This is a genomic window from Kitasatospora sp. CB02891, assembly GCF_002803145.1.
In the GTDB taxonomy this organism is placed as follows: domain Bacteria; phylum Actinomycetota; class Actinomycetes; order Streptomycetales; family Streptomycetaceae; genus Kitasatospora; species Kitasatospora griseola.
The window spans coordinates 1-56772 of record NZ_NNBO01000016.1 but is presented as its reverse complement, the minus strand read 5'-3'; the positions used below and the strand labels follow the sequence as shown (position 1 = coordinate 56772).

Sequence of the window (56772 nt, the reverse complement as noted above, 5' to 3'; positions counted from 1 at the left end):
CAGGTGGAGAAGTCGAGGATGCCCTTCCAGGAGAAGTGCTCGACCTGCGAGACGCCGAACACCGCGTCGTCGGCCGGGTCCTCGAAGTCGATCGGGGCGCCGTTGCTGGTCATCGGGCGCAGGGCGCCCAGCGCGGTGCCGCCGTCCTCCTCTCGCTTGAAGTAGATGTTGAAGAAGCCCAGGAAGCGGTGCCAGGCGACGCCCATCGACGGGTTGATGCCGATGGTGGTGGCCCACGCGAACGAGATGACGATCTTCAGCATCGCGAACAGGTAGATCAGGTTGACCAGGGTGCCGTGGGCGGTGCCCTCGAACGCGGCGACGATCGGGTACGAGATCAGGTACGTCGGGTCGTAGGAGGTGACGCCTTCGAGGGCGCCCTCCAGGCCGCGCAGCATCATGATGCAGATGCCGATGCCGAGGATCGTGTACTCGACGTAGAACGCCTGCCAGGCGATCGAGCCGGCGAACCGGGACTTGCGGCCGGACCGGGACGGCAGGCTGAGCAGCCGGATCACGATCAGGACGGCGATGCCCAGGGTGGTCAGCGTGCCGATCAGCTCGACGAAGATGTTCCAGATCAGCCAGTGGCCGATGATCGGCAGCGCGAACTCGGCGTCGAAGAGCTGACCGAACGCGTTGACCAGGGTGAGGATCAGCGAGAAGAAGCCGACCGCGACGAACCAGTGGGCGACGCCGACCACGCCCCAGCGGTTCATCCGGGTGTGGCCGAGGAACTCCTTGGCCACGGTGGCAACGCGCTGCGCGGGCTGCCCGAATCGGGTGCTGTCGGCAGAGCCGGTGCGCACCACCTTGTAGATGTACAGCGCCGCCCGGGCGGCGAGCGCGGTGCCGATCACAAAGGTGACCAGCGAGATGACGATCGCTGCTAGCTGCATCGGCTCTCCGTCTCCAGCGGCTATGGTCCGAGTCCTACCCGGAGTGTACTGGTCGGTAACTTTCCGGGTCGACGGGCCGGACATTACCGCGCGTTAACACCCACCCAGAAGATGTTCAAGGTATGGCGGCAGTCACTATGCCCGGACTCACCCGTCCGGAGCACGCCGAAAGCCCACGTCGGACGCCTCGCGACATAAGCGCTCAGTAAAGTTGAGCGACAAGGACTCAAAGCTGTTGACGCTTCCGCGTCGGTCGTGCATCCTTGAGCCTGTACTGCTCAACTTCTCCCCGGAGGTATTCACGATGGCACGCGCGGTCGGCATCGACCTCGGTACGACGAACTCCGTCGTCAGTGTTCTTGAGGGCGGTGAGCCCACGGTCATCACCAACGCCGAGGGCGCTCGGACCACGCCGTCCGTCGTCGCCTTCGCCAAGAACGGCGAGGTGCTCGTCGGCGAGGTCGCCAAGCGCCAGGCGGTCACCAACGTCGACCGGACCATCCGTTCGGTCAAGCGCCACATGGGCACCGACTGGAAGATCGGCATCGACGGCAAGGACTTCACGCCGCAGCAGATCTCCGCCTTCGTCCTGCAGAAGCTCAAGCGGGACGCCGAGGCCTACCTGGGCGAGACGGTCACCGACGCCGTCATCACCGTCCCGGCCTACTTCAACGACTCCGAGCGCCAGGCCACCAAGGAGGCCGGCGAGATCGCGGGCCTGAACGTCCTGCGCATCGTCAACGAGCCGACCGCCGCCGCCCTGGCCTACGGCCTGGACAAGGACGACCAGACCATCCTGGTCTTCGACCTCGGTGGCGGCACCTTCGACGTCTCCCTGCTGGAGATCGGCGACGGCGTGGTCGAGGTCAAGGCCACCAACGGCGACAACCACCTCGGCGGTGACGACTGGGACCAGCGCGTCGTCGACCACCTGGTGAAGGTCTTCCAGTCCGGCCACGGCGTCGACCTGTCCAAGGACAAGATGGCCGTCCAGCGTCTGCGCGAGGCTGCCGAGAAGGCCAAGATCGAGCTGTCCTCCTCCTCGGAGACCTCGATCAACCTGCCCTACATCACGGCCTCCGCCGAGGGCCCGCTGCACCTGGACGAGAAGCTCACCCGCTCGCAGTTCCAGCAGCTCACCGCCGACCTGCTCGACCGCTGCAAGGTCCCGTTCCACAACGTCATCAAGGACGCCGGCATCCAGCTGTCCGAGATCGACCACGTGGTCCTGGTCGGTGGCTCGACCCGCATGCCGGCCGTCGCCGAGCTCGTCAAGGAGCTGACCGGCGGCAAGGACGCCAACAAGGGCGTCAACCCGGACGAGGTCGTCGCCATCGGCGCGTCCCTGCAGGCCGGTGTGCTGAAGGGCGAGGTCAAGGACGTCCTGCTGCTCGACGTCACCCCGCTGTCCCTGGGCATCGAGACCAAGGGCGGCATCATGACGAAGCTGATCGAGCGCAACACCACGATCCCGACCAAGCGCTCCGAGATCTTCACCACCGCCGAGGACAACCAGCCCTCCGTGCAGATCCAGGTCTACCAGGGCGAGCGCGAGATCGCGGCGTACAACAAGAAGCTCGGCATGTTCGAGCTGACCGGCCTGCCGCCGGCCCCCCGCGGCCTGCCGCAGATCGAGGTCACCTTCGACATCGACGCCAACGGCATCATGCACGTGGCCGCGAAGGACCTCGGCACCGGCAAGGAGCAGAAGATGACCGTCACCGGCGGCTCCTCGCTGCCGAAGGACGAGGTCAACCGCATGCGCGAGGAGGCCGAGCGCTACGCGGAGGAGGACCACAAGCGCCGCGAGGCCGTGGAGACCCGCAACCAGGGCGAGCAGCTCGTCTACTCGACCGAGAAGTTCATCGCCGACAACGCCGACAAGCTCCCGGCCGACGTCAAGACCGAGGTCGAGACCGCCATCGGCGAGCTCAAGGAAGCCCTCAAGGGCGAGGACATGGCGGCCATCCGCACCGCCACCGAGAAGGTCTCCACCACCGCCCAGAAGCTCGGCGCGGCGCTGTACGCGCAGGCCGACGGCGCGGGTGCGGCCACCGGTGCGGCCGGTGCCGGCGAGGCCGGCGCCAAGGACGACGACGTGGTCGACGCCGAGATCGTCGACGACGAGAAGCCCAAGGGCGGTGCGGCATGACGGAGAAGCCGCAGGGCGAGCAGCCCGGCGACGACTCCGCCGCCGAGGAAGCCGTGCTGAAGGCCGCCGAAGAGGCTGTCGCAGGCGCGGGTGCCGACGAGCTGGCCGCCGCCAAGCGCGAGGCCGGCGAGCGCACCGCCGACCTGCAGCGTCTCCAGGCCGAGTACCAGAACTACCGCAAGCGGGTCGAGCGCGACCGGGCCACCGTCCGGGAGATCGCGGTCTCCAACATCGTGGAATCGCTGATCCCGGTGCTGGACGACATCGGCCGGGCCCGTGAGCACGGCGAGGTGACGGGCGGCTTCAAGTCCGTCGCCGAGTCGCTGGAGACGGTCGTCGCCAAGCTCGGGCTGCAGCAGTTCGGCAAGGAGGGCGAGCCCTTCGACCCGACCATCCACGAGGCGCTGATGCACAGCTACTCGTCGGACGTCACGGAGGACACCTGCGTGCAGATCCTCCAGCCCGGGTACCGGATCGGCGAGCGGATCATCCGCCCGGCGATGGTCGCGGTCGCGGAGCCCCAGCCGGGCGCCCAGACCACCGGCGAGCCGGACGGCGACAAGGCTGACGGTTCGTCCGACAGCTGAGTAGGGTCCCCGTGCGCTGCGGAGTCGTACGTCGTCCAGTACGGCGGCCGGCTCCGCAGCGCCGTATCCCGGCTCTTTCGCAACAGCACTCTTCACCAACAGGCTTCAGAACTACGGGAGGTGGCGGTCAAAGGCCATGAGCGCTAAGGACTACGTGGAGAAGGACTACTACAAGGTCCTCGGCGTGCCCAAGGACGCCACCGCCGCCGAGATCAAGAAGACGTACCGCAAGCTGGCGCGCGAGTTCCATCCGGACGCCAACAAGGGCGATGCCAAGGCCGAGGAGCGGTTCAAGGACATCTCCGAGGCGTACGACGTGCTCTCCGACGAGAAGCGTCGCAAGGAGTACGACGAGGCGCGCTCGCTGTTCGCCGGCGGCGGCTTCCGGCCCGGCGGGGCGGGCGGCGCCGGCGGCTTCGACTTCGGCGACCTGTTCAACGGCGGGGGCGGTGGAAGCGGCGGGCTCGGCGACGTGTTCGGCGGCCTGTTCAACCGCGGCGGCCGGCAGACCGCGCAGCCGCGCCGCGGCGCGGACGTCGAGACCGAGGTCACCCTCAACTTCGAGGAGGCCGTGGACGGCGCGACGGTGCCGCTGCGGATGACCTCCCAGGCCGCCTGCCGGGCCTGCGCCGGCACCGGCGCCAAGGCCGGCACCACCCCCCGGGTCTGCCCGACCTGCGTCGGCGCGGGCACCGTCAGCCGCGGCCAGGGCGCCTTCGCGCTCTCCGAGCCGTGCCGGGACTGCAAGGGCCGCGGCATGATCGTCGACGACCCGTGCACCGTCTGCCACGGCAGCGGCCGGGCCTCCTCGGCCCGCACCATGCAGGTCCGCATCCCGGCCGGCGTGCAGGACAGCCAGCGCATCCGGCTCAAGGGCAAGGGCGCCCAGGGCGAGCGCGGCGGCCAGCCCGGCGACCTGTACGTCACCGTGCACGTCGACCCGCACCCGGTGTTCGGACGCAAGGGTGACAACCTCACCGTGACGGTGCCGGTCAGCTTCCCCGAGGCCGCGCTCGGCGGCACCATCGAGGTGCCGACCCTGAACGGCCCGGCCGTGAAGCTCAAGCTGCCCCCGGGCAGCGCCAACGGCCTGACCATGCGGGCCCGCGGCAAGGGCGCCACCCGCAAGGACGGCACCCGTGGCGATCTGCTGGTCACCGTCGAGGTCGCCGTGCCCAAAGTGGTCAGCGGAGACGCCCTGAGCGCACTGGAGCAGTACCGCGAGGCCACCGCCTCGGACGACCCGCGAGCCGCCCTGTTCAAGGCGGCAGAGGGAGCGTGAGACCCCGATGAGTCCCCACCCCGACAGCCCGCACGGCAACGAGGGCCGGATCGGCTCCGGCATCGGCGAGGGCCTGCCCGGCGGCGGCGGCCGCACCCGCCCCGCCGGCCCGCCGACGTACGTCCTCACCGAGGACACCCCGGTCTACGTGATCTCGGTCGCCGCCGAACTCTCCGGCCTGCACCCGCAGACGCTGCGCCAGTACGACCGGCTCGGCCTGGTCTGCCCCGACCGCACCGCCGGGCGCGGCCGCCGCTACTCCGCGCGCGACATCCAGCAGCTGCGCGAGGTCCAGCGGCTCTCCCAGGACGAGGGCATCAACCTGGCGGGCATCAAGCGGATCATCGAACTGGAGAACCAGGTCGCCGCCCTGCAGTCCAGGGTCTCCGAGCTGGTCGACGCCCTGGAGGGCGCCGCCGCCACGCTCCAGCAGCGGGAGGCCGCCGTGCACGCCTCCTACCGCCGTGACCTGGTGCCCTACCAGCAGGTCCAGCAGTCCAGCGCGCTGGTGGTCTGGCGCCCCAAGCGCTGACCCGACCCGACCAGGAACCGTCGACATTCCTTCCCACGGGGGGTGTCGGCGGTTTCGGTGTGCTGTCAGAGTCTTGATGAGGACAGGCTTCCGACCCGTATCGATCCGTAATTCGGGGGAACCGAGCGCCCTTCGCTCTATGATGCGGGCCGGAAGACGCCCCCGAACTGCCAGAAGCCCCCAGCTCAGGCGAGGAGTCATGGACATGAGTACTGAGCAGAGGAGCAGTGCCGGCGCCCCGGCCCTGTCACCGGCGGCCAGGTCCCTCTACGTCCGCGCCGTGCAGACCGGAGGCCGACTGACCGAGTGCGAAGCCGGCGCCTTGTCGTCCGATCAAATCGACGGCCCCTTGCAGGAGTTGCTCGCTCTCGGCCTGCTCCAGTCGGAGGTGGGACCCTCCGGGACCTACGCCGTGAAGGATCCCCAACAACTGGCGGAATCACTGGCGCTGGAGTTCCAACGGGAAGCCGGCGAAATACTCCGGCGCTCGGTCTCGCTCCACCACACCCTGCAGGACCTGCACCGGGAATATCAGACCTACGCCAGCCACCCGGTGTCCGGAGGTTCCATCGCCTACGTCCAGGGTCGCGGAAACATCAACCAGCAGCTGGCGACGACCATGGCCAACGGCTCGGAGGAAATGCTCACCGCGCAACCCGGCGGCGGCCGCGGGGAGGACGCGCTGAAAATTGCGATCGCCCGCGATCTGAAATTCGTGGAACGCGGCGGCACGATCCGGACGATCTATCAGCCCAGCGCCCGCTATTCGAACCCGACGGTCAGTTACGTCCAGGCGGTCACCCAGGAAGGGTGCCAGGTCAGGACGCTCGACGAGGCCTTCACCAAGCTCATCGTGATCGATCGCAAAGTCGCCGTCATCACCGTGGGGGACGAGCAGAACCGCGATCGGGCGGCGTTCATCCGGGACGAGTCCGTCATCGACTACATCGTCGGGGTGTTCAACAGCCAATGGGAACGGGCGATTCCGTTCACCGGCGACCACGGGATTCCACCCCAGGTGGTCACGAGAATGCGCCGGCAGATCGTACGGATGCTGCTGGAAGGGATCGCGCACCGAACGATCGCCAGACGTCTGGGCCTCAGTGAACGAACGCTGGCCCGGCACATCGCCGAAATGCGCGAGGAGTACGGGGTCGACACGCTTTTCCAACTGGGCTGGAAACTGGCGCAAACGGAGGGGCCGACAGCCTAGACGCCGACGGCCCCTCCGTCCCACGCTTCAGGGCTCTACCAGTAGCTGTCGAAGGAGACCACCTGGCTGGGGGTCTGGGACGCAAACCAGTGAGAGTCCGCACTCGCCGGGCCGGCTCCGAGGAACACGGTGATGCCCAGGAGGAGCGTCGAGATCAGGATACGGCGGGCCTTCAGCACAAAATCACCCCTTTCGGACAAATCCATAGCGAGCATCGTCCCCCGATCGATGTTCGCATCAATTGGCACCATATGATTACTCATCAACCGCCCCGCCGTCACCTACCGGGGTTGGCAGACTCCCCCCGGGCCATGAAATGTGCATGTCGGCGCTTAGAAGTCCGGATGATGGATAGAGGTGTCATCTATCCGCCAGGCAGTCAGATGCCACCATGCGCCAGTGGACTCCCTGACGCTCGGAGATGGACGATCAGCTAGTCGTAGCCAAAGCGGCATGATCAGCGAGTTCCACGTCGGCCCGCTCGACCCCGAAGTGCGGCAGTCTTCGGGCCTGTACCGCGTCCACCGGACAGGATCATCCGGGCCGAGCCGGCCGAATCACCACACCCGGAGTCGACATGAGTGAGCCCCACCTGCAGTACCAGGCCTCCGAGGGGCGGCGCGCACGGGTCTTCCTCGCCGCGCCCCTGATGCGGCTGACCGGGCCGGCGGACAGCGTGGTGACGCTGGCCAGCCGCACCAGACTGACCACGCTGCGGAGCACGCTGCTGCGCAGCGGAGCCGCGGTGTACAGCGCCCACCACAGCGACGCGTGGACGGTGGCCGGTCGGGCTCCGGAGCAGCGGGTGCCCTCGGACTTCCGGGCGATGCAGAGCGCGGACCTGGTGTTCGCGTACGTCGGCGCCCCGCTGTCGGCCGGCGTGAGCCTGGAGCTGGGCTGGGCCTCGGCGCTGCGCAAGCCGATCGTGATGCTGGTGGACGAGGCGATCACCCACAACCCGCTGATCGCCACCATCGAGCAGGTCTCCCCCGTGCTGCCGCTGGTGTTCGACGACACCTGGTCGCAGGAGGCGCTGCACCACACCGTGGAGACCGCGCTGGACTGGGCCGGCATGGCGCTGTCGCTGCGCAGCGGCTTCTGGACCGCGCCGGGCGAGCAGTTCCCGCGGCCGCGCCGCGAGCACACCGGCCCCTACGGCTTCTGGTCCCCCGAGATCGCCACCGGCTGACCTGCCGTCAGCCCGCCGTCGCGGGGTCCTCGGATCCCCGCATCTGCCAGCCGAGTTGGAACAGGGTCTCCGCGTCGTGCAGCTCGCGGAGCCGGGAGATGTGGCCCGCCACGGTCCGTTCGGACAGGCCGAGGCGGGTGGCGATCGAACGCTGCGTCAGCCCTTGGGCGAGCAGCCGGCCGACCTGCTCGTGGACCGGGACGACGCTCTCGCCCTCGCGGTCGGCCGAGCGCCAGCGGACCCGCTCGGCCCGCTCCCAGTCCCGTTCGAAGGCGGCGACCAGGAACGAGACCACTGCCGGGTCCTCGACCACCGCGGCGCTGGAGTTGTCCGCCGACGCCGGGACGACGGCGATCCGGCGGTCGAAGATGGTCATCCGGCTGAACGGCTCGCTCAGCGTCCGGAACCGGCCGCCCCAGCCGGTGACGGCCTCGGCCCAGCGCACCGTGGTCTCGTCGAGCAGCGCGGCGGGCTCGTAGACCGTGTGCAGCACGGCCCCGCCGCTCAGGAAGCAGCGGACCCGCTCCAGGGAGTCGGCCTGGTGTTCGCCCGGGAACACCCCGCCGGGCTGCAGGGCCAGCACCTCCTCCGCCGCCTCGTTCTCCAGCTGCCGCACCCGCTCCCGGATCCGGTCGGTCCGGTCGACGTGCTGGACCACGCTGGAGCGGTCCGCGCGGCGCGGGGTGGCGTCGTAGGCGTGGGTGAGGTCCTCCAGCAGGACGGGCATCTCCTCGGCGCGCAGCAGCATCCGGGTGCCCTCGGCGCGGAGGTCGGCGCTGATCCGGTCGCCGACCGTCCGCGGGTTGACGGCCGTCAGCGACTGGTCGGCACCGTCGTGCGCCAGCAGGCCGAGCTCCAGCAGTCGCAGCACGCCCGCCGGATCCTGTTCCACCGCCTCGCGGAAGTCCACCCGGCCGCCCTGGTCCAGGATCCGCTGGTAGAGCCGTCGTTCGGACTCGGTCGGCAGGGCAGCTCCGGTCGACTCGCTCACTGGTCCCACTCCTTCCGGGCCGCCCCGGGACGGCGCCCGGGCGGTCGGTTCCGATCGGTCATTCCGGCGCTCCGCGCAGCTGCCAGCCGAGCTGGAACAGGGTCTCCGCATCGTAGAGCTCGCGCAGCCGGGCGATGTGGGCGGCCACCGTCCGCTCGGACAGGCCGAGCCGGGAGGCGATGGCGCGCTGGGTGAGGCCCTGGGCGAGCAGGGCGCCGACCTCCTTGGGGACGCCGGTGCCGCGCGGGCGGCCGGCCAGTGCGTGCCAGTCGATCCGGGTGGCGCGCGCCCAGTCCCGCTCGAACAGGTCGATCAGGGTGGCCAGCACGGCGGGGTCCTCGACGAAGGCGGCCTGGTTGTTGTCCGGCGAGGCGGTGATGATCGCGATCCGCCGGTCGAAGATCAGCATCCGCCGGAACGGCTCGTCCAGGACCCGGATCCGCTCGCCGCCGGACGCGAGCGTGGCCGCGTAGTCGACGGTGGGCGGGTCGGCGAGCGCGCCCGGCTGGTAGAGGGTGCGGATGCCGATGCCGCGGGCGAGGAACGCCAGCGAGCGCTTCAGGGCCTGCTGCATCTGGCCGACCGGGCGGGCGCCGCCGGGCTGGGCGGCCAGGGTCTCCTCGTGCATCTCGGACTCGAGCTGGGTGATCCGGTGCCGGATCTGCAGCCGGTCGTGCACCCGCTCCACCGCGTGCGCCCGGTCGGGGCGGCGCGGGGCCTGGTCGTAGGCGTGCACCAGGTCCTCCAGCTGGGCCGAGGCCCGCTGCGAGCGCGCCAGCTTGCGGATGGCCGCGTCGCGCAGGTCGGCGCTCAGCCGGTCGGCCACCGAGCGGGGGTTGACGGCGCTCAGCGACTCGTCGACGTCGTGGTGGATCAGCAGGCCGAGTTCGATCAGCCGGAGGGTGGCGGCAGCGTTCTGCTGCATCGCCTCACGGAACATCACCCGCCCGCCCTGCTCGATCACTTGGCGGTACAGCGCCCGCTCGCTCTCGTCCGGCAGTCGGTCCTTCACCGCGCTCCGTCCCGCATCAGCCAGCCGAGCTGGAACAGCGTCTCGGCGTCGTAGCGCTCGCGCAGCCGGGCGATGTGGGCGGCGACGGTGCGCTCGGACAGGCCGAGCCGGGAGGCGACGGCGCGCTGGGTGAGGCCGGTGGCGAGCAGTTCGCCGACCCGGCGCGGGGTCTCCGGGATCTGCCGGCCCGTCAGGTCGTGCCAGGGGACCCGGACGGCGCGGGCCCAGTCGCGCCGGAACACGGCGACCAGGTGGTCGACCACGGCGCGGTCCTCGATGAAGGCGGCGGCGAGGGTCTCGGTGGACGCGGAGATCACCGCCACCCGCCGGTCGAAGACCATCATCCGGGCGAAGGGCTCGTCCAGGACCCGCAGGCGGACGCCCCAGTCGGTGGCGTCGGAGGCGTAGGCGACGGTGTGCGGGGTGTGCCGGGTGAGCGGCTGGTAGAGGACGTCGACGACGGCGCCGCGGGCCAGCGCCCTGCGCAGCCGGGAGTTGTCCTCCAGGTACTCGGCGGCGCGCGGGCCGGGCTGGGCGGCCAGCGCCTCCTCCTGGTAGCCGGCCTCGATCTGCAGCAGCCGCTGCCGGATCTGCTGGACGCTGGTCAGGTGGGCGATCCCGGCGCCCGGTTCGGTGCGCCGCTGCGCGGCGTCGTAGGACTCGGCCAGTTCGTCGAAGTCGGCCGCCGTCCGTTCGGCCCGGGCGAGCAGGCCGGTGGCGTGCTCGCGCAGGGCGGTGCCGAGCCGGTTGCCGATCGTGCGCGGGTTGACGGCCGTCACCCAGCCGCCGACCAGGTAGTGCTCCAGCAGTCCCAGTTCCAGCAGCCGGGCGGCCGCGGCGGCGTCCTGCTCCATCGCCTCGCGCAGCGAGACCCGGCCGGCCCGCAGGACGGCGAGGTAGAGCGCCTTCTCGGCCTCGGTCGGGGGGACGGCGTCCGGCTCAGTCACGGTCCTCGCCTCCGCGCATCAGCCAGCCGAGCTGGAACAGGGTGTCGGCGCCGTGCTGTTCGCGCAGCCGGGAGATGTGGCCGGCCACCGTGCGCTCGGACAGGCCGAGGCGGGCGGCGACGGCGCGCTGGGTGAGGCCCTGGGCGAGCAGCCGGCCGACCCGGTCGGCGGCGGTGCGGGTGGGGGCGGTGTCGAGCAGCAGGTCCCAGCGGACGCGTTCGGCCCGGGCCCAGTCGCGTTCGAAGCCGGCCACGATCGTCGCGACCGTGGCGGGGTCGAGGATCAGCGCGGCCCGGCTGTGGTCCTCCGCGGCGGGGACGACGGCGGCGGTGCGGTCGAAGACCAGGGCGCGCTGGAACGGCTCGTCGAGCAGCCGGACCTCGCCGCCGGCCTCGGTGAGGGCGGCGGCGTAGCGGATCGCGGAGGGTTCGGCGAGCACGCCGGGCCGGTACAGGGTGCGGATCCGGCAGCCGCGCCGCAGCATCGGGAGCTCCTGGTGGAGCGAGGTCTCCAGGACGCTGGGGAGGAGCTCGCCGGGCTGGGCGGTGAGGGTCTCCTCGCAGCAGTCGGCGGCGAGTTGGGCGATCCGCCGGCGGACCTGCTCGCGGCCGATCACCTGGACGTCGCAGACGGCGGGTTCGATCGGGTGGCGGACGTTCTCGTAGGCGGTGATCAGCGGGTCGAGGCGGCCGGGCAGGCATTCGGCCCGGTTGAGCAGGCGGGCGGCCTCGGTGTTCATCTCGGTGCCGAGGCTCTCGGCCACCAGCCGCGGGTCGACGGCCAGGTAGGCGCCGTCCAGGCCGTCGGAGATCAGCAGGCCGGTGCGGAGCAGTTCGGCGAGCGCGGGCCGCTGCGGGTCGGCGATCCGCTCGGCGGCGATCCGGCCGCCGGCGTCGAGGATCTCCAGGTAGAGGCACCGGGCGAGGTCGCCGACCGGTGCGGGCGCGGGGTCAGCCACGTCCGCCGCCTCTCATCAACCAGCCGAGCTGGAACAGGGTCTGGGCGTTGTGCAGTTCGCGCAGCCGGGAGATGTGGCCGGCCACGGTGCGTTCGGACAGGCCGAGGCGGGTGGCGACGGCGCGCTGGGTGAGGCCCTGGGCGAGCAGCCGTCCGACCCGGTGGGTGGCGGTGCGGGTCAGGGTGCGGCCGTCCAGGCTGTTCCAGTGGACGTGGTCGGCTCGGGCCCAGTCGCGTTCGAAGCCGGCCACCAGGTAGGCGATGGCGGCGGGGTCCTCGACGAAGGCGGCGCGGCTGTGGTCGTCGGCGGCGGGGATCACGGCGATCCGCCGGTCGATGACGATCATGCGCAGGAACGGCTCGTCCAGGACGCGCAGTTGGGCGCCCTGCTCGGCCATCGCGGTGGCGTGCCGGACGGCGCTGTCCTCGGTGAGCGCGACCGGCTGGTAGAGGGTGCGCATGGTGCCGCCCCGGCGGAGCATCAACTGGTCCTGGGTGTGGGCGAGTTCGAGGACGGCGGGCGGGCGCAGGCCGGGCTGGGCGCTGAGCAGTTCGAGCCGGCAGTCGGAGACCAGCTGGGCGATCCGCAGCCGGATGCTCTCCTGGCCGTCCACGTAGACCGCCTGCCGGGCCCGGTCGGCGGGCCGGGGAACGGCGTCGTAGGCGCGGGCGAGCGGGTCGAGGGCGGCGGGCAGCCGGTCGGCGTCGAGCAGCAGCCGGGTGGCCCGGGCCCGCAGGTCGGTGCCGAGGCGTTCGGCGACGGCGCGCGGGCTGACCGCGACGTAGCAGCCGTCGGCCCGGTTGGGCAGCACCAGCCCGACGGCCACCAGCTGGGCCAGCAGGGCCCGTTGGCGTTCGGGGGCGAAGTCGGAGCCGGGCAGCGCCGGGTCCTCCAGCGGGACGCGACCGCCGGCGGTCAGGATGGCCAGGTACAGCCGGGCGGCGTCGTCCTCGGGCAGTGTGTCGTCCGGGTCGGACGTCGGGTGGTCCGCAGCCACGTCGAGCTCTCCCTGCCGTGTTCCTCCGCTTGCGGATGATGATCTCAGCAGGGCGGTCCGGCCCGACGGCGGGAGCCCCCGCGGGACGGGCGGTCCCTCCGGGGCGGATGCCGGGCACCCGGCCCCGGAGGACCCGCTCGTGTCACGCCAAGCGTCAAGGCGCTTCGGCGAGGCGGAGCAGCAACGCCTCACCGATACCCGTCCGTCGGCCATCACCACACATGGCGTCCGGACCGGTGCTCTTCCCCCCGTAGCGCAGATACGAACGCACCTGTCGCCCCCACGCGAAGAGCAAGTCGCCGACCGGGCTGCGGCGGCCCGGGACGACTTGGCGTGACTACACCCTCACAGTGCGGGGAACGTCGAACAAGTGGTCTCCGGCTGCAGGTTCCCGCAAGTGCAGGAACCTGCAACAAACCACTCGATCGAGTGATCGGAATCCTGAATCCCGCAGCATTTCCCCCCACCCCGAACAGGCATTCGGTACCCGCCGGGCCGGTCGCCCAAGCGGTGGCGTCGTAGGCCGCCGAAATGTCACTGCCAGATCCGAGAATTCGGCGAATCTTTTCCGAATCCGCCGATCCGGAATCGCCCGCGCCGAGTCGCCGCCCCCGATCCGCGGCCGGCGCGCGCTCCCCCGCCGCTACAGCAGCCGCCCGGCCCGCAGTCCCGCCAGGGTGCGGCCCGCGGCCACCGCCCAGGCGGTGAACAGCAGCAGCCACAGTGCGACGGCCAGCCCGGTGAAGCCGCCGAACCCGGTGTGCCGGGCCAGCGCGGCCGTGCCGGTGACCAGCGTGCCGACCGGGAAGGTGAACGCCCACCAGGTCATCGCGAACGGCATCCCGGCGCGCAGCGCCCGCAGGTTGGCGACCAGCGCCACGGCCAGCCAGAGCAGCGCGAAGCCCATCACCGCGACGCCGTACACCTCGGCCAGCCCGCGGGCCACCGCCGCCCCCTGCTCCCCGGCGGCCGGCAGCGCGAGCGGCACCGCGTCGGCGAACTGGTGGACGGCGGTGGTGGACTGGCCGAGCGGGCCCAGCACCAGGAACAGCGACGGGGTGAGCACCACCGCGGGCAGCTTGCTGTGCACCAGCCCGCCGAACACCACCGGCAGCAGCACCAGGGTGGCCAGCAGACTGGCCCCGAACATCGCCACGCACCCGTACAGCAGCGCCTGCCGGGCCACCCCCTCCGGCAGGTGCGGCACCAGCGCGGGGCCGAGCGCGGCGGCCACCATCGGGGCGACCACCGGCAGCAGCCAGGTCGGATTGGCCTCCAGCGCGGACAGCCGGTGCCGGGTGATCATCAGGTACGGCAGCCCGGCGGCCACCGCCACCGCGTACAGCGTCCCGGCGCCCCACAGCAGCACGTCCAGCGCCAGGCCGGCCCGCTCGCCGACCACCGGCCCGCCGACCGCGAGCGCGCCGTAGCCGACTGCCAGCAGCGCCATCGGCGGGCAGCCGTAGAACACCGCGGCGGACGGGTCCTCCAGCAGGGTCCGGCGGGCCTGCTCGCGGTGGCGCACCAGGTGCACGGCGCGGGCCGCCAGCAGGACGACCAGCAGCAGCAGCGACAGCGTCCACACCGCCTCGGCCAGGGCGAGCCGGCCCGGCAGGTCGACCGGCAGCGCGGCGGCGGCGTTGCCGGTGATCGCGGTGCCCATCACGGCGGCGTACCAGTTCGGTCCGAGCCGGGAGAGTGCGGGCGAGCCGGCGGTGTGCGGGCGGGTCTGCGGCGCGAGGAGGGTTGCCATGGCACCCACCGTCCTCCCGCCCGCGGGAAGGCGGTAGCGAGGCCTCCGCTATGAGGACATAGCCTGAGCCTATGGCTCTCTCTCCGCACGTCCCCGAACTCGGTGCCCTGGAGCTGCTGCTCGCGGTGGCCCGGCTGGGCAGCGTCGGACGGGCCGCGGCCGAACTCGGCGTCAGCCAGCCCGCCGCCAGCGCCCGGATCAAGGGCATGGAGCGGCAGATCGGGGTGGCCCTGCTGGAGCGATCCCCGCGCGGCTCCCGGCCCACCGAGGCGGGCCGGCTGGTGGTCGAGTGGGCCCGGCAGGTGGTGGAGGCCGCCCAGGCGCTGGACGCCGGGATCGACGCGCTGCGCGAACGCCGGGACGCCCGGCTGCGGGTGGTGGCCAGCCTGACCGTCGCCGAGTACCTGATGCCCGGCTGGCTGCTCGCGCTGAACGAGGCCAGCCCCGGCACGGCCGTCACGCTGCGCACCGCGAACTCGGCGGACGTCGCGGCCCGGGTGCTGGCCGGCGAGGCCGACCTCGGGTTCGTCGAGGGCACCTCCACCCCGCCCGGCCTGTCCGGCGTGGTGGTCGCCGCGGACCGGCTGGTGGTGGTGGTCTCCCCCGAGCACCGCTGGGCCCGCCGCCGCACCCCCGTCACCGGCCCCGAGCTGGCCGCCACCCCGCTGGTGCTGCGCGAGGTCGGCTCCGGGACCCGGGAGGTGCTGGAGGAGGCGCTCGCGCCGTACGGCGGGCCGGCCTCGCCCCGGCTGGAGCTGGCCTCCTCGACGGCGCTGAAGGCCGCGGCGATGACCGGTGCGGGCCCGGTCTGCCTGAGCGAACTGGCGGTCACCGAGGAGCTGGCCACCCGCCGGCTGGTCGCCGTCCCGCTGGCCGGCCTGGACCTGCAGCGGCCGCTGCGCGCGGTCTGGCCGGCCGGTCAGCGCCCGGCCGGACCGGCCCGGCTGCTGCTCGGGCTGACCCGCGGGCCGACCCCCGGGCGTCCTGCCAAAAAAAGTTGAGCGGAATAGACTCAACTTAGTGCATGCTGTAGTCAGCAGACTTGAGCTGTCCCGAAGACGAGAGGGGTACGCCCGCAGTGGACGCCAGTAAGTTCACCAGCAAGACGCAGGAGGTCCTGTCCTCCGCCATCCGTCAGGCCGGCGCCGCGGGGAACCCCGACGTCAAGCCGGTGCACATCCTGCTGGCCCTGCTCGAACAGCCGGAGGGCCTGGCCCGCCCGCTGCTCAAGGCCGTCGCGGCGGACGCCGCGCCGATCGCCGTCGAGGCCCGCCGGCAGGCCGCCGCGCTGCCCGCCGCCCAGGGCTCCACGGTGGCCGCGCCCCAGCTCGCCCGGGACACCCTGGCGGTGCTGGAGGAGGCCGGCAAGCGCGCCGCCGACCTGGACGACCAGTACGTCTCCACCGAGCACCTGCTGGTCGGCCTGGCCGCCGAGGGCGGCCCGGTGGCCGAGCTGCTGAAGCAGCACGGCGCCACCGCCAAGGCCCTGCTCGCGGCGTTCAAGGACGTCCGGGGCAGCGCCCGGGTCACCTCGCCGGATCCGGAGGGCACCTACAAGGCGCTGGAGAAGTACGGCTCCGACCTCACCCAGGCCGCCCGGGACGGCAAGCTCGACCCGGTGATCGGCCGCGACCAGGAGATCCGCCGGGTGGTGCAGGTGCTCTCCCGCCGCACCAAGAACAACCCGGTGCTGATCGGCGAGCCCGGCGTCGGCAAGACCGCCGTGGTCGAGGGCCTGGCCCAGCGCATCGTCGCCGGAGACGTGCCGGAGTCGCTGCGCGGCAAGCGCCTGGTCTCGCTCGACCTGGCGGCGATGGTCGCCGGCGCCAAGTTCCGCGGTGAGTTCGAGGAGCGCCTGAAGGCCGTCCTGAACGACATCAAGGACTCCGACGGCCAGGTGATCACCTTCATCGACGAGCTGCACACCATGGTCGGCGCGGGCGCCGGCGGCGACTCCTCGATGGACGCGGGCAACATGCTCAAGCCGATGCTGGCCCGCGGCGAACTGCGCATGGTCGGCGCCACCACGCTGGACGAGTACCGCGAGCGGATCGAGAAGGACCCGGCCCTGGAGCGCCGCTTCCAGCAGGTGCTGGTCGGCGAGCCCACCGTCGAGGACACCATCGCCATCCTGCGCGGCCTGAAGGGCCGTTACGAGGCGCACCACAAGGTGGAGATCACCGACGCCGCGCTGGTCGCCGCCGCCACCCTGTCCAACCGGTACATCACCTCCCGCTTCCTGCCCGACAAGGCGATCGACCTGGTCGACGAGTCGGCGTCCCGGCTGCGGATGGAGATCGACTCCTCCCCGGTGGAGATCGACGAGCTCCAGCGCGCCGTGGACCGGCTGCGGATGGAGGAGCTGGCGCTCGACAAGGAGTCCGACCCGGCCTCGGTCGAGCGGCTCGGCCGGCTCCGCCGCGACCTCGCCGACAAGCAGGAGCAGCTGAGCACCCTCAACGCCCGCTGGGAGCAGGAGAAGAAGTCCCTGAACCGGGTCGGCGAGCTCAAGGAGCGCCTCGACGACCTGCGCGGCGCACTGGACCGCGCCCAGCGCGACGGCGACTTCGAGCGCGCCTCCAAGCTGATGTACGCCGAGATCCCGGCCGCCGAGCGCGAGTTGACGGAGGCCCAGGACCGCGCGGCGGACGAGCCGAACACCACCATGGTCAAGGAGCAGGTCGGCCCGGACGACGTGGCCGACGTGGTCTCCTCCTGGACGGGCATCCCGGCCGGCCGGCTGCTGGAGGGCGAGAGCGCCAAACTCCTGCGCATGGAGGACGAGTTGGGCCGGCGCCTGATCGGCCAGCGGGAGGCCGTCCAGGCGGTCTCCGACGCGGTGCGCCGCACCCGCTCCGGCATCGCCGACCCGGACCGCCCGACCGGCTCGTTCCTGTTCCTCGGCCCGACCGGCGTCGGCAAGACCGAACTGGCCAAGGCGCTCGCCGACTTCCTGTTCGACGACGAGCGGGCGATGGTCCGGATCGACATGAGCGAGTACGGCGAGAAGCACTCGGTCTCCCGCCTGGTCGGCGCCCCGCCCGGGTACGTCGGCTACGAGGAGGGCGGCCAGCTCACCGAGGCGGTCCGCCGCCGCCCGTACAGCGTCGTGCTGCTGGACGAGGTGGAGAAGGCCCACCCCGAGGTGTTCGACGTGCTGCTCCAGGTGCTGGACGACGGTCGCCTCACCGACGGCCAGGGCCGCACGGTCGACTTCCGCAACACCATCCTGATCCTCACCTCCAACCTCGGCTCGGCCTACCTGGTCGACCCGGCCACCCCCGAGGAGCGCAAGAAGGAGCTGGTGCTGGAGACCGTCCGGCAGTCCTTCAAGCCGGAGTTCCTCAACCGGCTGGACGACATCGTGGTCTTCGACCCGCTGGGCACCGCGGAGCTCAGCCGGATCGTCGACCTCCAGATCGCCGCGCTGGCCCGCCGCCTGCACGAGCGCCGGCTCACCCTGGACGTCACCCCGGCCGCCCGGGACTGGCTGTCGCTGACCGGCTACGACCCGGCGTACGGCGCCCGCCCGTTGCGCCGCCTGGTGCAGTCCGCGATCGGCGACCAGCTCGCCAAGGAGATCCTCTCCGGCCGCGTCCACGACGGTGACACCGTCCTGGTCGACCGGGACGAGACGAACGACCGGCTCAGCGTCGGCCCGAAGCCCTCGCTGGTGAAGTGACGTCCGCACGCCGGCGGGCGGTGCCCCTCGCGGCACCGCCCGCCGGCGTGCGCGCACCGGTCGGGAGCAGGCAAGGCGCACCCCGAGTCACTCTGTGCCGGGAGCTCCGAATGAGGCAGGATGGGGGTATGAGAAGGCGGCCCCCCATCGGCAGCCGACCTTGTGCACCGTGAAAGGGACATCCCCGTGAGCATCGACCCGTCGTCCATCCCGTCCTTCGGCCTGCCGCAGCCGCCGCAGGGCGGACAGCCCGGTGGCGCTCCGGCCGGGCCGCCGCCGGTGATCGTCCCGGACCAGAACCTGGTCGCCCAGCTGCTCGACCAGATGCAGCTCAAGCACGTGGTGGACGAGGAGGGCGACCTCACCGCTCCCTGGGAGAACTTCCGCGTCTACTACATGTTCCGCGGCGACCACAAGGAGCTGTTCGCGGTCCGCGCCTTCTACGACCGCGCGTTCCCGATGGAGAAGAAGGGCGAGATCCTCGACCTGATCGACGAGTGGAACCGCGAGACCCTGTGGCCCAAGGTCTACACCCACACCCACGAGGACGGCGTGGTCCGCCTGATCGGCGAGTCCCAGATGATCGTCGGCAACGGCGTCAGCCTGGAGTACTTCGTCGGCACCACCGCCAACTGGACGCAGGCCGCGGTCGGCTTCGAGCAGTGGATGGTCGAGCGCCTGGGCCTGCAGGAGCAGGTCGAGGACGCCACCGACGGCGAGGACGGCCCGGCCGACGAGGCCTGAGCCTCCGACGAGCCGTCAGAAGGGCCCGCCCACCGGATCGGTGGGCGGGCCCTTCCGCGCGCCCGGCGCTACCGGCCCTCGGACGACGGCGCGCGCAGCAGCAGGACCCCCTCGTCCTCGCGCACCGTCCGGAAGCCCTCCGCCCGCAGCTTCGCTATCTCCTCGGCCTCCTGCGCCCCGTTCAGCGGCCACCCCATCGGGTTCCGGGTGTCCACCACCACCCACTCCGCGGTGCGCCAGTCCTTGGGCCAGCCGAACTCGAACACCGTGCAGCGGCCGGTCAGTTGGGGCACCAGCCGGTTGCCGGCCGCGACCTTCGCACCGGACGGTATGTCGGCCAGCACCGACTGCACCGTCCGCACGTGCGCGGAATCCCGCCAGAAGCCCGCGTCGGCCGCCGACGCCATCGGGAAGAACGGGAACAGCACCGCGGTGACCAGCACGCTGCCGCACAGGAACGGCGTCGTCGCCCAGCGGCCCCAGTGCGGCTTCGCGGCGCGCAGCCGGATCAACCCGTCGACGAACGCGACGAACACGATCGGCATCAGCACCACGCTGTAGTGGTAGCGGGTGCCCCAGTACATCTCGTTCTTGCTGAGCAGCCGCCAGGCCAGCGTCGGGACGGCGACCAGGAACAGCGGCGAGCGCAGCGCCAGCAGCAGGGTCGGGATCAGCAGGAAGAACAGCAGCTGCCCCTGGACGGTGGCCGTCAGCAGGTGCCCGGGCACCGCCAACACCCGCTCCAGCAGGCTCGGTTCGGTCCCCGGAGCGGCCTCCAGGTTGTCCCAGTAGTTGTAGGCGTGGCTGGGGCTCATGGCCGGCAGCAGCACCAGGAACTCCAGCGCGCTGGCCAGCACGCCGAACAGCGCCGTCGCTGCCCCGAGCCGCCGCGCCCCGCGCCAGGCGATGAAGCCGCCGATGACGGCGACGGTCAGGCCGAGGTCCTCCTTCACCAGGCAGAGCGGCGCCGCCCAGGCCGCTGCGGCCACCCAGCGCCGCTCCGCCAGCGCGACCGCCGAGAACGCCAACAGCGGTGCGGCGAAAGCCACTTCGTGGAAGTCGAAGCCGATCGTCGAGCCGACGCCCCAGGAGAACCCGTAGCCGATCCCCACCGCGACGGCCGCCGCGGCGCCCAGCTCCCGCTGCGTCCAACGGCAGATCGGCACCACGGCCAGCGCCAGCAGGGCGGCCTGCGCGAACAGCAGCGTCTTCGCGGTCGGCCACACCAGGTAGAACGGCGCCAGCGCCAGCAGCACCGGCGAGAAGTGGTCGCCGAGCAGGTTGTACCCGTCGCCCTTCAGCGAGGCGACGGGCAGTTCGAAGTGCGCGTAGCTGCGCACCGCCTGCTCGAATATCCCCAGGTCGTACCCGGTGGTCAGGAGCAGCCCGTGGCGGCGCAGGCAGAACAGTGCGTAGAACGCGAAGAACCCGGCGGCCAGGCCCCACGGCAGCAGCCGCGCCCGGGTGATCCCGCGCCACCCGGCCGGTGGATCGCCGTCGCCCTCGCGCGGCCGGACGGGAGACGACGACACGACTGTTCCGGACGCCATTGCTTCACTTCCGATAGCCCCACGCGGGCCCGGTTCCCCCCGGCCCGCGGATCCCCGAACGAGGATCACCCCTGTGGCGGCAGACTAGACCAGCCTCCGCGGGTGAACGATCCGTTTGGGCCAGGAACGGGCGAGGGCCGCGGAGGCGCCGGACGGCGTCCGGCGCTTCCGCGGCCCTGGGGCGTGCCCTGCGGCCGAACGGGTCGTCAGCGGCCCCGCCGCCGGTGGAACCTGAGGAACAGGAAGCTCCCGGCGGCGAGGACGAGCGCCGACAGCCCCGCAACCACGGGAGTGGGGTAGCTCTCCGACTGCGCGGCCGACGCGGTCACCGCCCCGGCGCCGCCGGGCGCCGTCGGGAACGTGGCGGCGGCCCGCGCGGTGTGCTCGACCAGTCCGCTCCTGAGCGTCAGTTCCACGTTCCACCGGCCGTCCGGCAACCGGGAGTCCAGCGGGACGACCGCCTCGGCGCGGTCGCCCGGGGCCAGCGTGGTGCCGGTCTTCGCCGTGAAGGGTCCGGCGCGCAGTCCGCCCGGTCCGTCGGACAGCGAGAGCACCCCGTTGATGTCCAGGGCGCGTCCCCCCGTGTTGTGGATCCGGGCGTGCAGTTCGGCCCGTCCGTCGCGGCCCCGGGCGGGCGAGAGCTGCTCGATCTCGAAGTCGGAGGCCGGCTCGCCGCCCGGGCCGACGTCCAGGTACATCCGGACGCCCACCCGGCCCGTGATCGCCAGGTTGTGCCGGCGGTCCGCCGGCGGCGAACCCGTCTGCGCCCAGACCACGCCGTACCGCTCGCCGGCGGCGGCGTCCTTGGGCACCCGGATCGTGGCCCGGACCTGTGCCGTCCCGTGGGCCGCCAGGTCGAGCCCCGAGGCGTCCAGCGACGTCCAGCCGGTCAGCTCGTTCGCGGCGCGGTCCGCCGCGAAGGCGAACTGCCCCTTCACGATGGCGGCCGCCGCGGCGTAGACGTCGACGTGCATCGGCGCGGACGACTCGTTGACGACCTCCACCCGCCGCTCGATGGTCGAGCCGGGCGCGAGGTGGTCGACGATGTACGCCTGCGCCCGGGGGTCGTCCCGGCGGTTCTCCGGGGCGTCGAGCAGCTTGATGCCGATGGTCTGCGCCGTCGGACTCGGCTCCGGGGACGGCGTCTCGTGCTCGTGCGCCTCGTGCTCGTGCGTCTCGTGCTCCGTGACGCCCGGCACCGCGGAGGGCCCGCCCATCCCGTCCGCCGTCGCCGGTCCCACCCCGACCGCGTACACCGCGGCCAGCGCCGCCAGCACCGCCCAGGACCGGCGCGCACCCCTCATCACGTCAGGCAACGGACTGGGTCAGCGTGCCGGTGTAGAGCCCGCTGACGGCACTGGCGGGCACGCTGACCGTGACAGTCGGGTCCCAGGTCGCGGTGTTGTCCCCGACCCCGGCGCTCCCGGTGAGCACCGTCTGCGCGGAATTGCTCAGCGTCACGTTGGTCGACGTGACGGTGATGGTGCCGGTGGTGGTCACCGACCCGACCGTGTAGGTGGCGTCGGTGGCGGGAATCGTCGACAGGCCGTTGACGAAGTCCGTCTCCGCCGCGGTCACCGTCCAACTCGCCGACAGCAGGGCCCGGTTGTCGATGACGGTGCAGGGGCCGATCGCCGCGCCGATCGAGGTGCCGGGCGCTCCCGACCCGAGGGCGGCGGAGGCCGGCACCGACAGCGTCAGCGCCCCGGAGGTGACGACGAACGTGACGGTGGTGCTGGGGTCGTCGCCCTCCTCCTCCGCGAGGGCGAGGCCCGGCTGGGCCAGAGCGAGGACGGCGGCCGCAGCCGCAGCGGACAGGATTCGTGCACGCACAGTGGCTCCCGAAGTATCCCCCCGAACGGCGGACATGCCGATTGAGCACGCCCTTTGACGTACGATCAGACAATCGAGCGCGCCATGCCCCCGCAAGTCGACGCGCACCGGTCTCCGCCACCGGGATGACCACGCTCCCGCCGACCGAAGCTTGTCCGCGGCCCGCAGCCGTCGGAGGATTGGCCGAACACGAGCTGCGAGGAGCCGCAATGGGTGCTAGGCCACTGCTGAACCGCCGGCTGGCGGGCATGGGCACGACGATCTTCGCGGAGATGTCCGCCCTGGCCACCGCCACCGGCTCGATCAACCTCGGCCAGGGATTTCCCGACACGGACGGTCCCCAGGAGGTCCGGGAGGCGGCGGTGCGGGCGCTGCGCGAGGGGCGCGGCAACCAGTACCCGCCCGGGCCGGGCGTGCCGGAGCTGCGGGAGGCGATCGCCGAGCACCAGCAGCGCTTCCACGGGCTGACGTACGACCCCGACCGGGAGGTGCTGGTCACGGCGGGCGCCACCGAGGCCATCGCCGCCGCGCTGTTCGCCCTGCTGGAACCCGGCGACGAGGTGATCGCGTTCGAGCCGTTCTACGACTCCTACGCGGCCTGCATCGCGATGGCCGGCGCGGTGCGGGTTCCGCTGACGCTCCGTCAACCCGCGTTCCGACCCGACCTGGACGAGCTGCGGTCGCTGATCACCCCGCGCACCCGGCTGCTGCTGATCAACACCCCGCACAACCCGACCGGCACCGTGCTGACCCCCGAGGAACTCGCCGCGATCGCCGAACTGGCGGTCGAGCACGACCTGTTGGTGATCACCGACGAGGTCTACGAGCACCTGGTGTTCGACGGCGCGCACCATCCGCTGGCCGCCCTGCCCGGGATGCGCGAGCGCACCGTCGCGATCTCCTCGGCCGGCAAGACCTTCTCGTTCACCGGCTGGAAGGTCGGCTGGGTCACCGGCTCCCCCGAACTGGTCGCCGCGGTCCGCACCGCCAAGCAGTACCTGACGTACGTCTCGGCCGGCCCGTTCCAGTACGCGGTCGCCGAGGCGCTGCGGCTGCCCGACGCGTACTTCGCGGAGTTCCGCGCCGAGTTGCACCGCAAGCGCGACCTGCTGGCGGCCGGTCTGACCGAGGCCGGGTTCCGGGTGTTCGAGCCGCAGGGGACGTACTTCATCACCACCGACATCACTCCGCTCGGCGAGAAGGACGGCATCGAGTTCTGCCGTGCGCTGCCCGCGCGTTGCGGCGTGGTGGCCATTCCCAACGCGGTCTTCTACGACCGCACCGAAATCGGCCTCGCCCAGGTGCGGTTCGCGTTCTGCAAGCGGGAGTCGGTGCTGCGGGAGGCCGTCGAGCGGCTGCACCGCCTGTAGCGGCCGGAGCGGACGCTGCAGCCGGGGCGCCCGGTGGCCGGGGACCGCCGCCGGGCGCCCCGGCATGTCCGAACGCCGTTCGCCCCGCAACCGCTCCAGGAGTGCACGGCGCACGCGACGGGCGTGGCAGCGCTCGCCGGACAGAGTGCAACCCGGGACCGATCACACCCAGTCGGGCACAGGCCTCAGAGCGGTGAATGAGTGCCAAACATGGGTAAATCCCTGACGGACCCGGAGAATTCGTGCTTCTCTGCTGCTGAATCTCCAGCCGGAATCCCTCCTTCCACGGTCGGCCGCGCCCCGGATCGGACAGTCTCGAACAGCCTCGCGCACGAGGAGTGGACTCCGGCCGAAGGGGCGCGTACGGAGCTGAAACGCGGAGCCGAGCATGCTCACCACCCTGCAGACCTCCTACACGGACACCCGCGCCGGCGACCTGGCCTGGCAGCTGGGCGGCGAGCCGCTGCCCGCACTGGCGGTCCGCGACATCGGGCTCGACGACGGGACCGGCCGTTCCGACGCCTTCGGCGGCACCCTCCAGCTGCGGCTGCTGGGCGCCTCCCACCAGGTCGTCCTGGCGGCCGGGCCGGGCGACTGCCTGGAGACGGTGGCCTGCCTGCCCGGCCGCCGCACGCCGCTGCCGGCCCGGGTCGCCGAGCAGGTGGCCGGCTGGGAGTACGAGTTCGCCGCCCGGATCGAGGAGCTCCCGCCGCACGTGTTCGCGGCCCGCGCCCAGGAGTTGCTGGCCCTGGTCGAGGGGCACCCGCGGGCGCTGGCCGGGATCTTCCCCGGCGACCCGAGCGCGTTCACCGCCCTGGTCGCCCACTGCGGGGACCGCCGGGTGCACTGGCGCACCTGGCACGCCTACCCGCAGGAGGGCCGGCTGGTGTGCACCCGCTCCTCGCTCTCGCTGCGCCGCACCGTCGACGCCCCGGGGGGCCGGGTCGGGCACGGCGGGCACAGCGGCCGCGGCAGCGCCCGCCGCAACGGCCCGGAGCCGCAGGCAGAGTGGTGACCGGCGTCAACCGGACGCCGCCCGCTGTCCCCCGATTGGGCGCAGCCATTCGCCCGGGCTCTCGCCTAGCGTTCCCTTCATGATCAACCATCCGGTCGGACGGTCCGCGCAGCCGGCTCCGGACGCCCCCGCTCCCCCGCAGACGGCCGAGCACCGGCCCACCACCGCCCCCCGCACCGCGGGCCTCGGCGGCGCGGTCCGGGCCGGTGGCGCCATACCGCTCGCCCTGTCCGCCCGACCGGCCCGGATCCTGGTGCTGCTGGCCGCGTTCGTCTGCGCGGCCTGCGGCCTGGTGTACGAACTCGAACTGGTCGCGCTCGGCGGCTACCTGCTCGGCGACTCGGTCACCCAGACCTCCGTGGTGCTCTCCGTGATGGTCTTCGCGATGGGCGTCGGCTCGCTGCTCGCCAAGGGCCTCACCCGCCGCCCGGCCACCTCCTTCGCCCTGGTCGAGTACGCGCTGTCGCTGACCGGCGGCCTGTCCGCGCTCGCCCTGTACTGCGGCTGGGCGTGGTTCCGCCAGCCGCACGCCACGCTGATCGCGCTGGTCGCCGCCACCGTGCTGATCGGCCTGCTGATCGGCGCCGAGATCCCGCTGCTGATGACGCTGATCCAGCGGATCCGCCGGGAGCACGCCGGCCGGGCCGTCGCCGACCTGTTCGCCGCCGACTACGTGGGGGCGCTGATCGGCGGCCTGGCCTTCCCGTTCGTCCTGCTGCCCGCGCTCGGGCAGGCCGCCGGCGCGCTGGTGACCGGCGCCGTCAACGCGGTCGCCGGGGCGGTGGTGGTGCTCTGGCTGTTCCGCGCCGAACCCACCCCGCGCGCCCGGCTGCTGCTGTGGACCGGCTGCGGCCTGGTGCTCGCCGTCCTCGCGCTGGCCGCCGCCTGCACCGGCGCGATCGAGCGCACGGCCCGGCACGCCCTGTACGGCGGGCCGATCCGGTTCGTCGCGCAGAGCCGCTACCAGGAGATCGTCCTCACCGGCGGCCCGGCCGGCGCCGAGCAGCGCACCCCGCCGCCGCTGAAACTCTTCCTGGACGGCCGGCTCGCGGTCTGCGGCCCCGACGAGTACCGCGACCACGAGGCGCTGGTCCGCCCCGCGCTCGGCGACGGCCCCAGCTCCCGGGTACTGGTGCTCGGCGGCGACGGCCTGGCCCTGCGCGAGGTGCTGCGGCACCCGGCGGTGCGCAGCGTGCTGGTCGTCGAGCGCGACCCGGAGCTGTCCGCGCTGGCCCGCCGGGACGACGCCTACGACGCGCTGACCGAGCACGCCTGGGACGACCCCCGGGTGCGGCTGGTGACCGCCGAGCCGATGGGCTGGCTGCGCAGGACCGCCGGGCAGTTCGACGTGATCGTCTCCGACCTGGACGACGAGGCCGCGCACGGCAAGTACCGCTCGCGCGAGTTCTACGGCCTGGCCGCCCGGCGGCTCGCCCCGGACGGCCGGCTGGCGGTGCGCGGCGGCGCCCCGGACGGCGTGCTGTGGAGCTCCGAGGCGGGGCTGGCCGCCGCCGGGCTGGACGCCGTCCCGTACCAGGGCGTCGCACCGGCCGCCGAGGACTGCCGGCAGGCCGGGCCCGCCCCGGCGTTCCTGCTGGCCGGACACGACGCCCCCGCGCTGGCGCTGGCCGCGGACGCGCCGGCGCCGCGTTCGCTCACCGTCGACGCGCTGCGCGGCACGGCGGCCCGGCTGTCCGCCCGCCGGCCGTCGCCGCTGCCCCCGCCGCACTCGCTGATCGGCCCCTGACCGGTCGCCGTCCGGCCGCCCCCGTTCCGGCGAACGACCGCCCGCCGTGCGCCCGTTCGCGGCACTCCCGGCCCGGCTTCGGGTGCGGGGCTCGGCACGGCGGCGGCCGGTCGGTAGGCTCGCCGGTATGGAGCATGAGGTTGTCGTCCCGGTGCCCGCCGAGGTGGTCCGGGAGGCGCTGGTGGACCGCGAGCTGGTGGCCCGCTGCGTGCCGGGGCTGAGCGCGGTCGCGTCCACGTCCGCCCCCTCGGCGGCGGACAGCCGGCTCAGGATCCGGATCGCCGGCTCCACCATCACCTTCGCCGGCCGGCTGTCCGTGGGCGGCTGGCGGGACGACGCGCTGGAGCTGCGGCTGACCGGCGAGGAGATCCGCGGCGCGGCCCCGGTGACCGCCGAGCTGCGGATCACCCTGCGGGAGCGGCCGGGCGAGACCGCGGTGTGCTTCACGACCTCGCTGACCGCCTCCGGCCGACTGGCCGGTTTCGACGGCCCGGTGCTGGAGACGGCCGGCCGCCGGCTGATCGACCGGGCGGTGGCGGCCCTGGTGGCCGAGCTGTCCGGGCCCGGCGAGGACGCCGAGGAGGACCCGGCGGACGGCGCGACCGTGGTGTTCCTGGACGAGCGGGCGCAGGGCCCGGACCTGGACGACGACCTGTCGGACCTGATCGCGTTCAGCGAGGACGACCTGCCCGAGCCGGTTCCGGTGCCGCGCCCGGACGCGGCGTTCGAGCAGGAGAGCGCCCCGGTGCGGCGCAGCATCGTCGGCCGCTCCGCCGAGGAGGTGGACCACGCCCCGCCGCACGGCCGGTACGCGCCCGCCCCGCCGGCGCACAGCGCCCGGGCCCGGGCGGCCACCCGCTGGGGCGGCGAGCCGGCCCTGGTGCCGGGTGCGGGCGGCGAGCGCAGCGCGCTGCCGTGGGTGATCGGCGGCGGGGTGGCGCTGCTCGGCGGCGCGGTGGTGCTGGTCCGCGCCCTGCGGCGGCGCTGACCGGGCCGGGCGGCCCGTAAAATCGCTGACCATGAGCAACGACCGGGACGCCCTGCTGGCGCAGATCAAGGACAAGGCCGTCGTGCACGGCAAGGTCACCCTCTCCTCGGGCCGGGAGGCCGACTACTACGTCGACCTCCGCCGGATCACCCTGGACGCGGAGGCGGCCCCGCTGGTCGGCAAGGTGATGCTGGACGCGGCCGCGGACCTGGAGTTCGACGCGGTGGGCGGCCTGACCCTGGGCGCCGACCCGGTGGCCGCGGCGATGCTGCACGCGGCGGCGGCCCGCGGCCGCAAGCTGGACGCCTTCGTGGTCCGCAAGGCGGGCAAGGCGCACGGCCTGCAGCGCCGGATCGAGGGCCCGGACGTGAAGGGCCGCCGGGTGCTGGCGGTGGAGGACACCTCGACCACCGGCGGTTCGGTGCTGACCGCGGTGGAGGCGCTGCGCGAGGCGGGCGCCGAGGTGGTCGGCGTCGCGGTGATCGTGGAGCGCGGCGCGGCCCCGGCGATCGCGGAGACCGGCCTGCCGTACATCACCGCGTACACCCTGGACGACCTGGGCCTGTGAGCCCCGGGGCCGGCCCGGACGGGGGCCGGTTCCACGTCGACCACGTCGAACGGCGAGAGGCCCCGGCCCACCCTCATCGGGTGGCCGGGGCCTCTCGCGTCCCGCGGTGCGGGCTCAGTGCTTGCGGTGCCGGCCGCCGGCGACCGACTCGGCGGTCTGCGCCTCGGCCTCGACGGCGCCCTCGCCGGCCTTCTTCTTCTTCCGCTCGCGGATCACCTCGACGATGATCGGCGAGACCGAGATCAGGATGATCAGCGCCATCGCGGGCAGCAGGTACTTGTCGATCACCGGGGCGAGCTGGTCGCCGGTGAAGTAGCCGATCAGCAGCATGGACTCGGTCCACAGCACGCCGCCGACGACGTTCCAGAGCAGGAAGGTCTTGGCGGGCATCTGCAGGGTGCCGGCGACCGGGTTGAGGAAGGTCCGCACGATCGGGATGAAGCGGGCCAGCACCACGGCCTTGGCCGGGCCGAACTTCTCGAAGTACTCCTCGGCCTTCTCCACGTACTCGGGCCGGAAGATCTTCGAGTTCGGCTTGTCGAACATCTTCGGGCCGACCTTGCGGCCGAGCAGGTGGCCGAGCTGGGCGCCGGCGATCGCGCAGAGCGGCGCGCCGACCAGCAGCATCCCGATGTTCATCTGGGCGCCGTCGCCGAGCACCGCGGGCGCGGCGCTGGAGGCGGCGACACCGGCCAGGATGAGCATCGAGTCACCGGGGAAGAAGAACCCGACCAGCAGGCCGGTCTCGGCGAAGATGATCGCCAGGATCCCGATGGCGCCGACGGAGGCGACGAGCGATTTGGCGTCAAGGACGTTGACGGCGAGCTGGATGTGTTCCACGCGCGCAGGATAGCCCGACTCACCCGGCAAAGCCGCAACAGGCGACCCGCGAAGCCCTTGTCGGAGCTGCCGTCCCAAGTGGCGGGCCGCTGGGTGTGTCCGCGGGGCGAGTCTGGGAGGATGACCGAGGTGTCCGGCCCGCGGTCGAGCAACCACCCTCAGCTCGTACCGCATCCGTCGTGAACCACAGGCGTATCGAGCCTTCGGACAGCGTCGTCCGATCGCCCCACACCGACAGGAGCGGATTCGCATGCCCATCGCAACTCCCGAGGCCTACAACGAGATGCTCGACCGGGCCAAGGCGGGCAAGTTCGCCTACCCGGCCATCAACGTCACCTCGTCCCAGACCCTGCACGCCGCGCTGCGCGGTTTCGCCGAGGCCGAGAGCGACGGCATCATCCAGATCTCCACCGGTGGTGCGGAGTTCCTGGGTGGCCAGCACAACAAGGACATGGTGACCGGCGCCGTCGCGCTGGCCGAGTTCGCGCACATCGTCGCGGCCAAGTACGACGTCACCGTGGCCCTGCACACCGACCACTGCCCGAAGGACAAGCTGGACGGCTACGTCCGCCCGCTGCTGGCGATCTCCGCCGAGCGCGTCGCCCGCGGCGAGAACCCGCTGTTCCAGTCGCACATGTGGGACGGCTCGGCCGAGACCCTGGCCGACAACCTGTCCATCGCGCAGGAGCTGCTGGCCCAGGCCGCCGCCGCCAGGATCATCCTCGAGGTCGAGATCACCCCGACCGGCGGCGAGGAGGACGGCGTCTCGCACGAGATCAACGACGAGCTGTACACCACCGTGAACGACGCGGTGCGCACCGCCGAGGCGCTCGGCCTGGGCGAGAAGGGCCGCTACCTGCTGGCCGCCTCGTTCGGCAACGTGCACGGCGTGTACAAGCCGGGCAACGTGGTGCTGCGTCCGGAGCTGCTGGCCGACCTGCAGACCGAGATCGGCAAGCAGTACGGCAAGCAGGACCCGTTCGACTTCGTCTTCCACGGCGGCTCGGGCTCCACCGCGGAGGAGATCCGGACCGCGCTGGAGAACGGCGTGGTCAAGATGAACCTCGACACCGACACCCAGTACGCCTTCACCCGCCCCGTCGTGGACCACATGTTCCGCAACTACGACGGCGTGCTGAAGGTCGACGGCGAGGTCGGCAAGAAGAACACCTACGACCCGCGCACCTGGGGCAAGCTGGCCGAGGCCGGCATGGCCGCCCGCGTGCTGGAGGCCGCGCAGCAGCTGCGCTCGGCCGGCCGGCGCATGAAGTAAGGCACGGCCCGGCACGGTGCCCCCGTACCCGCCCGGGTACGGGGGCACCGTGCGTTCTGCTCGCGGCAGCCTCCCCTTCGGGTCGAGCATGGTTGCTCCACAAGATCCGAGTGGCAGACTGGCACACCATGGAGATGCACAAGAACCTGCTCGACGGGCCCGAGCCGACCCTCCTGCCCGAGGAGGAGCAGCCGTACCGGATGCTGGCCGAGGAGTCCGCGTCGCCGACCCAGGTGGCGGCCGACTACCCGGCGTTCTGCCTGGCCTGGGCGATGCTCGCGGACGACTCCTTCGCGGCCGGCCGCACCGTCGAGTCCTACGCGTACGCCCGCACCGGCTACCACCGCGGCCTGGACGCGCTGCGCCGCAACGGCTGGCACGGCCACGGCCCGATCCCGTGGGAGCACCGCGGCAACCGCGGCTTCCTGCGCTGCCTGGCCGCGCTCGCCCGGGCCGCCGGGTCGATCGGCGAGACCGAGGAGGAGGCCCGCTGCTGGCAGTTCCTGAAGGACAGCAGCGCCGAGGCGTACGCCGAACTCAAGCAGTGACCCCGTCCGTCGGCGCCCCTCCCGCCTCCGGGCCGGGACGGGGCGCCGACGGCTTACCGGCGTCCCGTCGGCTCCGCACGGCGCCGGACGCACGGCCCGGGACCGGGGGCCCCGGGGAACCAACCGCAGCCATACCGCGTATGTTCACGATGCAGCACATTCGTGCGAATCGGGTCACCGGACCGCACGGATCGCCATGTCGTCGTCCCGAGGGAAACCAGATGCCCGCAGCCCGCAGGTCACCCGGCAGGTCCGCCCGACGCCGCGCCAGGACGCGCCGCCGCCGGCTGGCCCTCACGCTGGGCGGCACCGCGGCGCTGGCCGTGCTCGGCACGGCCGGATTCACTCTCCTCCACTCGACCGCCGCGCAGTCGCCGGAGGCCGGGTCCACCACGCAGGCCCGACCCGTCCCGCCGGTCAGCGAATCCCCCGAGCCCGTCCGGACGGAGGAGAACCCGCCGCCGCAGACCGCAGCCCCGAAGACCACGCCGCCCGCCGCCCCGCAGGTCGTCCAGCACGGCAGCGGCAGCTTCACCACCGCCGCCGCGTCCGGCACCACGGTCGGCACCGGCGGCACGGTGCGCCGCTACCAGGTCGAGGTCGAGGACGGCATCAACATCGACCCGAAGACCGCCGCCGCCGCCGTGCAGGCGGTGCTGGCCGACAAGCGCAGCTGGACCGCCGACAAGCGCAACAGCTTCAAGCTGGTCTCCTCCGGCTCCTACGACTTCACCGTCAAGATCGCCTCGCCCGACACCACCGACCGGATCTGCGGCGCGGGCGGTCTGGACACCAAGGGCGAGGTGAACTGCGACGTCGGCAAGCAGGTGGTGGTCAACTCCAAGCGCTGGCTGACCGGTTCGCCCCAGTTCGACGGCAGCCTGGACGACTACCGGGCGCTGATCGTCAATCACGAGGTCGGCCACCGGATCGGCCACGGCCACGAGGACTGCCCCGGCCCGGGCAAGCCCGCCCCCGCGATGATGCAGCAGATCTACGGCCTCAAGGGCTGCACCGCCAACGCCTGGCCGTACGACGCCAAGGGCAGCTACCTCAGCGGGCCGTCCGTCCCCTGACCGGCCCCGCCGCCCCGGCCACCGACTCCGAACCAGGAACCATGACCACCGAACTCACCCAGCGCCTGCTCGACCGCTTCGGCCCGGCCGGCCTGTACCGCCCCGCCCCCGCCGAGACCGCCGCCACGGCCGTCCCGGCCCCCGCCGCCGCGCTGCTGTCCGCCGCCGGCCTGCCGCTGCGGGTCGGACCGTACTTCACCGCGTCCGCCGGGGAGCCGCTGCGGCTGGCGGACTGGGCCCACCGGGCCGGGCTGTCGGTCGACGGCCGTCCGGAGGCCGACTGGGCCCGGCTGGGCACCGACCGGGGCGCGGAGCTGTGCCTGGACGGGCAGGGGCGCGTCTGGGCGGTGTACCTGGCGTTCCGCGAGCCGCCGGTCCTGGTCGACGCCGACCTGGCGGCGTTCCTCGGCAACCTGTGCGAACTGGAGCAGAACCTGCGGGAGTTGGCGGCCGCCGAGCACCCGGAGGAGATCTTCCGGCTGTTCTCGACCGCGGAGAGCCGGATCCGCGGCACCGACCTGCGGGCGTTCGAGAGCGACGAGCAGTGGTGGCCGCGGGTGCTGGAGGACGTCCGGCACACCCTCGGCGTGCCCGGGTACGCCGCGTTCAAGGTCCGCGGGCAGGACGGCGAGCCGTTCGTCCTCACCGCCGACGGCTCGCTCGCCCTGCATCCCGAGGAGACGCTCCGGCAGCAGCTGACCGCGGCCGGCCTCGACCCGGCGGACGTGCTGGAGGTCTACACCGAACTCCAGGCCTGCTTCCAGCCCGGCCACTACTGCAGCGTGTGGCTGGCCCGGACCTTCCCGGACGCCGCGTTCAGCCACAGCTTCGACTACGGCGACACCGCGGCCGAACGCGACGCCGGCATCCGGGAGTTGGCGGCCACCCTGGCCGCGAGGGGTTAACCCAGCACGGGCAGGAAGCCGGCCAGGTCGCTGCGTTCGCCGCTCGCGGTGAGGGTGGCGTCCAGCGCGTCGGCCCAGGCGAGGCGGCCGGTGGCCAGCCGGATCCAGGTCAGCGGGTCGGCCTCGACCACGTTCGGCGGGGTGCCCCGGGTGTGCCGGGGGCCCTCGACGGCCTGCACCACGGCGAACGGCGGGATCCGCAACTCGACCGCGCCGCCCGGAACTTGGCCGGCGAACGCGTCGGCCAGCAGCCGGGTGACGGAGGCCAGCGCGAAGCGGTCGTGCGGGAAGTCGGCCAGGCCCAGCGCATCGGCCAGGTCGTCGGCGTGCACCACGGTCTCCACCAGCCGGACGACCAGGAAGTCGGCCAGCAGCATCGGCCCGAACCGCATCAGGATCACCCGGCCCGGCTGCCGCCCCTCCTCGCTGTCCAGGGCGCGCCACAACTCGCCGATCTGCCGGTCGAGTTCGCCCGACACCTGGGCGGCGTCCCCGGCGAACTGCTCGGCCACCAGCTCCAGCGCAGTGGCGTTGATCGACGCGGCCGCGGTCCGGGTCCGCGACGCCCAGTCCGACGGGGCGATCGGGGCCTGCGGCGGCAGCGGGTCGTGCAGGTGCCGCGGCACCCAACTGACCACCATGCCGAGGTGGGCGACGAGTTCACGCACCCGCCAGTCCCCCAGCCGGGTGGGGAGGGCGAGCTGCTCGTCGTCCAGCGAGCGGACGGTGGCGGAGATCGCGTCGAGCTGCCCGGTGAGCGCGGCGCGCACCTTCACCGGGTCGTAGGTCCGAGGCTTCGCAGTGGGCATGCCCGCAGCGTACAAAAAGCCGGGCGGCCGGTCCGGGAATCCGAACCGACCGCCCGTCGAACGAGGCCGCGTCAGGCGAGCAGCGCCTCGATGACGCCGGTGTGGGCGTCGCGCAGCTCGGCCAGGGTGACGGTGAACTGACCCTGGACCTCCAGGGCGTCGCCGTCGACCACGCCGATCCGGGCCGCGGGCAGGCCGCGGGCGCCGCACATGTCGTTGAACCGGAGCTCCTCGCTGCGCGGGACGGCCACCACGGCGCGTCCGGCGGACTCGGAGAACAGGAACACGAACGGGTCGATGCCCTCGGGCACGACCACCCGGGCGCCGTTGCCGCCCTTGAGGCAGCTCTCCACCAGGGCCTGCGCGAGGCCGCCGTCGGAGAGGTCGTGGGCGGCGTCGATCATGCCGTCGCGGGAGGCGGCGATCAGGATGTCGCCCAGCAGGCGCTCGCGCTCCAGGTCCACCTTGGGCGGCAGGCCGCCGAGGTGGTTGTGCACGACCTGCGACCAGGCGGAGCCGCCCAGTTCGTCGGCGGTGTCGCCGAGCAGGTAGAGCAGCTGGCCCTCTTCGGCGAAGCCGACCGGGGTGCGCCGGGTGACGTCGTCGATGACGCCGAGCACCGCGACCACGGGGGTCGGGTGGATGGCGACGTCGCCGGTCTGGTTGTACAGCGAGACGTTGCCGCCGGTGACCGGGGTGCCGAGCACCTGGCAGGCGTCGGCCAGGCCGCGGGTGGCCTCGGCGAACTGCCACATCACGTCCGGGTCCTCGGGGGAGCCGAAGTTGAGGCAGTCGGAGACCGCGAGCGGCTTGGCGCCGCCGGCCGCGACGTTGCGGTACGCCTCGGCCAGGGCCAGCTGGGCGCCGGTGTACGGGTCCAGCTTGGCGTAGCGGCCGTTGCCGTCGGTGGCGACCGAGACGCCGAGGTTGGTCTCCTCGTCGATCCGGATCATGCCGGAGTCCTCGGGGGTGGCGAGCACCGTGTTGCCCAGCACGTAGCGGTCGTACTGGTCGGTGATCCACGCCTTGGAGGCCTGGTTCGGCGAACCCGCGACCTTCAGCAGCGCGTCCTTCAGCTCGTCGCCGTTGGCCGGGCGGGCGAGCCGCTCGGCGGTCGGGGCGTCGGCCTGCAGGGCGTCCTGCCAGGACGGGCGGGCGTACGGGCGCTGGTAGGTCGGGCCCTCGTGGGCGACGGTGCGCGGCGGCACGTCGACCACCAGCTCACCGTGCCAGAAGATCTCCAGTCGCTCGCCGTCGGTCACCTCGCCGATGACGGTGGCGATGACGTCCCACTTCTCGCAGATCTCCAGGAAGCGGTCGACCTTGCCGGGCTCGACAATGGCGCACATGCGCTCCTGCGACTCGCTCATGAGGATTTCCTCCGGCGAGAGCGTGTGGTCGCGCAGCGGCACGGTGTCCAGCTCGATCCGCATGCCGCCGGTGCCGGCCGAGGCCAGCTCCGAGGTGGCGCAGGACAGGCCGGCGCCGCCGAGGTCCTGGATGCCCGCGACGAGGTCTTCCTTGAAGATCTCCAGGGTGCACTCGATGAGGAGCTTCTCCTGGAACGGGTCGCCGACCTGGACGGCGGGGCGCTTGGCCGGGCCGGTCGCGTCGAAGGTCTCCGAGGCCAGCACGGAGACGCCGCCGATGCCGTCGCCGCCGGTGCGGGCTCCGTACAGGATGACCTTGTTGCCGGGGCCGGAGGCCTTCGCGAGGTGGATGTCCTCGTGCTTCATCACGCCGACGCACAGCGCGTTGACCAGCGGGTTGCCCTGGTAGCAGGAGTCGAAGACGACCTCGCCGCCGATGTTCGGCAGGCCCAGGCAGTTGCCGTAGCCGCCGATGCCCGCGACGATCCCGGGCAGCACGCGCCGGGTGTCCGGGTGGTCGGCCGCACCGAAGCGCAGCGGGTCCATCACGGCGACCGGGCGGGCGCCCATCGCCAGGATGTCGCGCACGATGCCGCCGATGCCGGTGGCCGCGCCCTGGTAGGGCTCGATGTATGACGGGTGGTTGTGCGACTCGACCTTGAAGGTGACCGCGTAGCCCTGGCCGACGTCGACCACACCGGCGTTCTCGCCGATGCCGACGAGCATCGCGTCGTTCTCCGGGGCCTTCTCGCCGAACTGCTTGAGGTGGACCTTGGAGCTCTTGTACGAGCAGTGCTCCGACCACATCACCGAGTACATGGCGAGCTCGGCGCCGGTCGGGCGGCGGCCCAGGATCTCGCGGATCCGGGCGTACTCGTCCTCCTTGAGGCCGAGTTCGGCCCAGGGCTGACCGGCGTCCGGGGTCTGCTCGGCGTTCTTGACGGTGTCGAGGCTCATCAGGCGTTCACCAGCTGCTTCAGGACGGAAGTGAAGAAGCCCAGGCCCTCGGTGGTCGGACCGGTGAGCGGCTCCACGGCGTGCTCCGGGTGCGGCATCAGGCCGACGACATTGCCGGCGGCGTTGGTGATGCCGGCGATGTCGCGGTACGAACCGTTCGGGTTCACATCGAGGTACCGGGCGACGATGCGGCCCTCCGCCTCGAGTTCGTCCAGGACGTGCGCGTCGGCGACGAACCGGCCTTCGCCGTTCTTCAGCGGAACGACGATTTCCTGGCCGGCCGAGTAATCCCGCGTCCAGGCGGTGTCGGCGTTCTCGATGCGGAGCTTCTGGTCGCGGCAGATGAAGTGCAGCGAGTCGTTCCGGGTGAGCGCGCCGGGCAGCAGGTGCGATTCGCACAGCACCTGGAAGCCGTTGCAGATACCGAGGACCGGCATTCCGAGCTTCGCCTGCTCGATGACGGTGTCCATCACCGGGGAGAAGCGGGAGATGGCACCGCAGCGCAGGTAGTCGCCGTAGGAGAATCCGCCGGGCAGGACGACCGCGTCGACCTGGTGGAGATCCTTGTCACGGTGCCAAAGGGCGACCGGCTCGGCGCCGGCCAGGCGGACCGCGCGCTGGGCGTCGCGGTCGTCGAGGGAACCGGGGAAAGTGACGACGCCGATGCGGGTGGTCACTTGCCCTCCTCCTCGACGCGGACGGTGAAGTCCTCGATCACGGTGTTGGCGAGGAAGGTCTCGGCGGCCTCACGGATGCGGGCGAGCGCGGCGTCGTCGACCGGCCCCTCCAGCTCCAGTTCGAAACGCTTGCCCTGGCGGACGTCGGCGATCCCGGCGAATCCGAGACGGGGCAGTGCACGCTGCACCGCCTGTCCCTGCGGGTCGAGGATCTCCGGCTTGAGCATGACGTCGACTACGACGCGTGCCACTGGCACTCCCGGTGGTGATTGCGTTCAGGCGGGGGACCTTCAGCCTACCTGTGCCGGACGGTCATCTTGCGGCCCACCTGCGGCAACGCGCGTAGACCGATGCCCCTTACGCGCCAAGGCTTCCGGGCCCGGCCACCGGGCCGTCCGGGTCCCCGTTGCCATCCCATTTCGTCGGTTTAATCCCGTCTGTAACGAGACCGTATCGGCATCCGGGGGAACCCCGTGAATATCCGGAAAAAAGGAATCCCGAACTCTTCGATTTCAGCAGGTTCCGGGTGCAGAATAGGGCGACCGGCAGCCGAACGCGCCGCATCTCGGCGTGGGCCCCCTGCCCGCCGACGGATGCCGTGATCCCGGCCCAGCGGACCGGCGGGGCATCCGAGACCTCCGTCGGCCGAATTGCCCGAGAGGATTGACACCCATGGCTCAGCGTGTAGTCGTCACGCTCTCCGACGACCTGGACGGCGGCACCGCCGCGGAAACCGTCCACTTCGGCGTGGACGGGAAGTCGTACGAGATCGATCTGTCCGCCGACAACGCGGAAAAGCTTCGGGAGGCCCTCGCCCCGTTCGTCGCCGCGGGCCGCCGGCAGAGCCGCAGCGGAAAGTCCTTCCGCCGCACCGCGCTCACCCCGGACCCGGCCGCGGTGCGCGCCTGGGCGCAGTCGAACGGCATGGAACTGCCCGCCCGCGGCCGCATCCCGAAGCACGTGTACGAGGCGTTCTCCGAGAACAACTGACCCCTCCCGGCCGCCCGTCGCGGGCCGCCGACGCCTTCCCCGGCCACGCCGCCGGGGAAGGATGGGGCGAGCAGGCCGTTTGATGTTGTAGAGTTCTTCTCGTCGCCGCAACCGGGGGAACCCGATCGGGGCGGCCGGTGCTCAGGCACCGTGCGGACGTGGCTCAGTTGGTAGAGCATCACCTTGCCAAGGTGAGGGTCGCGAGTTCGAATCTCGTCGTCCGCTCGCAGCTAGCGTGACAAGCTGTCATAACTCAATATCATGCGGACGTGGCTCAGTTGGTAGAGCATCACCTTGCCAAGGTGAGGGTCGCGAGTTCGAATCTCGTCGTCCGCTCCAGTTCCGAAGGCCCCCTCGACGAGGGGGCCTTCGGCGTTTCCGGCCCACCGCGGCACCCGGTGACATTTGTCATCGCCGACCCGTGGAACTCCACCGGCACCCGGTGACGGCCCGCACTACTGGACGTCCCGGCCCGGCGGAAGGCTGGAGCCATGACCGACACCAGCCGTCCCCGTCCCGCCGTCGAGGCCCGCGGCCTGCACCGCCGCTACGGACCGTCCGGCGCCGCCGGCTTCGAGGCCGTCCGCGGCCTGGACCTCGACGTCGCCCGGGGCGAGCTGTTCGCGCTGCTCGGCACCAACGGCGCCGGCAAGACCTCCACCATGGAGGTGCTGGAGGGCCTGGCCGCGCCGAGCGCCGGCGAGGTCCGGGTGCTCGGCCTGGACCCGGCCCGGGAGCGGGCCGCGCTCCGGCCGCGGATCGGCATCATGCTGCAGGAGGGCGGCTTCCCCGGCGAGCTGACCGTCGCCGAGACCGGGCGCTGCTGGAACGGACTGACCAGCGACGCCCGCGCCGTGGACGAGGCGCTCGACCTGGTGGGCCTGCTGCCTCGGCGCACGGTCCGGGTCAAGCAGCTGTCCGGCGGCGAGCGCCGCCGCCTCGACCTGGCGATGGCCCTGCTCGGCCGCCCCGAGGTGCTGTTCCTGGACGAGCCCTCCACCGGCCTGGACCCGGAGGCCCGCGCCTCGGTGTGGCGGCTGATCCGGGAGCTGCGCGCGGCCGGCACCACCGTGCTGCTCACCACCCACTACCTGGAAGAGGCCGAGGAGCTCGCCGACCGACTGGCGATCATGCACGGCGGCCGGGTGGTGGCCGGCGGCACCGTCGACGAGGTGCTGGCCGACCACCCCGCCCGGATCAGCTTCGAACTGCCCGAGCGCTCCGGCCCGCACGCCTCGCTCGACCTGCCCGCGCTGCCCGGCGCCGACCTGCGGGTCGACGGCCGCCGGATCACCCTGCGCACCACCGACCTGCAGGGCGCCCTGACCGAACTGCTCGGCTGGGCCGCCCGCCACCGGGTCGCCCTGGGCCGGCTGGACGCCCGCAGCGCCTCGCTGGAAGAGGCCTTCCTCGCCATCGCCGCGTCCGACGCGGCCACCCTGCCGCAGATCGGACGTGCCGCATGACCGCCGCGACCACCCCCGCCGGACGCCTGCTCGCCCTCGGCCGCGCCGAGGCCACCCTGCTGCGCCGCAACCGCACCGCGATGTTCATGGCCCTGGCGCTGCCGCTGGTGCTGGTCGCCTCGATGCGCTCGGTCCTCGACGCCGCCGCCGAGCGCACCCCCGGCCTGGACGTGAACGCCAACCTGGTGGTCGGCTCGATGGGCGTCGTGCTGCTGATCGTCGTCTACTGCAACCTGACCTCGGCCTACACCGCGCGGCGCAGCGACCTGGTGTTGAAGCGGCTGCGCACCGGGGAGGCCACCGACACCGAGATCCTGCTCGGCACCGCCGTCCCGTCGATCGGGCTGGCGCTCACCCAGTGCCTGCTGCTGGGCGTCGGCGGCGCGCTGCTGCTCGGCCTGCCCGCCCCGGTGAACCCGCTGCTGCTGGTGGCCGGGCTGGCGCTCACGGTGGCCCTGCTGACCGGGCTGGCCGCGCTGTCCAGCGCCGTCACCAAGACCGTGGAGACCGCGGGCATCACCACCCTGCCGCTGCTGCTGGTGGCGCAGCTCGGCTCCGGCCTGATGATCCCGCTGGAGTCGCTGCCGGACTCGGTGGCGAACGTCTGCCGCCTGCTGCCGACCACCCCGGCCCTGCAGCTGCTGCGGATCGGCTGGTTCGGCACCGACGGCTCCGGCCCGGCCGAGGGCTTCGCCGGGACGTGGTCGCAGGGCGCGACGCCGCTGCTGATGGCCGCGCTGTGGACGGGCGTCGCGGCATGGGCGGGCCGCCGCTGGTTCCGCTGGGAGCCGCGCCGATAGATTCGGCGGAGCCGTCGGAAGTCTGAACGTCGGAACGTCCGAATGTCGGAACGTCGGGAACAAGAGGGAACCACGCCGTGCGGGTGAGCAGGCCACGACCGATCCGCCGCTGGCAGGCGGTATCCAAGCCACAGCGCATCGAGCTGTACGTACGGTGGTCGCTGTACCTGGTGGCGGTGGCCCAGCCGCTGCTGGCGCTCGGCTCGGTGGCCGCCGCCGCGGAGCGGGACGAGCTGCCGGTCGGTTTCCGGCTGCTGCTGCTCGGTGTGCTGGCGTCGGGGGCGCTGAACATCGTCATGTTCCGCACCGGCCTGGCCGCGTACCTCGGCCGCCGCCCGCACCCGTACGGCTGGGCGGCGCTGTCGGCGGCGGTTTCGGGGGGCCTCGCGGTGGCGGCGCTGCTGGCGACTCCCCCGGTCGCGCCGGACGCGCCGGCCGCCGCGGCCGCCCCCGGCGTGATGGCCACGATGGCGGTGACCTGCTGGATCACCGCCGCGTCGATCGCCCTGCCGACCCGGCGGGCCCTGCTGGGCGGGCTGGCCCTGCTGGCCGCGGTGACGGTGCTGCACCTGGTGCGGGGCGCCCACCCGGGGGCGGTGATCGGCATCGCCCTCGGAACCGTGATCGGCGCGACGATCGCCGCCGCGACCGCCCGCTGCTCGGCCTGGATGGCGAGGGTGGTCTGGGAGCTGGACGGGGCCCGGGAGGCCCAGGCCCGGCTCGCGGTCGCCGAGGAGCGGCTGCGGTTCTCCCGCGACCTGCACGACGTGCTGGGCCGCAACCTCGCCACCATCGCGCTGAAGAGCGAACTGGCCGTGCAGCTGGCCCGCCGTCAACGCCCGGAGGCGGTGGACCAGATGACCGAGGTGCAGCGGATCGCCCAGGACTCGCAGCGCGAGGTCCGCGAGGTGGTGCGCGGCTACCGCACCGTCGAACTGCACACCGAACTGATCGGCGCGGCCTCGGTGCTGCGCGCCGCGAACGTCGACTGCCGGACCGAACTGACGGGCACGGACGCACTGCCGGCCGAGACGCAGTCGGTGCTCGGCTGGGTGGTGCGGGAGGCGGCGACCAACGTGCTGCGCCACTCCGAGGCCGCCAACTGCTCGTTCCGGCTGCGGGTGTCGGGCGGCACCGCGGTGCTGGAGGTGGAGAACGACGGCGTGCCCGCCGTCCCGCCGTCCCGCACCGAGGGCGCGGGCAGCGGCCTGCGCGGCCTGCGCGAGCGACTGGCCGCCCACGGCGGCACCCTGACGGCGGCCGGCCCCGGCCCCGGGCGGTTCCGGGTGACCGCCGAACTACCGATGGCAGCAAGGGAGTCTGTGGCATGACGGACCGGGTGCGGGTGCTGCTCGCCGACGACGAACATCTGATCCGCGGGGCGCTGGCGGCGCTGCTGGCGCTGGAGGACGACCTGACGGTGGTCGCCGAGGCGGCGTCCGGCCCGGAGGCGCTGGCGATGGCCGCCGCGCACCGCCCGGACGTGGCGGTGCTGGACCTGCAGATGCCGGGCCTGGACGGCCTGGAGGTGGCGTCCGAACTGCGGCACCGGCTGCCGGACTGCCGGGTGATGATCGTGACCGGGCACGGCCGCCCGGGCTACCTGAAGCGGGCCCTGGAGGTCGGGGTGCGCGGCTTCCTGCCGAAGACCGTCTCCGCCTCCGACCTGGCGGGCATCATCCGCACCGTCCGCGCGGGCGGCCGCTACGTGGACCCGGAACTGGCCGCGGAGGCGATCAGCGCGGGCGACTCCCCGCTGACGCCGCGCGAGACGGACGTGCTGGAGCTGGCCGCGGACGGCTCCTCGATCGCCGAGATCGCCGACCGGGCGTCGCTCTCCCAGGGCACGGTGCGCAACTACCTGTCCTCGGCGGCGGGCAAGCTGGGCGCGGAGAACCGGCACGCGGCGGTGCGGATCGCCCGCGAGCACGGCTGGCTGTGACGCACCGCCACAGCCGGCCGCGCGGCGGCGTCACTTCCAGGCGAGGCCGGTGAGCTTCTCGTAGGCGTCGATGTAGCGCTGCCGGGTGTGCTCGACGATCTCGGCGGGCAGCGCCGGCGGCGGGTTGTCGCTCTTGCGGTCCCAGCCGGAGGCGGACGAGGTCAGCCAGTCGCGGATGATCTGCTTGTCGAAGGACGGCTGGTCGCGACCGGGCTGCCACTCGTCGGCGGGCCAGTAGCGGGACGAGTCGGGGGTCAGCACCTCGTCGCCGATGACCAGTTCGCCGTCCAGCAGGCCGAACTCGAACTTGGTGTCGGCGAGGATCAGGCCGCGCTCGCGGGCGATCCCGCGGGCCCGGGAGTACACGGCGAGGGTGGTCTGCCGCAGGGTGGCGGCGAGGTCGGCGCCGACCCGGTGGGCGGTCTCCTCGTAGGAGACGTTCTCGTCGTGCTCGCCGACCTCGGCCTTCAGCGCCGGGGTGTAGATCGGGGCGGGCAGCTCGGAGCCGTTGTCCAAGCCCTCGGGCAGCGCGATGCCGCACACCGTGCGGGAGACCCGGTACTCCTCCAGGCCGGAGCCCGCCAGGTAGCCGCGCGCCACGCACTCCACCGGCGCCATCTCCAGGCTGCGGCAGATCAGGGTGCGGCCGGCCCAGTCGGCGGGGGCACCCTCGGGCAGCTCGGTGGAGATCACGTGGTTGGGCACCAGGTCGGCGATCCGCTCGAACCACCACAGCGACAGCTGGGTGAGGATCCGGCCCTTGTCGGGGATCTCGTTGGGCAGCACCCAGTCGTAGGCGGAGGTACGGTCGCTGGCCACCATCACCAGGTTGCCGTTGCCGTCCCGGTACAGGTCGCGCACCTTGCCGGTGTGCAGGTGGACCAGGCCGGGCACCTGGACCGGCTCGGGCTTGGTGACGAATCCGCTCACGGTCAGTCAGTCCTCACAGCTGGGGGGCTCTGCGGGGAGTCTTTCATGAGGGGCGGACCGGGGGCCGGTGCGCCCCCGCCCCACGCGGGAAGACAAGCACAGCACGAGGGGCGGACCGGGAGCCGGTGCGCCCCCGCCCCACGCGACGGAACAGCACGGCATCAGGGGCCGGTGCGTCCCTCCTTGCACAGCTGGTCGAGCAGGTTGGCGGTGGCCCGCTGGATCCGCTCGTCGGTGTGCCCGGGCCGGTCCAGCGCGGGCGACCAGGCGAACGTCCCGGACGCGAACACGTAGGCCCCGCTGGGAGCCCGGTACAGCGAGGTCTCCTGGTGGGTGAGCCGCCCGGCGGCGTCCCGGTACGGGGAGTGCGCCAGCAGGGTGCGTTCGGTGCAGGCGGGCAGCGCGACCTTCGGGTAGTAGCGGTCGGCCTCCCCCGCGACCAGGCCGGGCAGTTCCTCGCCCTCGGCCAGGCCGGTGCCCTGCCACAGCCAGTGCGCGGTGTTCCGGGCCACCAGCGGCACCGGCGCGGGCACGCTGCCCGCGTACTGGATGCCCAGCAGGTGCTGCTCGGGCTCGCCGGCGTCCCGCCACAGTGCGCTGGTCGCGCCCGCGGTGCCCGCGGCGGGGTGGTCGGCGGCGACCTTCTGCCGTTTGCGGCAGTTCAGCAGCCGGGACGGCTCGCCGTTCGCGCCGGCGGTCAGCTCGACCCGCCAGTACAGCGAGTTGGCGGACAGGAACACCAGCGAGGTGCCGCCGTCCCGGGCCCGCTCGACGGCCCGCCGCATCGGCTCCGACCAGTACTCGTCGTGCCCGGGGAACACCAGGGCCTTGTACCGGTCCGCGTCGACCAGCCCGGCGTGCAGGTCGGTGGCGGTGGCGTAGCCCAGGTCGTAGCCGTACCGCTCGGCCCACCGGATGAAGTCGTACGCGTGCCCGACGTGCAGCGGCAGCCCGGCCCCGGCGTGCGGCCGGTCGAAGGAGACGGTGACCGCCGCCTGCTCCTCGTGCACCAGCCGCCCCGCCGCGTCCCACGCGTGGTACAGGCTGGCGCCCTGGTGCCCGTCCTCCGGGAACAGGTTGTACGCCTGCCAGGTCACGTCCGGCAGCACCAGCAGCAGGTCCGCCGGGTCGAAGTCCCGGACGGTGAACGGGATGTGGCTGCGGTGCCCGCCGTCGGCAGTGGTCAGCACCGCCACGTACGCGCCGGGCCGCCAGTCGGTGGGGACCTGCAGCCGCCAGGACTGCCACCAGTGGTGGCAGGAGACGGTGCGGTCGGCGACCATCGGGGCGGGCTGGGCGAGCCCGGAGATCAGCGGGCTGGAGGCGACCTGGCGGGCGCCGTCGCCGCCGTCGTGGCCGATCCGGTAGACGTCGACCTGGAACTCCTGCGGCGGGTGGACCGTCACCCGGAAGTCCACCGAACCGCCGGGCCGCGCCACGCCCGCGGAGGCGAAGCCCTTGATCTGCTGCCGCACGTCGTCGGAGTTGCGCGGGCCGCTCACCGCGGGCCGCGGCGGCCGGGCCGCGCCTTCGAGCGGCCGCTGCCCCGGGGCGTCCACGCTGACGTACCAGGGCACCGCGCCCTCACCGTCCGCCAGGTAGTGGTCGGGGCTGCGCAGCCACGGCAGCGGGCCCTGGCCGAACGGATCGGACACCCCGTGCGCCAGCGTGCCGGACTCCCACCGGCGGTTGGATTCCGTCCCCACACGCCCTCCCCACACGTGCGCATCCGTCGAGGGTGGCAATTGCCATACGGATGTGCGTGCCAGCCAGCACACCACAGTTTGCTGGCGCAGTGTCACCCCACGGTAGCAATTGGTACCGGCGAAACCGGGTTTTCCGGGATCTTTCGGAAATTCAGCCGGAAAGCCGTACCGGGCGTTCGAGCCGCACCCCGGCACGTTCCAGCCAGGCCCGCAGCGGGCCGTCCTGGCCGGCCTCCGCCGCGGCCGCCACCGCCGGGGCCAGCCCGGCCCGGGGCGCCGCGCGGGACAGCAGGACCGGGCCGTCCAGCCAGTCCAGGCCGGGGCTCGCGGTGCCCGCGTCCACCGCGGCGCAGCAGACGGTGGCGCTGAGGTGGTCGACCAGCAGGTCGCGTCCGCTGCGCACGGGAGGCAAGGGGGGCGCGACCTCGGCGGCGCGCGCCACCCCGCCCGCCAGTGCGGCCGCCAGGGTCTCGGCCTCCCCGGCGGCCAGCCGGGCGAGCAGTTTGTCCAGCGCGGGCCCGGTGTGCGGGTGGTCGTCGCCGAGGGCGGCCTGCAGGGCCGCTGCGTGCTCCCGCCAGCCGTGGTCGACGACCTGCTCCGGGTAGTCCTCCCAGTCCAGCGGCTGCCAGCCGCCGGGCGGTTCCTCGTGCAGCAGTTCGGCGGCCAGCCGGGACACCCGGGTGTCCACCAGGCCGGGCTCCTCCAGCAGGTCGCAGGCGGGGCGGTCGCCGAGCCGGTTCCCGTAGCCGTCGGCGAGCCGGTCGCGGCGGGACAGCTCGGTGAGCGCGGCGACCACGCCGGCGTTCAGGTGCGAGGGGTGCCGGCCGAGCCGCCAGGCGGGCAGCGCGACCCGGGTGAGCAGCCGGTCCCAGCCGGCGTAGGCCAGGCCGACCTGCTCCTGGGCGGCGATCCGCAGCCCGTAGTCGACGGCCTTGGCCTGCTCGGACGCCCACGCGGCGACGGCGTGCTCCAGCTCGGCGGAGTGCTCGCGGCAGGCGCCGAGCAGGCGCCGGTCGATCCGCTCGACCAGCGCGGCCGGGCCGCGGCGCCGGTCGCCGAGCGCGGCGTCCAGGGTGCGCAGCCAGCGGCGGGCGGCGGCGATGTCCGGGTCGGCGGCGGCCGCGGTGCCGGCCACCACCGGGGCCAGCAGGGCGCGCAGCTCGCCGGCGCGCATCCACCACAGGAACGGGGAACCGATCACCAGCACCGGCGCGCCGGGCACGGCCCGCCGACCGGGGCGGTGCGGTTCCTCCAGCCAGCTGTCGCAGTCGGGGGTGAGCGCGATCGCGGCGGGCGCCGGCACGTCCAGCCGGTCCGCGAGCTCCTCGATCAGACGGTACAGCTCGGGCGCGTCCGCCCTGGTCAGCGGCACCGCGGGGGTGACCGGGGGGACGGCCCGGCGGTGTGCGCGGGCCACCATGGCGGCCAGCAGCAGCGTCGCCGCGGCGACCGCCCCGACCGCCCAGCGGATGCCGTCCCAGAGCGGGGCGTCCGGTGAACCGGCCGCGCCTATCCGTCCGGTGAACCGCCCGACCAGCAGCACCACCGCGCAGGCGGCGGGCAGCGCGGCGGCGGCCACGGCCCGTCCGCGAAGACGCAGGACGGCCCGGGCTCGTGCGCGTGCGGTGTCCACTGCAGCCATCGCCGCGGCACCCCCTTCGCAGCCGACTCGACTCGATCAATTCCGGTACGGGAAGCGGCGGGTGCCGAACCCGGTGGTACGACTCGCGTGGCGCTTTCCTGCCAGTCTCGACGCCCCGGTACGGGCGGGTGTTCCGGAACTCCGGGGAGACCACCCGTCCTGGTGACACTGCGGCGGGGCGCGCCACCGCTCCCAGCATCCCCCGGGCGCGTCGTGGCGACGAGCTGCGCCCACGCCGGTGCCCCCGCCCCTGCGCGATGCAGCGCACCCTACGGCGGGGGCTCCGGCCCCGTCAGCAGGATGACCAACAGATCACCCGAAGGACTGCTTTTTCGACGTGCGGCCCACTCCGCCCCCGGCTCCGGAAACGCCGCGGGGCGCTGCGTCCGGACGGGTCGTCCGGGCGCAGCGCCCCGCGGGGGCAGTCCTCTTTACTGCGCGGCCCTGGCCGCGATGTCGGTGCGGTGCTGGGCGCCCTTGAAGGAGATCTTCGACAGGCCCGCGTACGCCTTGGCCCGGGCCTCGGCGAGGTCCGCGCCGGTGGCGGTGACGGACAGCACCCGGCCGCCCGCGGTGAGCACCTCGCCCTCGGCGCCCGACCTGGTGCCGGCGTGCAGCACGAACGCGGTGCCGTCGGCCTCCGCCTCGTCCAGGCCCTCGATCGGGTCACCGGTGCGCGGGTTCGCGGGGTAGCCCTTGGAGGCCATCACCACGGTGACCGCGGCGCCCTCGTCCCAGCGCAGCGCCTCCAGCTCGCCCAGCGTGCCGTTGGCGGCGGCGAGCAGCACGCCGGCCAGCGGGGTGCGCAGCCGGGCCAGCACCACCTGGGTCTCGGGGTCGCCGAAGCGGGCGTTGAACTCCACCACCCGGGTGCCGCGCGAGGTCAGCGCCAGGCCCGCGTACAGCAGGCCGGAGAACGGGGTGCCGCGGCGGCGCAGCTCGTCGACGGTCGGCTGCAGGACGGTCTCCAGCACCTCCTCGACCAGGCCCTCGGGGGCCCACGGCAGCGGGGTGTAGGCGCCCATGCCACCGGTGTTGGGGCCCTGGTCGCCGTCCAGCGCGCGCTTGAAGTCCTGCGCGGGCACCAGCGGCAGCACCGTGGTGCCGTCGGTGATCGCGAACAGCGACACCTCCGGGCCGTCCAGGTACTCCTCGATCACCACCCGCTCGCAGCCCTTGGCGTGCTCCAGCGCGGCGGCGCGGTCCTCGGTGACCACGACGCCCTTGCCGGCCGCCAGGCCGTCGTCCTTCACCACGTACGGGGCGCCGAACGCGTCCAGCGCCTCGGCGGCCTCCTGCTCGGTGGTGCAGACGTAGGACCGCGCGGTCGGGACGCCGGCCCCGGCCATCACGTCCTTCGCGAAGGCCTTGGAGCCTTCCAGCTGCGCGGCCGCGGCGCTCGGGCCGAACACCGGGATGCCGGCCGCCCGCAGCGGGTCGGCGACACCCGCCACCAGCGGAGCCTCCGGGCCGACCACCACCAGGCCGGCGCCCAGTTCCTGGGCCAGCGCGGTGACCGCGGCGCCGTCCAGCTGGTCGACGGGGTGCAGGGCGGCCACCCGCGCGATCCCGGCGTTGCCCGGGGCGCAGTGCAGCTCGGTGACAGCGGGATCTTGGGACAGGGAGCGGCACAGGGCGTGTTCGCGGGCGCCGCCGCCGATGACGAGGACCTTCACGACCGGCAGCCTAGTCGGTGGCCCGTTCCGCACCGTCGGCGGCTCCGTACGAAGCTCCAGGTACCGGGCGAATCCGGCAGTCGTTGTTCGTATGAACGCACGGGGTCGGCTCGAACAGCTGCGCAGTCACACCGACAGCCCCCGTTCACCTCGCTCGGACGGGTGAAATCCGGCCGGGCAGCACAACCCTCCGACCTTGGCATCCGGAGGTGAAATCACATAACGATCACTGCGGAAGCGCCCACACGGTCAGCCATTTGGCGGTAAGAAGTGCTGTTGGACAAGAGACCCGGCCGCATGCCCGGCACGGCACCATGGGCGGCTCCGCCAAGCCCGCACCGCATCGATGTCCGCACCGTCAGTCCCGGTACCCGCCGGGCCTCCGCAGTCACCCCGCCACAGGGAGCGCCACAGGTGAGCCAGCCGGAAATGCAGCCCGAGGAGAGTCCTTGGGGCAAAGAGGTCGCCGACGACGACCAGCCCGCCCCGGGCTCCGGCGGTCGGATCCCCACCCGCCGCCGCACCGACCTGAGCGCCCGTCAATTCCCGCTCGGCGACTGGGGCGAGCCCGCCGAACGCCTCGAAGAGCTCTACCGCTGGTCGGAGGAGCGCGCCGTCGAGGCCATCGAGTGGTACCGCCGCGACCGCGTCTGGAAGCGCCGCTGGGCCCGCCTGCTCCGCTTCACCGCCGCCGTCTTCACCGTCGGCGGCGTCACCGCCCCGATCGTCTCCCTCACCGGCGTCCTCCCGCACGCCCTCGAATGGGGCTACGCCGGTCTCGCGCTCGCCGCCGCCTCGCTCGTCGCCGACCGCGCCTTCGGCCTCACCTCCGGCTGGATGCGCGACGTCTCCACCTCCCAGGCCCTCCAACGCCGCCTGGAGGCCTTCCAGTTCGACTGGGCCTCGGAATGCGTCCGGGAGGTCCTCGGCCCCACCGAAGGCACCGCCGGCGAGGCCGCCGAACGCTGCCTCGGCGTCCTGCGGCGCTTCTGCGAGGACGTCTCCGAGATGGTCCGCACCGAGACCTCGGAGTGGATGCTCGAATTCCGCGCCGGCATGACCCAACTCCCCACCCAGGTCCCGGGCAGCTGGGGCGGCCGCACCGAGGTCGGCACCGGCGCCCAGGTCCGCGTCCTCCCCCCGCCGGGCACCCGACCCACCATGCCGCGCCAGCGTCCCCCGGAGGGACCCCTGCGCTAGTCGGCAGGCCGACAGGCGCGAGCGCGAAGGCAGGCGGGCGCGAAACCAGCGGCGCCGGGGGTCCGAGGGGGCGGAACTGCGCGAGGCGGAAGGCGCCCACCAGCACCTGGTTGTGCCCTCCGCAGGTTCGTGCCCTCCTACGCGAAGACGATCATCGAGGCCTGGGCCACACTCCGCGTCGCCGCCGACCAGAGCCCGGCCCAGGCGTGGCGTTCCCTCGCGAAGGGGTGCTGGAAGTCGTCGATCGGGGGGCCGAAGGGCTGTTCCAGCTGAGTGGGGCCCAGGGGGCGGGTGGGGGCCGGCGGGTTGAGCGAATCGATGCCCAGCAGGGGGGCGACTGCCTCCAGTTCGCGGAGGAGTCCCTGCGAGGAGCCCAGGGGGCCGCCCGCGGCGAGGAGTTCGTCGGCGACCAGCGGAACCGGGAAGTCGACCGGGACGTACGCCCCGGCGTGGTCGAAGTGCCAGACCAGGTGCGACTGTTCGGCGGTGGCCTCGAACATCTCCAGCAGTTGCTCGTAGTCGCTGCCGAGCGCGTCCACCGGCGCCACCTCGAAGCCGGTGAGCCCCAACAGGTAGGCGCGGCGCAGGAAGTGGAGCGAGTCGTAGTCGAACGCGGCTATCGTCTCGACGTCCCCGGAGAAGCCGTGGACGTAGGGGTTGACCGGGACGGGCGGCAGCCCGTTCTGGGCGAGTACCCCGTTGTAGCGGTCGAGGTCGTCCCGGAACGGGTTCTCGGGGCTGTGGGTGAGCACGTCCACGAGTGGGACGAGCCAGAGGTCGCAGGCCATGGGCCGGCTCATCCTCTCGGTCGGACGGGGCAATGGGCCCCAACCCTACCGGCCCGCGGCGGGCTCTCCGTGCCCCGGCCGGAACGACCGGGTGTACCGGCCGGACGGGACGAACCTGGGCAGCGGGACCTGCCCCAATCCGACCGTGGAGTGCGGTGGTTGGGCGGGCTCCGGGCCGCCGGCCGGTGGAACTGACGGCAGGTCGACCGCGGCCGGGTCGCGCAGCAGGTGCAGGACGGAGACTCCGTCGAGCGACCGGTCGAGCAGTCGGGCGAGCAGTTCGATGGTGAACAGGTTGTGGTGGTTGACCAGTCGTCGGGCGCCGTCGTGGTCGCGGGCCTCGATCCGGTCGACGAGTTCGCCGTGCCGGTCCCAGCAGACGCCGGCCAGCCGGTCGACGGCCCGCAGGTGCGGGGCGGCGAACATCCAGGACTGGACGCGCAGCCAGCCGAGGTAGTCGGCGATCCGCTCGTTGCACAGGACGGCCGCGGCCTCCTGCCAGAACCGCAGGTCGCAGCCGACCAGCACGTCGAGGTGGCCGGCCCGGGCGGCCCGGGTGGCGGCCTCGGCGCGGCGGCGCAGCGAGACGGTCCGGGTCCAGTCGTAGGGGTGGTCGCGGTTGCCGAGGTGGCGCAGCGCGTTGTCGGTGAGCAGGGCCCGGGCTTCGAGGATCTCCAGGTAGTCGTCCCAGGTGAATTCGGGGACGGTGAACCCGCGGTGGGGTTCGCTGACCAGCAGGCCCTGGGCGGCGAGGTCGACCAGGGCTTCCCGGGCGGGGGTGGCGGAGACGCCGTAGACGTCGGCGATCTCCTTGACGGTGAAGTTGCGGCCGGCGGGCAGCCGGCCGGCCATCATCTCGTCGCGCAGGGCGTCGGAGATCTGTTCGCGGAGACTGTTGCGCCGGATCAGGGCACGGCCGCTCCCGGCTCCTTCATCGGTCATGGCCACCCCCTCCCCGGGTCGTGCCGACCGCGGCCGGACCCAGCTCCCAAAAACGCGCACAGATTACCCCGGAATGGTCAATCCGGACCAAGGTACGGCGATGTGCGGCGAAATGTCAGCGTTGCACGGGTGCCGGGATTCCGAGCAGCCGGTCCCGGTGGACCGGGAACTCGGCGCGGCACTCGGCGACGTCGGCGGGGTCGAACTCGACGGTGAGCACCTGCTCGTCCGGACCGGCCTCGGCGAGCACCCGGCCCCACGGGTCGACGACCAGGCTGCGGCCGGCCTGTTCGACGCCGCCGTGGGTGCCGGCGGTGTTGCAGGCCAGCACGTAGGCCTGTTCCTCGACGGCGCGGGCGCGGGCCAACAGGTTCCAGTGCTCGGCGCGCCGGGCGGGCCAGGCGGCGGGGATCACCAGCAGTTCGGCGTCGGCGTCCAGCAGCGCCCGGAACAGCTCGGGGAAGCGCAGGTCGTAGCAGGTGGCCAGGCCCAGGGTGGCGAAGCCGGCGTCCGCGGTGACGATCTCCTGGCCGGCGCCCATCACGACGGCCTCGCCGGTGTCGAAGCCGAAGCGGTGGATCTTGCGGTAGGTGCGGACCAGTTCGCCGTCGGGGGCGAACAGCAGCGAGGTGTTGTAGATCGGCCCGTCGGGGTCGCGTTCGACGATCGAGCCGGCGTGCAGCCAGCAGCCGACCGCCCGGGCGGCGGCGGACATCGTCTCGGCGGTGGGCCCGTCGAGCGGTTCGGCGCCGTCGGACCAGGCGTCGTAGGCGAAGCCGCCGACCGGCCACAGCTCGGGCAGCACCACCAGGTCGGCGCCGTCCTGGGCGCGGACCAGCGCCGCGGCCCTGGCCCGCCGTTCGGCGGCCGGCTCGGCGTCCGAGACCGCGAGTTGGATCAATGAAGCGCGCACAGTACCACCGTCCACGACAAGAGTCCTACGATCGTCACCCGAAAGCGCTGCCCTGCTCTCACCCGGCAGCGTAACGTGCCGTATGCGCGTCCGTGCGAAGGTCTCGGCAGCCCGGGCGACGTGGGACGACGCAAGCCGACGGAGGGGCCGGAGATACCAGTGGCGGACAACCAGACCGTGCAGGCGTACACCGATGCGTGGACGCAGTCGATCGAGTCGATATCCGAGCTGCTCGCCCCGCTGCCGACCGACGCGTGGAACCGGGCCACCGAGTGCCCCGGCTGGTCGGTGCGCGACGTGGTGTCGCACATCATCGGCGTCGAGTCGGAGATGCTCGGCGACCCCCGGCCGATCCACGCGCTGCCGCGCGACCTGCGGCACGTCACCAACGACTTCACCCGGTACATGGAACTGCCGGTGGACAAGCGCCGCTGCTGGACGCCGGTGGAGATCACCAGCGAGCTGGAGTACACGGTGATCCGCCGCTCGCGGGCGCTGCGCAACTCCCGCCACCAGCCGGAGGACCCGGTGCGCTGGCCGGGCGGGCCGCTGGCCCGGGACCTCCCGTACGCCGCGGTGCTGCGGATGCGCGCCTTCGACGTGTGGGTGCACGAGCAGGACCTGCGCCGCGCCCTGCAGGAGCCCGGCAACCTGGACTCCCCGGCGGCCGTGCTGACGCGGGACCTGCTGATCGAGACGCTGCCGAAGCAGGTCGCCAAGGAGGCGGGCGCGCCGATCGGCAGCACGGTGGTGTTCGACGTGGCGGGTGCGCTGCCGTTCCAGCGCACCGTGCGGGTCGGCGCGCACGGCCGGGGCAGCGTGGACGAGTCGGTGGAGCCGGCCCCGGACGTGCGGCTGGCGATGGACTGGCAGACCTTCGTGCGGCTGTGCTGCGGCCGGGTCCGCCCGGAGACGGCGCTGGTGAACGTGATCGGCGACCAGGAGCTGGGCCTGCGGGTGCTCGCCCATCTGGCGAGCACCCCCTGATCCGCCCTCAGGCTGCGGCCAGCTTGCGCCGCAGCCGCAGGATCATCGTCGTTCCGAGCAGCAGCGGCAGCAGTTGGAAGCAGAACGCCAGCTGGTAGGCGTGCGCGTCGTAGCCGCCGCTGCCCGGGTCGGCCAGCGCGTCCAGCAGGACGCCGATGCCCAGCAGGGTGATCATCGAGCCGATGAAACCGCCCATGTTGGCGATGCCGGACGCGGTGCCCATCCGCTCGGCCGGGTTGTGGGCGCGGGCGTAGTCGAGGCCGATCAGCGAGGCAGGGCCGTTGCTGCCCATCACCAGGATCAGCACCACCAGCAGCCACAGCGGCGGCCGGCCCTGCGGCCAGGCCAGCGTGACGGTCCAGCAGAGCGCGGTGGCGCCCAGCACGGTGAAGGCGACCGGCAGCCGCAGCGCGGCCGAGCGGGAGATCAGCCGGCCGAACAGCAGGCCGAACGCCATGCTGCTGAGCACCAGCAGGCTCAGCAGACCGCCCGCGCCGGCCCGGGACATGCCCTGGCCCTCGACCAGGTAGGGCAGCCCCCACAGCAGGCCGAACGCGGACGCCGGGAACGCCGTGGTGAAGTGCACCCACAGGCCGAGCCGGGTGCCGGGCTCGGCCCAGGCGGCCCGGATCAGCCGCCCGACCGGCAGCCGGGCGCCCTCCTGCGGCACGGGGGCGGGCGCACCGGGCGGGGCCTCCCGCAGCAGCGCCAGCACGGCGACGAAGATCGGCACGCCGGTGAGCGCGATGACGCCGAAGGTGGTGCTCCACCCGGCGGTGTGCAGGGCCTGCGCGAGGACGACGGTGCTGACCAGGTTGCCGCCGGTGCCGACCAGGCCGGTGAGCTGGGCGACGAACGGGTTGCGGGCGGCCGGGAACCAGCGGGCAGCGATCCGCAGCACGCTGATGAAGGTCATCGCGTCGCCGCAGCCGAGCACCGCGCGGGAGGCCAGCGCGGGCGCGAACGCGGTGGAGAACGCGAACGCCAGCTGGCCGGCGCTCATCAGGGCCACGCCGAGCAGCAGCACCCGGCGCGGGCCGATCCGGTCGACCAGCAGGCCGACCGGGATCTGCATCCCGGCGTACACCAGGACCTGCAGGATGGAGAAGGTGGACAGGGCGGAGGCGCCGATGCCGAACCGGGCGGAGGCGTCCAGGCCGGCCACGCCGAGGCTGGTGCGGTGCACCACGGCGAGGACGTAGACGCTGACGCCGACCGACCAGGCGAACCAGGCGGCGCGCCCGCCGGGCGGGTGCAGGACGGCGGCGGGGAATCCGGTGGCCGGGGAGGCGACGGCCGGGGGGTCGCCGGCGCGGCGGGGAGCGGGTACGGACAGGGACGGTGCGGTGGGGGCGGGGTCCACGCTCATAGTGCAATCAGGCTAGTCATCCCATCACCTGATGTTTTCGCCAGGGTGTGAAACGACTCGAAACCGCCGCGGCCACCGCTCAGCCGGAGACCGTCCAGCTCACCGTGCTGGTCATGTACTGCGCGCGGAACTCCTCGTCGCGCACCCAGTCGGTGGTGTCCTGGACCGTCGCGGTGACGGTGTGCCGGTGGCCCGGCGACAGCGCGAGCACGGCGGTGTCCAGCCAGGTCCCGTCCGCGGTGCCGGCGTCCACCGGCTTCCCGTCCAGCGACCAGGCGATCCGCAGCTGGCGCGGGCCGGTCAGGGCCAGCGGCCGCACGTGCAGCTTGGGCCGGCCCGTCACCTGCCCGGGGGCGGGCTCGGGGGCGTCGGCGGGCTCCACCCGGCGGTACAGCTGCTCGACGATCGCCTCCCGGGACGGCAGGTTGTACACCCCGCCGAGGCTGCGCATCACCGAGTCCTCGGTCGGCCGGTACAGCCCGTTGGCGCTGCGGTAGGCGCCCACCGGGCCGCCGCCGTCCGGGGAGACCGCGCCCAGCCAGCGCCACCACTTGGTCCGGTCGTGCGCCATCTCCTCGGCGTCCACCAGGGACAGGTTCGGGTAGTCCGGGTCGCTCGGGGCGCTGTCGTACTCGTCGCCCAGCGCGCCGACGGTGTGCCCTATCTCGTGCTGGATGATCCGCCCGGCGTCCGGACTGCCGCCGGCCAGCGTGGTCACCCCGGTGCCGCCGGCCCCGCCGTACTCGGTCGAGTTGGCCAGCGCTATCAGGTACTGCGGGCCCTCGCCCTGGCCCGCCCAGCGGGCGGTGGCGTCCTCGTCCGCGCACAGCAGGCGGGCGGTGCCCTCGCACCAGAAGTGCATGCCCAGCGGGGTGACGGGGGCCTTCCCGGCGCTCTCGCTCTCGGCTATCCCGGACACCGGGGAGACCACGTCGACCCGCCGTATGTTGAAGAACCCCTGGTAGGTGCGGAACGGCTCGATGTCCAGCAGCGCGTGCCAGGCCCGGTCCGCCTGGTCGTGGAACAGCTGCTGCTGGGCCGCCGTGTAGCCGTCGCCCAGCAGCACCAGGGTGATCCGGTTGGCCGGGTCGCCGGACACCCGCAGGTCCACGGCGGGCGCGCCGGGGGCCCGCAGGTCGGGCCGGGCGGCGGGCGGCGCGGCCCGGTCCGGACCCGGCAGCGGCGGGCCGATCGCGGTGGACGGCGCGGGCGAGGCCAGTTCCACCGCGGCGGGCAGCACGGCGGCGGCGACCAGCAGCACGGCGGCCGCGGAGCGCATCACGGGACCGGGGGCACCAGGCGGCATACGCGGGAGTCCTCGCTGCGACGACACCCGGCCTGACTGCGCGGGTGGCTGGTCGCACAGACGTACCCATCCCGACCGCGGGCCCGGCGGGGTCGGCCCGAAATGCCCTCGGGCGGAGCAATGCGGACCCCCGCCCCCGGAGCCGCGAAAATCACCGGGGAATCACCGGAGGAGAACGATTGGAGCAGCCAATTCCGCGTGGCCGCAGCGCAGTTGGAAACGGCGAACGGGCCGCCGCCCGGCGGGATACCCTGCCGTCCGGGAACCACCCGGGGGGAAAGGCGGCGGACATGGAGAACGGGCCGGACACGGACCCGCGCAGGGCATTCGGACAGGCCCTGCGAACACTTCGGCAGGGAGCCCGGCTGACCCAGCAGGAGTTGGCCGTCAAGGCGGGCCTGGGCATCCGCACCCTGTCGGACCTGGAGCGCGGCACGGCCGGGCCGCGCCCGGCCACCGCGGCGCTGCTGGTCGGCGCGCTCGGCCTGGACCGCTCCGACAGCGAGGCCTTCCACACCCTGGCGCACGCCGCCTGGCGGGCCGCCCGGGGCTGAGGCCCCGCCCGACGGGCCCGGAACGCGCCGGGCCCCGCTCCGCGGAACGGAGCGGGGCCCGGGCGGCCGGGGGCGGATCAGCCCCAGGTGATCAGGCGCTTCGGGTACTCCAGGATCGCGGCGACGTCCGCCAGCACCTTGGAGCCGAGCTCGCCGTCCACCAGCCGGTGGTCGAAGGACAGCGCCAGCGTGGTGACCTGGCGCGGCACCACCTTGCCCTTGTGCACCCACGGCAGCTCCCGCACCGCGCCGAAGGCCAGGATGGCGGCCTCGCCGGGGTTGAGGATCGGGGTGCCGGTGTCGACGCCGAACACGCCGACGTTGGTGATGGTGACGCTGCCGCCGGACATGTCGGCCGGGGAGGTCTTGCCCTGCCGCGCGGTCTCCACCAGCTCGCCGAGCGAGACGGCCAGCTGGGAGAGGGTCTTGGCGCCGGCGTCCTTGATGTTCGGGACGATCAGCCCGCGCGGGGTGGCCGCGGCGATGCCGAGGTTCACCGCGCCCCTGATCACGATCTCCTGGGCGGCCTCGTCCCAGCTGGCGTTGATCTCCGGGTGCCGCTTGATCGCGGTGAGCAGCGCCTTTGCGACCAGCAGCAGCGGGCTGACCCGCACCCCGGCGCCCAGTTCGCCGCTCTCCTTGAGCTTGCGCACCAGCTTCATCGTCCGGGTCACGTCGACCTGGACGAACTCGGTGACGTGCGGCGCGGTGAACGCCGAGGCCACCATCGCCTGCGCGGTGGCCTTGCGGACGCCCTTGACCGGCACCCGGACGTCCCCGGCCGCGGTCGGCACCGGCAGCGCGGGCTGCTCGGCCGCCGACGGGGCGGCCTGCGGGGCGACCGGCGCGGCGGCCGGTTCGACGACCGGCGCGGCGGCGGTGGCCGCGGCGTGCACGTCCTCGCGGGTGATCACGCCGTTCGGGCCGGTCGGCCGCACGGTGCGCAGGTCGATGCCGAGGTCCTTGGCGAGCTTGCGCACCGGCGGCTTGGCCAGCGGGCGCTCGCCCTCCGCGACGACCGGGGCGGCCGCCGGGGCGACCGGGGCGGCGGGAGCCACCGGCGCGACGGGGGCGGCGGGCACGACGGGGGCCGCCGG

The 56772-nt window shown here is 73.0% G+C and carries 51 protein-coding genes and 2 tRNA genes (1 of these 53 only partly in view); 28 read left to right on the top strand and 25 right to left on the bottom strand.

Going from position 1 to position 56772, the window contains the following annotated elements; genetic code table 11:
• Window positions 1-899, bottom strand: partial view of a (Fe-S)-binding protein gene (locus tag CG736_RS29145; protein ID WP_100589137.1) — the 5' end (the start) only. 1315 nt of this gene lie to the left of the window's left edge; only the first 899 of its 2214 coding nucleotides appear in the window; its start codon is at window positions 897-899; the stop codon falls past the left edge of the window.
• Between the two features lie 304 nt (window positions 900-1203).
• Here CG736_RS29145 and dnaK point away from each other — a divergent pair, with 304 nt between their 5' ends.
• From dnaK to CG736_RS29110, 6 genes are all read left to right on the top strand, one after another.
• Window positions 1204-3051, top strand: a complete 1848-nt coding sequence (dnaK, locus tag CG736_RS29140) for a molecular chaperone DnaK (RefSeq protein ID WP_043915278.1) — start codon at window positions 1204-1206, stop codon at window positions 3049-3051.
• Entirely contained in the window at window positions 3048-3638 is a 591-nt protein-coding gene (gene grpE, locus CG736_RS29135; protein WP_100589136.1) for a nucleotide exchange factor GrpE, read from the top strand. The genes dnaK and grpE overlap by 4 nt, the downstream gene beginning before the upstream one ends.
• 136 nt (window positions 3639-3774) lie before the next feature.
• Window positions 3775-4920 carry a molecular chaperone DnaJ gene (dnaJ, locus tag CG736_RS29130; protein ID WP_100589135.1) on the top strand — a complete coding sequence of 382 codons (1146 nt, stop codon included), beginning with the start codon at window positions 3775-3777 and terminating at the stop codon, window positions 4918-4920.
• Window positions 4921-4927: 7 nt separating this feature from the next.
• Window positions 4928-5452, top strand: coding sequence for a heat shock protein transcriptional repressor HspR (locus CG736_RS29125; protein WP_229848544.1), 525 nt, complete (start codon window positions 4928-4930; stop codon window positions 5450-5452).
• 205 nt (window positions 5453-5657) lie between these two features.
• A complete protein-coding gene (locus tag CG736_RS29120) occupies window positions 5658-6665 on the top strand; it encodes a helix-turn-helix domain-containing protein (RefSeq protein WP_157815785.1) in 1008 nt (335 codons plus the stop codon).
• A 577-nt stretch (window positions 6666-7242) separates the two neighbouring features.
• Window positions 7243-7854, top strand: coding sequence for a hypothetical protein (locus tag CG736_RS29110; RefSeq protein ID WP_043915284.1), 612 nt, complete (start codon window positions 7243-7245; stop codon window positions 7852-7854).
• 7 nt (window positions 7855-7861) lie between these two features.
• On the opposite strand, the gene CG736_RS29105 is transcribed toward CG736_RS29110, so the two are convergent.
• From CG736_RS29105 to CG736_RS29080, 6 genes are all read right to left on the bottom strand, one after another.
• The gene (locus CG736_RS29105) at window positions 7862-8845 is read right to left on the bottom strand and encodes a LuxR C-terminal-related transcriptional regulator (RefSeq protein ID WP_100589133.1); all 984 of its coding nucleotides are present in this window, start codon (window positions 8843-8845) and stop codon (window positions 7862-7864) included.
• A gap of 58 nt (window positions 8846-8903) precedes the next feature.
• Window positions 8904-9857 (bottom strand): LuxR C-terminal-related transcriptional regulator, encoded by a 954-nt coding sequence (locus CG736_RS29100; RefSeq protein ID WP_232734256.1) that lies wholly within the window; start codon window positions 9855-9857, stop codon window positions 8904-8906.
• Window positions 9854-10804, bottom strand: coding sequence for a LuxR C-terminal-related transcriptional regulator (locus tag CG736_RS29095; RefSeq protein ID WP_232734255.1), 951 nt, complete (start codon window positions 10802-10804; stop codon window positions 9854-9856). Before CG736_RS29095 ends, CG736_RS29100 begins: the two co-directional genes overlap by 4 nt.
• Entirely contained in the window at window positions 10797-11762 is a 966-nt protein-coding gene (locus tag CG736_RS29090) for a helix-turn-helix domain-containing protein (protein WP_100589132.1), read from the bottom strand. The genes CG736_RS29095 and CG736_RS29090 overlap by 8 nt, the downstream gene beginning before the upstream one ends.
• Window positions 11755-12759, bottom strand: coding sequence for a LuxR family transcriptional regulator (locus CG736_RS29085; RefSeq protein WP_100589131.1), 1005 nt, complete (start codon window positions 12757-12759; stop codon window positions 11755-11757). The genes CG736_RS29090 and CG736_RS29085 overlap by 8 nt, the downstream gene beginning before the upstream one ends.
• A gap of 643 nt (window positions 12760-13402) precedes the next feature.
• Window positions 13403-14512, bottom strand: a complete 1110-nt coding sequence (locus CG736_RS29080) for a TDT family transporter (protein WP_100589130.1) — start codon at window positions 14510-14512, stop codon at window positions 13403-13405.
• A gap of 71 nt (window positions 14513-14583) precedes the next feature.
• Between CG736_RS29080 and CG736_RS29075 the strand changes: the two genes are divergently transcribed.
• The 3 genes from CG736_RS29075 to CG736_RS29065 all read left to right on the top strand — a co-directional run bounded on the left by CG736_RS29075 (window position 14584) and on the right by CG736_RS29065 (window position 18938).
• Window positions 14584-15513 (top strand): LysR family transcriptional regulator, encoded by a 930-nt coding sequence (locus CG736_RS29075; protein WP_100589129.1) that lies wholly within the window; start codon window positions 14584-14586, stop codon window positions 15511-15513.
• Between the two features lie 77 nt (window positions 15514-15590).
• On the top strand, window positions 15591-18194 hold the full coding sequence (clpB, locus tag CG736_RS29070; protein WP_100589128.1) for an ATP-dependent chaperone ClpB: 2604 nt from the start codon (window positions 15591-15593) through the stop codon (window positions 18192-18194).
• 186 nt (window positions 18195-18380) lie between these two features.
• Window positions 18381-18938, top strand: coding sequence for a YbjN domain-containing protein (locus tag CG736_RS29065; RefSeq protein ID WP_100589127.1), 558 nt, complete (start codon window positions 18381-18383; stop codon window positions 18936-18938).
• Window positions 18939-19006: 68 nt separating this feature from the next.
• Here the strand turns inward: CG736_RS29065 and CG736_RS29060 are convergent, their stop codons facing one another.
• From CG736_RS29060 to CG736_RS29050, 3 genes are all read right to left on the bottom strand, one after another.
• Window positions 19007-20470, bottom strand: a complete 1464-nt coding sequence (locus CG736_RS29060) for a DUF2079 domain-containing protein (protein ID WP_232734254.1) — start codon at window positions 20468-20470, stop codon at window positions 19007-19009.
• 224 nt (window positions 20471-20694) lie between these two features.
• On the bottom strand, window positions 20695-21792 hold the full coding sequence (locus CG736_RS29055; RefSeq protein ID WP_198520646.1) for a peptidase: 1098 nt from the start codon (window positions 21790-21792) through the stop codon (window positions 20695-20697).
• A 4-nt stretch (window positions 21793-21796) separates the two neighbouring features.
• Window positions 21797-22321, bottom strand: coding sequence for a hypothetical protein (locus CG736_RS29050; RefSeq protein ID WP_100589125.1), 525 nt, complete (start codon window positions 22319-22321; stop codon window positions 21797-21799).
• A gap of 209 nt (window positions 22322-22530) precedes the next feature.
• Between CG736_RS29050 and CG736_RS29045 the strand changes: the two genes are divergently transcribed.
• From CG736_RS29045 to pyrE, 5 genes are all read left to right on the top strand, one after another.
• On the top strand, window positions 22531-23691 hold the full coding sequence (locus CG736_RS29045) for a pyridoxal phosphate-dependent aminotransferase (RefSeq protein WP_100589124.1): 1161 nt from the start codon (window positions 22531-22533) through the stop codon (window positions 23689-23691).
• Window positions 23692-24079: 388 nt separating this feature from the next.
• The gene (locus CG736_RS29040; RefSeq protein ID WP_232734253.1) at window positions 24080-24706 is read left to right on the top strand and encodes a DUF2617 family protein; all 627 of its coding nucleotides are present in this window, start codon (window positions 24080-24082) and stop codon (window positions 24704-24706) included.
• Between the two features lie 79 nt (window positions 24707-24785).
• Window positions 24786-26453: a spermidine synthase gene (locus CG736_RS29035; protein ID WP_198520645.1), complete on the top strand. Its 1668-nt coding sequence runs from the start codon at window positions 24786-24788 to the stop codon at window positions 26451-26453.
• Window positions 26454-26580: 127 nt separating this feature from the next.
• Entirely contained in the window at window positions 26581-27441 is an 861-nt protein-coding gene (locus CG736_RS29030; protein WP_100589123.1) for a CoxG family protein, read from the top strand.
• 31 nt (window positions 27442-27472) lie between these two features.
• Entirely contained in the window at window positions 27473-28009 is a 537-nt protein-coding gene (gene pyrE / locus CG736_RS29025; RefSeq protein WP_043915296.1) for an orotate phosphoribosyltransferase, read from the top strand.
• Between the two features lie 114 nt (window positions 28010-28123).
• Here pyrE and CG736_RS29020 read toward each other — a convergent pair whose 3' ends face one another.
• A complete protein-coding gene (locus CG736_RS29020) occupies window positions 28124-28849 on the bottom strand; it encodes a DedA family protein (protein WP_229848555.1) in 726 nt (241 codons plus the stop codon).
• Between the two features lie 250 nt (window positions 28850-29099).
• Between CG736_RS29020 and fbaA the strand changes: the two genes are divergently transcribed.
• From fbaA to CG736_RS29000, 4 genes are all read left to right on the top strand, one after another.
• Complete coding sequence (gene fbaA / locus CG736_RS29015; RefSeq protein WP_100589122.1) at window positions 29100-30122, top strand: class II fructose-bisphosphate aldolase; 1023 nt, start codon at window positions 29100-29102, stop codon at window positions 30120-30122.
• Window positions 30123-30250: 128 nt separating this feature from the next.
• Window positions 30251-30670, top strand: a complete 420-nt coding sequence (locus tag CG736_RS29010; protein ID WP_043915303.1) for a DUF3151 domain-containing protein — start codon at window positions 30251-30253, stop codon at window positions 30668-30670.
• Window positions 30671-30891: 221 nt separating this feature from the next.
• Window positions 30892-31746, top strand: coding sequence for a DUF3152 domain-containing protein (locus CG736_RS29005; RefSeq protein WP_232734252.1), 855 nt, complete (start codon window positions 30892-30894; stop codon window positions 31744-31746).
• A 41-nt stretch (window positions 31747-31787) separates the two neighbouring features.
• Window positions 31788-32651, top strand: coding sequence for a nucleic acid/nucleotide deaminase domain-containing protein (locus CG736_RS29000; RefSeq protein ID WP_100589121.1), 864 nt, complete (start codon window positions 31788-31790; stop codon window positions 32649-32651).
• On the opposite strand, the gene CG736_RS28995 is transcribed toward CG736_RS29000, so the two are convergent.
• From CG736_RS28995 to purS, 4 genes are all read right to left on the bottom strand, one after another.
• Window positions 32648-33460: a maleylpyruvate isomerase family mycothiol-dependent enzyme gene (locus CG736_RS28995; protein ID WP_100589120.1), complete on the bottom strand. Its 813-nt coding sequence runs from the start codon at window positions 33458-33460 to the stop codon at window positions 32648-32650. The two genes, CG736_RS29000 and CG736_RS28995, sit on opposite strands and share 4 nt — an antisense overlap.
• 71 nt (window positions 33461-33531) lie before the next feature.
• Window positions 33532-35787 carry a phosphoribosylformylglycinamidine synthase subunit PurL gene (gene purL / locus CG736_RS28990; RefSeq protein ID WP_100589119.1) on the bottom strand — a complete coding sequence of 752 codons (2256 nt, stop codon included), beginning with the start codon at window positions 35785-35787 and terminating at the stop codon, window positions 33532-33534.
• The gene (purQ, locus tag CG736_RS28985; protein WP_100589118.1) at window positions 35787-36464 is read right to left on the bottom strand and encodes a phosphoribosylformylglycinamidine synthase subunit PurQ; all 678 of its coding nucleotides are present in this window, start codon (window positions 36462-36464) and stop codon (window positions 35787-35789) included. The genes purL and purQ overlap by 1 nt, the downstream gene beginning before the upstream one ends.
• Window positions 36461-36715, bottom strand: a complete 255-nt coding sequence (gene purS, locus CG736_RS28980) for a phosphoribosylformylglycinamidine synthase subunit PurS (RefSeq protein ID WP_033250393.1) — start codon at window positions 36713-36715, stop codon at window positions 36461-36463. Before purS ends, purQ begins: the two co-directional genes overlap by 4 nt.
• Window positions 36716-37136: 421 nt before the next feature.
• Here purS and CG736_RS28975 point away from each other — a divergent pair, with 421 nt between their 5' ends.
• The 7 genes from CG736_RS28975 to CG736_RS28945 all read left to right on the top strand — a co-directional run bounded on the left by CG736_RS28975 (window position 37137) and on the right by CG736_RS28945 (window position 41662).
• Window positions 37137-37454 carry an Lsr2 family protein gene (locus tag CG736_RS28975; RefSeq protein WP_043915312.1) on the top strand — a complete coding sequence of 106 codons (318 nt, stop codon included), beginning with the start codon at window positions 37137-37139 and terminating at the stop codon, window positions 37452-37454.
• Window positions 37455-37606: 152 nt separating this feature from the next.
• Window positions 37607-37679: transfer RNA gene (locus CG736_RS28970), tRNA-Gly, on the top strand.
• Window positions 37680-37717: 38 nt separating this feature from the next.
• Window positions 37718-37793: transfer RNA gene (locus tag CG736_RS28965), tRNA-Gly, on the top strand.
• A gap of 152 nt (window positions 37794-37945) precedes the next feature.
• Window positions 37946-38920 (top strand): ABC transporter ATP-binding protein, encoded by a 975-nt coding sequence (locus CG736_RS28960; protein ID WP_100589117.1) that lies wholly within the window; start codon window positions 37946-37948, stop codon window positions 38918-38920.
• Window positions 38917-39720, top strand: a complete 804-nt coding sequence (locus CG736_RS28955; RefSeq protein ID WP_100589116.1) for an ABC transporter permease — start codon at window positions 38917-38919, stop codon at window positions 39718-39720. The genes CG736_RS28960 and CG736_RS28955 overlap by 4 nt, the downstream gene beginning before the upstream one ends.
• A gap of 83 nt (window positions 39721-39803) precedes the next feature.
• A complete protein-coding gene (locus CG736_RS28950) occupies window positions 39804-41051 on the top strand; it encodes a sensor histidine kinase (RefSeq protein ID WP_232734251.1) in 1248 nt (415 codons plus the stop codon).
• Window positions 41048-41662, top strand: coding sequence for a response regulator transcription factor (locus CG736_RS28945; protein ID WP_043915316.1), 615 nt, complete (start codon window positions 41048-41050; stop codon window positions 41660-41662). Before CG736_RS28950 ends, CG736_RS28945 begins: the two co-directional genes overlap by 4 nt.
• Before the next feature lie 30 nt (window positions 41663-41692).
• On the opposite strand, the gene CG736_RS28940 is transcribed toward CG736_RS28945, so the two are convergent.
• The 4 genes from CG736_RS28940 to purD form a co-directional block, all read right to left on the bottom strand.
• Window positions 41693-42592, bottom strand: a complete 900-nt coding sequence (locus CG736_RS28940) for a phosphoribosylaminoimidazolesuccinocarboxamide synthase (RefSeq protein ID WP_100589115.1) — start codon at window positions 42590-42592, stop codon at window positions 41693-41695.
• Between the two features lie 161 nt (window positions 42593-42753).
• The gene (locus CG736_RS28935) at window positions 42754-44298 is read right to left on the bottom strand and encodes a N,N-dimethylformamidase beta subunit family domain-containing protein (protein WP_100589114.1); all 1545 of its coding nucleotides are present in this window, start codon (window positions 44296-44298) and stop codon (window positions 42754-42756) included.
• Window positions 44299-44449: 151 nt separating this feature from the next.
• Complete coding sequence (locus tag CG736_RS28930) at window positions 44450-45940, bottom strand: hypothetical protein (RefSeq protein WP_100589113.1); 1491 nt, start codon at window positions 45938-45940, stop codon at window positions 44450-44452.
• A gap of 431 nt (window positions 45941-46371) precedes the next feature.
• On the bottom strand, window positions 46372-47616 hold the full coding sequence (gene purD, locus CG736_RS28925; protein WP_100589112.1) for a phosphoribosylamine--glycine ligase: 1245 nt from the start codon (window positions 47614-47616) through the stop codon (window positions 46372-46374).
• Window positions 47617-48030: 414 nt separating this feature from the next.
• Between purD and CG736_RS28920 the strand changes: the two genes are divergently transcribed.
• The gene (locus CG736_RS28920) at window positions 48031-48816 is read left to right on the top strand and encodes an SLATT domain-containing protein (protein ID WP_369880656.1); all 786 of its coding nucleotides are present in this window, start codon (window positions 48031-48033) and stop codon (window positions 48814-48816) included.
• A gap of 137 nt (window positions 48817-48953) precedes the next feature.
• Here CG736_RS28920 and CG736_RS28915 read toward each other — a convergent pair whose 3' ends face one another.
• The 3 genes from CG736_RS28915 to CG736_RS28905 all read right to left on the bottom strand — a co-directional run bounded on the left by CG736_RS28915 (window position 48954) and on the right by CG736_RS28905 (window position 51459).
• Entirely contained in the window at window positions 48954-49604 is a 651-nt protein-coding gene (locus tag CG736_RS28915; protein WP_100589110.1) for a hypothetical protein, read from the bottom strand.
• A gap of 45 nt (window positions 49605-49649) precedes the next feature.
• A complete protein-coding gene (locus CG736_RS28910; RefSeq protein ID WP_100589109.1) occupies window positions 49650-50546 on the bottom strand; it encodes a GntR family transcriptional regulator in 897 nt (298 codons plus the stop codon).
• Between the two features lie 115 nt (window positions 50547-50661).
• Window positions 50662-51459 carry a carbon-nitrogen family hydrolase gene (locus tag CG736_RS28905; RefSeq protein WP_100589108.1) on the bottom strand — a complete coding sequence of 266 codons (798 nt, stop codon included), beginning with the start codon at window positions 51457-51459 and terminating at the stop codon, window positions 50662-50664.
• A 159-nt stretch (window positions 51460-51618) separates the two neighbouring features.
• On the opposite strand from CG736_RS28905, the gene CG736_RS28900 reads away from it, so the two are divergent.
• Entirely contained in the window at window positions 51619-52446 is an 828-nt protein-coding gene (locus CG736_RS28900) for a maleylpyruvate isomerase family mycothiol-dependent enzyme (protein WP_100589107.1), read from the top strand.
• 7 nt (window positions 52447-52453) lie between these two features.
• Here CG736_RS28900 and CG736_RS28895 read toward each other — a convergent pair whose 3' ends face one another.
• Entirely contained in the window at window positions 52454-53815 is a 1362-nt protein-coding gene (locus CG736_RS28895; protein ID WP_100589106.1) for an MFS transporter, read from the bottom strand.
• Between the two features lie 79 nt (window positions 53816-53894).
• Complete coding sequence (locus CG736_RS28890) at window positions 53895-55094, bottom strand: M64 family metallopeptidase (RefSeq protein ID WP_232734267.1); 1200 nt, start codon at window positions 55092-55094, stop codon at window positions 53895-53897.
• Window positions 55095-55411: 317 nt separating this feature from the next.
• Here CG736_RS28890 and CG736_RS28885 point away from each other — a divergent pair, with 317 nt between their 5' ends.
• Complete coding sequence (locus CG736_RS28885) at window positions 55412-55675, top strand: helix-turn-helix domain-containing protein (RefSeq protein WP_100589104.1); 264 nt, start codon at window positions 55412-55414, stop codon at window positions 55673-55675.
• 77 nt (window positions 55676-55752) lie between these two features.
• Here the strand turns inward: CG736_RS28885 and CG736_RS28880 are convergent.
• Window positions 55753-56772, bottom strand: a 1020-nt coding sequence (locus CG736_RS28880; protein WP_100589103.1) for a dihydrolipoamide acetyltransferase family protein, incomplete at its 5' end; no start/stop codon positions are given.

Excerpts from the sequence above, each read along its gene's own strand:
- CG736_RS29055 (WP_198520646.1), bottom strand. The coding sequence starts at position 21,792 with ATGAGGGGTGCGCGCCGGTCCTGGGCGGTGCTGGCGGCGCTGGCCGCG.
- CG736_RS29035 (WP_198520645.1), top strand. The coding sequence starts at position 24,786 with ATGATCAACCATCCGGTCGGACGGTCCGCGCAGCCGGCTCCGGACGCC.
- grpE (WP_100589136.1), top strand. The coding sequence starts at position 3,048 with ATGACGGAGAAGCCGCAGGGCGAGCAGCCCGGCGACGACTCCGCCGCC.
- CG736_RS28885 (WP_100589104.1), top strand. The coding sequence starts at position 55,412 with ATGGAGAACGGGCCGGACACGGACCCGCGCAGGGCATTCGGACAGGCC.
- pyrE (WP_043915296.1), top strand. The coding sequence starts at position 27,473 with ATGAGCAACGACCGGGACGCCCTGCTGGCGCAGATCAAGGACAAGGCC.
- CG736_RS29005 (WP_232734252.1), top strand. The coding sequence starts at position 30,892 with ATGCCCGCAGCCCGCAGGTCACCCGGCAGGTCCGCCCGACGCCGCGCC.
- CG736_RS28960 (WP_100589117.1), top strand. The coding sequence starts at position 37,946 with ATGACCGACACCAGCCGTCCCCGTCCCGCCGTCGAGGCCCGCGGCCTG.
- dnaK (WP_043915278.1), top strand. The coding sequence starts at position 1,204 with ATGGCACGCGCGGTCGGCATCGACCTCGGTACGACGAACTCCGTCGTC.
- dnaJ (WP_100589135.1), top strand. The coding sequence starts at position 3,775 with ATGAGCGCTAAGGACTACGTGGAGAAGGACTACTACAAGGTCCTCGGC.
- CG736_RS29120 (WP_157815785.1), top strand. The coding sequence starts at position 5,658 with ATGAGTACTGAGCAGAGGAGCAGTGCCGGCGCCCCGGCCCTGTCACCG.
- CG736_RS29030 (WP_100589123.1), top strand. The coding sequence starts at position 26,581 with ATGGAGCATGAGGTTGTCGTCCCGGTGCCCGCCGAGGTGGTCCGGGAG.
- CG736_RS29080 (WP_100589130.1), bottom strand. The coding sequence starts at position 14,512 with ATGGCAACCCTCCTCGCGCCGCAGACCCGCCCGCACACCGCCGGCTCG.
- CG736_RS29040 (WP_232734253.1), top strand. The coding sequence starts at position 24,080 with ATGCTCACCACCCTGCAGACCTCCTACACGGACACCCGCGCCGGCGAC.
- CG736_RS28995 (WP_100589120.1), bottom strand. The coding sequence starts at position 33,460 with ATGCCCACTGCGAAGCCTCGGACCTACGACCCGGTGAAGGTGCGCGCC.
- fbaA (WP_100589122.1), top strand. The coding sequence starts at position 29,100 with ATGCCCATCGCAACTCCCGAGGCCTACAACGAGATGCTCGACCGGGCC.
- CG736_RS28895 (WP_100589106.1), bottom strand. The coding sequence starts at position 53,815 with ATGAGCGTGGACCCCGCCCCCACCGCACCGTCCCTGTCCGTACCCGCT.
- CG736_RS28975 (WP_043915312.1), top strand. The coding sequence starts at position 37,137 with ATGGCTCAGCGTGTAGTCGTCACGCTCTCCGACGACCTGGACGGCGGC.
- CG736_RS28915 (WP_100589110.1), bottom strand. The coding sequence starts at position 49,604 with ATGGCCTGCGACCTCTGGCTCGTCCCACTCGTGGACGTGCTCACCCAC.
- CG736_RS29125 (WP_229848544.1), top strand. The coding sequence starts at position 4,928 with ATGAGTCCCCACCCCGACAGCCCGCACGGCAACGAGGGCCGGATCGGC.
- CG736_RS29075 (WP_100589129.1), top strand. The coding sequence starts at position 14,584 with ATGGCTCTCTCTCCGCACGTCCCCGAACTCGGTGCCCTGGAGCTGCTG.
- CG736_RS28890 (WP_232734267.1), bottom strand. The coding sequence starts at position 55,094 with ATGCGCTCCGCGGCCGCCGTGCTGCTGGTCGCCGCCGCCGTGCTGCCC.
- CG736_RS29000 (WP_100589121.1), top strand. The coding sequence starts at position 31,788 with ATGACCACCGAACTCACCCAGCGCCTGCTCGACCGCTTCGGCCCGGCC.
- purL (WP_100589119.1), bottom strand. The coding sequence starts at position 35,787 with ATGAGCCTCGACACCGTCAAGAACGCCGAGCAGACCCCGGACGCCGGT.
- CG736_RS29010 (WP_043915303.1), top strand. The coding sequence starts at position 30,251 with ATGGAGATGCACAAGAACCTGCTCGACGGGCCCGAGCCGACCCTCCTG.
- CG736_RS28945 (WP_043915316.1), top strand. The coding sequence starts at position 41,048 with ATGACGGACCGGGTGCGGGTGCTGCTCGCCGACGACGAACATCTGATC.
- CG736_RS29110 (WP_043915284.1), top strand. The coding sequence starts at position 7,243 with ATGAGTGAGCCCCACCTGCAGTACCAGGCCTCCGAGGGGCGGCGCGCA.
- CG736_RS28910 (WP_100589109.1), bottom strand. The coding sequence starts at position 50,546 with ATGACCGATGAAGGAGCCGGGAGCGGCCGTGCCCTGATCCGGCGCAAC.
- CG736_RS28955 (WP_100589116.1), top strand. The coding sequence starts at position 38,917 with ATGACCGCCGCGACCACCCCCGCCGGACGCCTGCTCGCCCTCGGCCGC.
- CG736_RS28930 (WP_100589113.1), bottom strand. The coding sequence starts at position 45,940 with ATGGCTGCAGTGGACACCGCACGCGCACGAGCCCGGGCCGTCCTGCGT.
- CG736_RS29045 (WP_100589124.1), top strand. The coding sequence starts at position 22,531 with ATGGGTGCTAGGCCACTGCTGAACCGCCGGCTGGCGGGCATGGGCACG.